The organism is Candidatus Pantoea communis, assembly GCF_011752685.1.
Lineage (GTDB): Bacteria > Pseudomonadota > Gammaproteobacteria > Enterobacterales > Enterobacteriaceae > Pantoea > Pantoea communis.
The window spans coordinates 57,672-115,342 of the sequence record NZ_VWXC01000015.1; the positions used below are offsets into that span (position 1 = coordinate 57,672).

Annotated in this window: 46 protein-coding genes and 2 pseudogenes (1 of these 48 only partly in view); 21 read left to right on the plus strand and 27 right to left on the minus strand. The window is 53.7% G+C overall.

Annotation, left to right across the window (positions count from 1 at the left end):
• Positions 1 to 72 precede the first annotated feature (72 nt).
• A complete protein-coding gene (locus F3J37_RS19080) occupies positions 73 to 1,164 on the plus strand; it encodes an NADH:flavin oxidoreductase/NADH oxidase (protein ID WP_034830824.1) in 1,092 nt (363 codons plus the stop codon).
• Positions 1,165 to 1,330: 166 nt separating this feature from the next.
• On the opposite strand, the pseudogene F3J37_RS19085 reads toward F3J37_RS19080, so the two are convergent.
• Positions 1,331 to 2,811: pseudogene (locus F3J37_RS19085) on the minus strand (aminotransferase-like domain-containing protein).
• Between the two features lie 36 nt (positions 2,812 to 2,847).
• Here F3J37_RS19085 and F3J37_RS19090 point away from each other — a divergent pair.
• Together F3J37_RS19090 and F3J37_RS19095 are read left to right on the plus strand one after the other, a co-directional pair.
• Positions 2,848 to 3,617: pseudogene (locus tag F3J37_RS19090) on the plus strand (arylamine N-acetyltransferase family protein).
• Positions 3,618 to 3,704: 87 nt separating this feature from the next.
• Entirely contained in the window at positions 3,705 to 3,977 is a 273-nt protein-coding gene (locus F3J37_RS19095) for a HigA family addiction module antitoxin (protein ID WP_034830822.1), read from the plus strand.
• A 194-nt stretch (positions 3,978 to 4,171) separates the two neighbouring features.
• Here F3J37_RS19095 and F3J37_RS19100 read toward each other — a convergent pair whose 3' ends face one another.
• Positions 4,172 to 5,287 (minus strand): metallophosphoesterase, encoded by a 1,116-nt coding sequence (locus F3J37_RS19100; RefSeq protein WP_166935114.1) that lies wholly within the window; start codon positions 5,285 to 5,287, stop codon positions 4,172 to 4,174.
• Between the two features lie 345 nt (positions 5,288 to 5,632).
• On the opposite strand from F3J37_RS19100, the gene F3J37_RS19105 reads away from it, so the two are divergent.
• Positions 5,633 to 5,935, plus strand: coding sequence for a hypothetical protein (locus F3J37_RS19105; protein ID WP_072016993.1), 303 nt, complete (start codon positions 5,633 to 5,635; stop codon positions 5,933 to 5,935).
• 149 nt (positions 5,936 to 6,084) lie between these two features.
• Here F3J37_RS19105 and F3J37_RS19110 read toward each other — a convergent pair whose 3' ends face one another.
• From F3J37_RS19110 to F3J37_RS19145, 8 genes are all read right to left on the minus strand, one after another.
• A complete protein-coding gene (locus tag F3J37_RS19110) occupies positions 6,085 to 7,356 on the minus strand; it encodes a Glu/Leu/Phe/Val family dehydrogenase (protein WP_166935115.1) in 1,272 nt (423 codons plus the stop codon).
• A 120-nt stretch (positions 7,357 to 7,476) separates the two neighbouring features.
• Positions 7,477 to 8,097 (minus strand): TetR/AcrR family transcriptional regulator, encoded by a 621-nt coding sequence (locus F3J37_RS19115; protein WP_080748146.1) that lies wholly within the window; start codon positions 8,095 to 8,097, stop codon positions 7,477 to 7,479.
• A 28-nt stretch (positions 8,098 to 8,125) separates the two neighbouring features.
• Positions 8,126 to 9,277 carry a pyridoxal phosphate-dependent aminotransferase gene (locus F3J37_RS19120; RefSeq protein WP_034823381.1) on the minus strand — a complete coding sequence of 384 codons (1,152 nt, stop codon included), beginning with the start codon at positions 9,275 to 9,277 and terminating at the stop codon, positions 8,126 to 8,128.
• A gap of 19 nt (positions 9,278 to 9,296) precedes the next feature.
• Positions 9,297 to 10,106 (minus strand): SDR family oxidoreductase, encoded by an 810-nt coding sequence (locus F3J37_RS19125; RefSeq protein WP_034823382.1) that lies wholly within the window; start codon positions 10,104 to 10,106, stop codon positions 9,297 to 9,299.
• A 2-nt stretch (positions 10,107 to 10,108) separates the two neighbouring features.
• Positions 10,109 to 11,791, minus strand: coding sequence for a hydantoinase B/oxoprolinase family protein (locus tag F3J37_RS19130; protein WP_034823383.1), 1,683 nt, complete (start codon positions 11,789 to 11,791; stop codon positions 10,109 to 10,111).
• The gene (locus F3J37_RS19135) at positions 11,791 to 13,878 is read right to left on the minus strand and encodes a hydantoinase/oxoprolinase family protein (RefSeq protein WP_034823384.1); all 2,088 of its coding nucleotides are present in this window, start codon (positions 13,876 to 13,878) and stop codon (positions 11,791 to 11,793) included. Before F3J37_RS19135 ends, F3J37_RS19130 begins: the two co-directional genes overlap by 1 nt.
• A gap of 40 nt (positions 13,879 to 13,918) precedes the next feature.
• The gene (locus F3J37_RS19140; RefSeq protein WP_166935116.1) at positions 13,919 to 15,259 is read right to left on the minus strand and encodes an MFS transporter; all 1,341 of its coding nucleotides are present in this window, start codon (positions 15,257 to 15,259) and stop codon (positions 13,919 to 13,921) included.
• A 63-nt stretch (positions 15,260 to 15,322) separates the two neighbouring features.
• Entirely contained in the window at positions 15,323 to 15,955 is a 633-nt protein-coding gene (locus F3J37_RS19145; RefSeq protein ID WP_034823386.1) for an RraA family protein, read from the minus strand.
• Between the two features lie 618 nt (positions 15,956 to 16,573).
• Between F3J37_RS19145 and F3J37_RS19150 the strand changes: the two genes are divergently transcribed.
• The 3 genes from F3J37_RS19150 to F3J37_RS19160 are packed head-to-tail and all read left to right on the plus strand — an operon-like array spanning position 16,574 to position 19,722.
• On the plus strand, positions 16,574 to 18,103 hold the full coding sequence (locus F3J37_RS19150) for a Fic family protein (RefSeq protein WP_034823387.1): 1,530 nt from the start codon (positions 16,574 to 16,576) through the stop codon (positions 18,101 to 18,103).
• 54 nt (positions 18,104 to 18,157) lie between these two features.
• Positions 18,158 to 19,153 carry an XdhC family protein gene (locus tag F3J37_RS19155; RefSeq protein WP_052127437.1) on the plus strand — a complete coding sequence of 332 codons (996 nt, stop codon included), beginning with the start codon at positions 18,158 to 18,160 and terminating at the stop codon, positions 19,151 to 19,153.
• Positions 19,150 to 19,722, plus strand: a complete 573-nt coding sequence (locus tag F3J37_RS19160) for a nucleotidyltransferase family protein (protein ID WP_052127438.1) — start codon at positions 19,150 to 19,152, stop codon at positions 19,720 to 19,722. Before F3J37_RS19155 ends, F3J37_RS19160 begins: the two co-directional genes overlap by 4 nt.
• Positions 19,723 to 19,791: 69 nt before the next feature.
• Here F3J37_RS19160 and paoC read toward each other — a convergent pair whose 3' ends face one another.
• The 3 genes from paoC to paoA are packed head-to-tail and all read right to left on the minus strand — an operon-like array spanning position 19,792 to position 23,578.
• Positions 19,792 to 21,990, minus strand: coding sequence for an aldehyde oxidoreductase molybdenum-binding subunit PaoC (paoC, locus tag F3J37_RS19165; protein WP_034823388.1), 2,199 nt, complete (start codon positions 21,988 to 21,990; stop codon positions 19,792 to 19,794).
• Positions 21,987 to 22,943, minus strand: a complete 957-nt coding sequence (locus F3J37_RS19170; RefSeq protein ID WP_034823389.1) for an FAD binding domain-containing protein — start codon at positions 22,941 to 22,943, stop codon at positions 21,987 to 21,989. The genes paoC and F3J37_RS19170 overlap by 4 nt, the downstream gene beginning before the upstream one ends.
• Positions 22,940 to 23,578: an aldehyde dehydrogenase iron-sulfur subunit PaoA gene (gene paoA, locus F3J37_RS19175; protein ID WP_052127439.1), complete on the minus strand. Its 639-nt coding sequence runs from the start codon at positions 23,576 to 23,578 to the stop codon at positions 22,940 to 22,942. The genes F3J37_RS19170 and paoA overlap by 4 nt, the downstream gene beginning before the upstream one ends.
• Positions 23,579 to 23,843: 265 nt before the next feature.
• Between paoA and F3J37_RS19180 the strand changes: the two genes are divergently transcribed.
• Positions 23,844 to 24,269, plus strand: a complete 426-nt coding sequence (locus F3J37_RS19180; RefSeq protein WP_034823390.1) for a thiol-disulfide oxidoreductase DCC family protein — start codon at positions 23,844 to 23,846, stop codon at positions 24,267 to 24,269.
• A 631-nt stretch (positions 24,270 to 24,900) separates the two neighbouring features.
• On the opposite strand, the gene F3J37_RS19185 is transcribed toward F3J37_RS19180, so the two are convergent.
• The 5 genes from F3J37_RS19185 to F3J37_RS28630 form a co-directional block, all read right to left on the minus strand.
• Positions 24,901 to 26,130, minus strand: a complete 1,230-nt coding sequence (locus F3J37_RS19185) for an MFS transporter (protein ID WP_052127440.1) — start codon at positions 26,128 to 26,130, stop codon at positions 24,901 to 24,903.
• A gap of 97 nt (positions 26,131 to 26,227) precedes the next feature.
• A complete protein-coding gene (locus tag F3J37_RS28510; protein ID WP_072016990.1) occupies positions 26,228 to 26,680 on the minus strand; it encodes a DUF1275 family protein in 453 nt (150 codons plus the stop codon).
• 21 nt (positions 26,681 to 26,701) lie between these two features.
• Entirely contained in the window at positions 26,702 to 26,860 is a 159-nt protein-coding gene (locus tag F3J37_RS28515) for a hypothetical protein (protein WP_353604400.1), read from the minus strand.
• Positions 26,784 to 27,053, minus strand: coding sequence for a DUF1275 family protein (locus F3J37_RS28520; RefSeq protein ID WP_072016991.1), 270 nt, complete (start codon positions 27,051 to 27,053; stop codon positions 26,784 to 26,786). The genes F3J37_RS28515 and F3J37_RS28520 overlap by 77 nt, the downstream gene beginning before the upstream one ends.
• A 398-nt stretch (positions 27,054 to 27,451) precedes the next feature.
• Positions 27,452 to 27,715: a GFA family protein gene (locus F3J37_RS28630; protein WP_435653420.1), complete on the minus strand. Its 264-nt coding sequence runs from the start codon at positions 27,713 to 27,715 to the stop codon at positions 27,452 to 27,454.
• Between the two features lie 267 nt (positions 27,716 to 27,982).
• Between F3J37_RS28630 and F3J37_RS19195 the strand changes: the two genes are divergently transcribed.
• From F3J37_RS19195 to F3J37_RS19205, 3 genes are all read left to right on the plus strand, one after another.
• Positions 27,983 to 28,189 (plus strand): hypothetical protein, encoded by a 207-nt coding sequence (locus F3J37_RS19195; RefSeq protein WP_034823391.1) that lies wholly within the window; start codon positions 27,983 to 27,985, stop codon positions 28,187 to 28,189.
• 3 nt (positions 28,190 to 28,192) lie between these two features.
• Entirely contained in the window at positions 28,193 to 28,444 is a 252-nt protein-coding gene (locus tag F3J37_RS19200; RefSeq protein WP_034823392.1) for a hypothetical protein, read from the plus strand.
• Between the two features lie 328 nt (positions 28,445 to 28,772).
• Positions 28,773 to 30,266 carry an EAL domain-containing protein gene (locus F3J37_RS19205; protein WP_166935117.1) on the plus strand — a complete coding sequence of 498 codons (1,494 nt, stop codon included), beginning with the start codon at positions 28,773 to 28,775 and terminating at the stop codon, positions 30,264 to 30,266.
• 287 nt (positions 30,267 to 30,553) lie between these two features.
• Here F3J37_RS19205 and F3J37_RS19210 read toward each other — a convergent pair whose 3' ends face one another.
• From F3J37_RS19210 to F3J37_RS19220, 3 genes are all read right to left on the minus strand, one after another.
• Positions 30,554 to 31,099 carry a glycosyltransferase family 9 protein gene (locus F3J37_RS19210; protein WP_052127441.1) on the minus strand — a complete coding sequence of 182 codons (546 nt, stop codon included), beginning with the start codon at positions 31,097 to 31,099 and terminating at the stop codon, positions 30,554 to 30,556.
• A gap of 11 nt (positions 31,100 to 31,110) precedes the next feature.
• Positions 31,111 to 31,623 (minus strand): glycosyltransferase family 9 protein, encoded by a 513-nt coding sequence (locus F3J37_RS19215; RefSeq protein ID WP_052127442.1) that lies wholly within the window; start codon positions 31,621 to 31,623, stop codon positions 31,111 to 31,113.
• Between the two features lie 932 nt (positions 31,624 to 32,555).
• On the minus strand, positions 32,556 to 33,314 hold the full coding sequence (locus F3J37_RS19220) for a DUF481 domain-containing protein (RefSeq protein WP_034823394.1): 759 nt from the start codon (positions 33,312 to 33,314) through the stop codon (positions 32,556 to 32,558).
• A 987-nt stretch (positions 33,315 to 34,301) separates the two neighbouring features.
• On the opposite strand from F3J37_RS19220, the gene F3J37_RS19225 reads away from it, so the two are divergent.
• On the plus strand, positions 34,302 to 35,474 hold the full coding sequence (locus tag F3J37_RS19225) for a glycosyltransferase family 4 protein (protein WP_034823395.1): 1,173 nt from the start codon (positions 34,302 to 34,304) through the stop codon (positions 35,472 to 35,474).
• A gap of 212 nt (positions 35,475 to 35,686) precedes the next feature.
• Here F3J37_RS19225 and F3J37_RS19230 read toward each other — a convergent pair whose 3' ends face one another.
• Positions 35,687 to 35,875: a hypothetical protein gene (locus F3J37_RS19230; protein ID WP_034823396.1), complete on the minus strand. Its 189-nt coding sequence runs from the start codon at positions 35,873 to 35,875 to the stop codon at positions 35,687 to 35,689.
• Between the two features lie 2,362 nt (positions 35,876 to 38,237).
• On the opposite strand from F3J37_RS19230, the gene F3J37_RS19235 reads away from it, so the two are divergent.
• Entirely contained in the window at positions 38,238 to 38,552 is a 315-nt protein-coding gene (locus F3J37_RS19235; RefSeq protein ID WP_034823397.1) for a hypothetical protein, read from the plus strand.
• Positions 38,553 to 39,057: 505 nt separating this feature from the next.
• Positions 39,058 to 40,611 carry a sensor domain-containing diguanylate cyclase gene (locus tag F3J37_RS19240; protein WP_166935118.1) on the plus strand — a complete coding sequence of 518 codons (1,554 nt, stop codon included), beginning with the start codon at positions 39,058 to 39,060 and terminating at the stop codon, positions 40,609 to 40,611.
• 1,498 nt (positions 40,612 to 42,109) lie between these two features.
• Here the strand turns inward: F3J37_RS19240 and F3J37_RS19245 are convergent.
• The gene (locus F3J37_RS19245) at positions 42,110 to 43,891 is read right to left on the minus strand and encodes a bifunctional diguanylate cyclase/phosphodiesterase (RefSeq protein ID WP_034823400.1); all 1,782 of its coding nucleotides are present in this window, start codon (positions 43,889 to 43,891) and stop codon (positions 42,110 to 42,112) included.
• A 385-nt stretch (positions 43,892 to 44,276) separates the two neighbouring features.
• Between F3J37_RS19245 and F3J37_RS19250 the strand changes: the two genes are divergently transcribed.
• Positions 44,277 to 44,426 carry a hypothetical protein gene (locus F3J37_RS19250; protein WP_155287977.1) on the plus strand — a complete coding sequence of 50 codons (150 nt, stop codon included), beginning with the start codon at positions 44,277 to 44,279 and terminating at the stop codon, positions 44,424 to 44,426.
• Positions 44,427 to 44,706: 280 nt separating this feature from the next.
• Here the strand turns inward: F3J37_RS19250 and F3J37_RS19255 are convergent, their stop codons facing one another.
• A complete protein-coding gene (locus F3J37_RS19255) occupies positions 44,707 to 44,913 on the minus strand; it encodes a DUF3606 domain-containing protein (protein WP_034823401.1) in 207 nt (68 codons plus the stop codon).
• A 356-nt stretch (positions 44,914 to 45,269) separates the two neighbouring features.
• Between F3J37_RS19255 and F3J37_RS28165 the strand changes: the two genes are divergently transcribed.
• A complete protein-coding gene (locus tag F3J37_RS28165; protein WP_072016992.1) occupies positions 45,270 to 45,509 on the plus strand; it encodes a transcriptional regulator in 240 nt (79 codons plus the stop codon).
• A gap of 526 nt (positions 45,510 to 46,035) precedes the next feature.
• Positions 46,036 to 48,162 carry a putative bifunctional diguanylate cyclase/phosphodiesterase gene (locus F3J37_RS19265; RefSeq protein WP_240154139.1) on the plus strand — a complete coding sequence of 709 codons (2,127 nt, stop codon included), beginning with the start codon at positions 46,036 to 46,038 and terminating at the stop codon, positions 48,160 to 48,162.
• 521 nt (positions 48,163 to 48,683) lie between these two features.
• On the opposite strand, the gene F3J37_RS19270 is transcribed toward F3J37_RS19265, so the two are convergent.
• On the minus strand, positions 48,684 to 48,830 hold the full coding sequence (locus F3J37_RS19270; protein ID WP_155287978.1) for a hypothetical protein: 147 nt from the start codon (positions 48,828 to 48,830) through the stop codon (positions 48,684 to 48,686).
• Positions 48,831 to 49,048: 218 nt separating this feature from the next.
• Positions 49,049 to 49,654 carry a DUF2913 family protein gene (locus F3J37_RS19275; protein WP_034823402.1) on the minus strand — a complete coding sequence of 202 codons (606 nt, stop codon included), beginning with the start codon at positions 49,652 to 49,654 and terminating at the stop codon, positions 49,049 to 49,051.
• Between the two features lie 2,970 nt (positions 49,655 to 52,624).
• Between F3J37_RS19275 and F3J37_RS19280 the strand changes: the two genes are divergently transcribed.
• A complete protein-coding gene (locus tag F3J37_RS19280; protein WP_034823403.1) occupies positions 52,625 to 53,524 on the plus strand; it encodes a GGDEF domain-containing protein in 900 nt (299 codons plus the stop codon).
• Between the two features lie 75 nt (positions 53,525 to 53,599).
• Here the strand turns inward: F3J37_RS19280 and F3J37_RS19285 are convergent, their stop codons facing one another.
• Positions 53,600 to 54,487, minus strand: coding sequence for a LysR family transcriptional regulator (locus tag F3J37_RS19285; RefSeq protein WP_034823404.1), 888 nt, complete (start codon positions 54,485 to 54,487; stop codon positions 53,600 to 53,602).
• 104 nt (positions 54,488 to 54,591) lie between these two features.
• Between F3J37_RS19285 and budA the strand changes: the two genes are divergently transcribed.
• The 3 genes in view from budA to F3J37_RS19300 are tightly spaced (at most 18 nt apart) and all read left to right on the plus strand, a layout consistent with a single transcriptional unit that may run on beyond the window.
• Positions 54,592 to 55,374 (plus strand): acetolactate decarboxylase, encoded by a 783-nt coding sequence (gene budA, locus F3J37_RS19290; protein WP_034823405.1) that lies wholly within the window; start codon positions 54,592 to 54,594, stop codon positions 55,372 to 55,374.
• Positions 55,375 to 55,388: 14 nt separating this feature from the next.
• Entirely contained in the window at positions 55,389 to 57,068 is a 1,680-nt protein-coding gene (alsS, locus tag F3J37_RS19295) for an acetolactate synthase AlsS (RefSeq protein ID WP_034823406.1), read from the plus strand.
• Between the two features lie 18 nt (positions 57,069 to 57,086).
• Positions 57,087 to 57,671, plus strand: partial view of a (S)-acetoin forming diacetyl reductase gene (locus F3J37_RS19300; RefSeq protein WP_034823407.1) — the 5' portion only. 189 nt of this gene lie beyond the right edge of the window; 585 of the gene's 774 nt are visible here — the first part of the coding sequence; its start codon is at positions 57,087 to 57,089; its stop codon lies off the right edge, out of view.

Consider the following 57,671-nt stretch of genomic DNA (forward strand, 5'->3'; position numbering starts at 1 on the left):
CCCGATGTCAGAACAGTGTTAAGTTAGGTGAAACCTCTGCAGCACTGCTGCTACCAACGTTAAGGGATAAAGATGAGTCAACTATTTAGTGTCGCAAAGATTGGAGAGCTTGAGCTGGAGAACCGCATCGTGATCGCCCCGATGTGCCAATACTCCGCCGATGCCGGATGCGCCAGCAGCTGGCACCGCATCCATTTAGGTTCACTGGCGCTTTCTGGCGCAGGATTGCTGATTCTGGAAGCCACCGCCGTTGAAGCGGCAGGCCGCATCTCGCCGGGAGATCTCGGGCTGTGGGATGACAAGACCGAAGCCGCGTTACACAGCGTGCTGTCTGACATTCGCGCCTGGTCACCCATCCGTCTGGGTATCCAGCTGGGCCACGCAGGGCGTAAAGCCTCATGCCGTGCGCCATGGCAGGGAGGGCATCAACTGCCGGAGAGTGAAGGTGGCTGGCAAACGGTGGCTCCTTCAGCGCTCAGCTTTGCAGAGCAGGATCATGCACCGACCGCATTGGATGAAGCGGGGCTGGCGCGCATCAAACAGGCATTTGTGGATAGCGCGCAGCGTGCGGTACGTCTGGGTATTGAGCTGATTGAAATCCACGCGGCACACGGTTATCTGCTGCACCAGTTCCTGTCACCGCTGAGCAATCAACGTCAGGACCAATACGGTGGTTCGCTGGAGAATCGTTTACGTTTCCCACTAAAGGTGTTTGCGGCGGTACGTGCTGCTGTGCCAGCTTCGATTCCGGTTGGCGTGCGTCTCTCTGCCAGCGATTGGGTTGAAGGCGGCTGGGATGTTGAGCAATCCATTGTGTTTAGCCAGCAACTGGAAGCCCAGGGCTGTGATTATGTGCATGTGTCGAGCGGTGGGCTATCGCCACAGCAATCCATCACTGTGGGGCCGGGTTATCAGTTGCCGTTCGCACGCGATATCCGCCAGCAGGTGAAAATTCCGGTTATCGGCGTGGGCTTGATTACCGATCCGCAGCAGGCAGAAGCGGTGGTGGAGCAGGGGGACGCGGATCTGGTCGCGCTGGGGCGTGCTGTGCTCTACAACCCGCACTGGCCATGGCAGGCTGCTGCCGCGTTGAATGCGCAGGTCAAGGTTCCGTCACAGTATTTGCGTTCTGAACCGCATGGTGTGAAGGGCACGTTGGTTTAATTTTAATTAGCCTGGCGGCTCTGCTGGAGTGACCCGATTTATAAAATGTTCTACAACCAGCCGACGATGCTGGAAGGACGATGTTTTAACTTTGGGGCACGCGTCGAGTTCTGATATGAACCGGGCCAGAAGGCCCGGTATTTATTTCTAATGCGCCATATAAAACTCAGGCCATCAATTCGTCACAAATCGCACCAATCTGGTCCACGGCATTGAGCAGCTGTGCCGTCGGTTCGTTGGCACAATTTAACCGCAGGAAGTTCTGTAACTCCGCTCCCGGTGAAAACAGTGGTCCGGGGCTAACCCCAATGCCCAGCGCCAGCGCGCGACGATGCACTTCCAGCGCATTGATCGGATGCGGAAGTTCAACCCACAGCAAAAAACCGGCTTCCGGTGCAGTAACGCATGTGCCAAGCGGGAAACTCGCTTCAACCCGTGCGATGACGGCTCGCACACCTTTCTCAACGCGAACCTTCAAACGCCGCAGGTGCCGTTCGTAGTCCCCACTGGCCAGTACGTAGCTGGCGGCGGTTTCAAGTAACGGCGCGCCCGCCCAGTCGCCCGCCATGCGCGCCTGCAAAACCTGGGGGTGATAGCGGCCGGCGGCAATCCAGCCAATTCGCCAGCCCGGTGCGAGAGTCTTGGATAATGAACTGCAGTAAATCACATTGCCACGCTGATCAAAGGCCTTGCAGGCGGGAGGTCGCTGCCCATCGCCAGCCAGATTGCCATACACATCGTCCTCAATTAACGGGATGCCTGCACGTTCAAGCAATGCGACAAGCTCCTGCTTGCGCGCGACCGGCATACTGGCGCCAAGCGGGTTTTGCACGGTAGGCGAGGCCAGTACGGCAGCGGGTCGATGCCGATTAATGGCGTCAGCGAGCGGTGCCAGCAGCAATCCTTCAATGGGATCTGTGGGGATTTGCAGTGCCTTCAGGCCCAAATCCTCCAGCAGCAGGAGCGTGCCGAAGTAGGCGGGTTGCTCAATCGCGACGGCATCGCCAGGCTGACACAAGGCGCGCAGTGCCAGACGCAGCGCCTGGGTCGCCCCAGCGGTAATAACAAGTTCGTCTGCGCTAAAGCGTGCGCTCCATTGCGCGGCACGTGTGGCTATCTTATTGCGCAGGTCGGCCCGGCCGGTGGCAGGCTATAGCTTTGGCCATGCGCATCCAGACGGCGACCTGCCGATTGCAGCACCCGCTGGAGTGTCTCCGTCGGCAACCAGTGGGGATCGGGCAGCGCAGCGCCGAGCGGTATCAAACGGCTTTCCGCGCTGCTGAACAGTGAACGCGCAACGGCTGACAGGGTCACGGGCACAGGGCCCGACAGAGCCGGCGGTATTTGCCGTTCGGTGTTTCGCGGGCTGACGAAATAGCCCGAGCGCGGACGCGCAATAATCAATCCTTCCGCTTCCAGACGACGCAGGGCTTCCAGAGCGGTTGGCAGACTTACCTGTTCGCGTTCGGCCAGTTTGCGTGCGGAGATCATTCGATCGCCGGGTCGTAGCGCACCGGAGGCGAGGGTGTGTCGCAGACTCTCAGCAATGCGGCGGTAATGTGGGGACGATAATGACGAGGCGGGCATGTCGATCTGTACAGTCTGATTTTCAATGAATCTGACTATACAGACGATGCCGGGTGCCATCTATAGTGTCAAACATGAACCAGACAAGGAGGCACTATGCAAAGCAATAACTTCGACCTTTCCTGCTATTTCCGCCGCATCAATTACACCGGCCCTGCAGCCGCGGATTCCGCCACGCTGCACAAAATTATGCGCCATCAACTGTTCACCGTGCCGTTTGAGAATCTCGATGTGCAGGCCGGGAAAGTTGTTTCGCTGGTGCCTGAAGAGATTTGCGACAAGATTTTGCATCAAGGGCGAGGGGCTACTGTTATGAGGTCAACGGGTTGTTTGCCATGGCGCTGGAAGCGTTAGGTATTCCCTACCGTTTTGTGGCAGCAAGGCCGATGTTCTACCCTGTATGCCGTCCTAAAACCCATATGGCGCTGGTGGCGGAAGTCGATGGACGTCAATGGTTGTGCGATCTCGGGTTTGGTAGCTACGGCATCCGCGCACCCATAGCTTTAGATCAGCTCAATAGCGATACTAAACAGGATTTCGACACGTTCAAACTCACCTGTGACGCGCATGGCGAGTATCTGCTTCAGGCGAAGGTAGAAGGGGAGTGGTGTAACCAATACGGCTTTGACCTGTCACCGCAAGAGTGGATTGATTTTGCCCCGGCGAATTACCTCAACTCGACGCATCCTGATGCGATTTTTGTGCAGAAATTGCTGATTTTGCAGCATCGTCCAGAGGGGCGGGTGATCCTGCTGGGTGATATGTTGAAAACGGTGACGGCGAGTGGAGTGGAAAAACAGCGGGTGGAGGAAGAGGAAATTGCTGCTGTGCTGCAAAGCCACTTTGGGTTAGTCAGCCGTACATAGGCCAGTCAAAGCTACAACCTTGATGCAAGGTGTTGCTTCGTGTAGAACATGTGATGTTTTGATTCTTAATTATGAGGATTATCACTGATGACTGTTCATAATCCCCCTCACGCGGGTGAAATCATTTCCGATATCATGGAAGACCTTGATATTGGTGTACGCGAGCTAGCACGTGCTTTGGCGATTGCACCATCCACAGCATCTCGAATGGTTTCGGGTTTGACAGCAATCACTCCAGAGATGGCCATAAAGTTATCAGCGGTAATTGGAAGTACGCCCCCCATGTGGCTTCGTATTCAAGCGGCTTATAACCTGGACCGAGCGGCAAGAACCGTTGATCTTTCTGTTTTGAATACCTGATATAAACCTGACCCTCTCTGCGGCGCCAATTGAACATATTCTGATGACGTTTTGGGCTACAACAAAATTTTGATTTCCATGTGATCAAACGTTTTTAGTACTTGTTGGATCAATACAAGCCATGAGCCTCACATAACAGGCTCATGGCTATGCACATTCTTCCCAACGTTTTTTAGAAGATATGACTCAAGACTTCACTCTCTCCGCTGCAATGTAATCCGCGTCAGTTCCGAGGGACGCCCCAATCGTACTGCCATGCCTGGCCATAGCGCAGTGCCGTTATTCACATAGAGTTGCATGCCATCCACATCATAAAGCCCCGAGACAAAGCCCGCGTTGGGTTTCGCAAACAAGCGGTCAAAACCGACGATCAGTCCGCCGTGGGTGTGACCAGATAGCTGCAAATCGACTTTGTGCGTTGCGTTCTGGCGCGCATTGCGTGGTTGATGATCCATCAAGATTACCGGAGCATCAGCAGGAACACCCTCCAGCGCCAGCTCAAGGTTAGGGCCAGTGGCTTCTCTGCGGGAGGCTGAAACATCGGGCAGACCGGCGATCGCTAGCTCCGCGTCGCCGCGTTTAATGAGGGTATGGCTGTTGAGCAAAGGTTGCAGTCCTAACGTCGCAAGATGTTCGGTCCAGCGTTGTTGTTCAAAGAAGTACTCATGGTTGCCAGTGATGGCATAAACGCCGTCCGGCGCATGTAACCCTCGCAGCGGCTCCACGTCATTTCTGCGATTTTCCAGGGTTCCATCAATGACATCGCCGGTCACCAGAATCAGGTCCGCGTCCAGCGTCATGGCCTTTTTCACCATGGCGGTGGTCCATGCGGAGTTGAACATTTTGGTGATATGCAGGTCGGTGAGCTGAAGCAGCTGGTAGCCTTCAAACTCGCGCGGCAGATTATCGATTTGTATCGTCACCTCTTTTACGGCGGGGATGCGTATGGCCTGATGGACGCCGACCGCCGCCACAACCATGGTTAAAAGCGCAGCGCCATATCGTATGCCTGGCGTCATCTGCAGCGGGTGCCGCACCAGCAGGGAAATGAGTGTCACCACATCAATCAATATTTGAGTGAACGCGAGTAGTAGCACTGTGCCAAAGGCCCAGCTGAACAGGATGGTGACTGCACGTGGCATTTCAGGTGAGAAGATACCACCCGGCGTAAACCTGCTGATCAGCAGGTACTGCGAAGCCAATAGAACCACTAAGGATAGGATGATTTTTAACACGAGTGGCATGGCTAATGGAAAAACGAAACGTGCGATTACATACCAACTTGGTATGCTGAAAATCAGGTGAAACATCACTCTCTTCCCTGGTAGATTAGCGCTGAATCCGCGCAAAATTAAATTATGATGATGACGTTATGACTGTTTATAGCCCGAGTTAAGTGGATAGAAAAGGTTTGTTTGGCCGCTGTTATCGTTCGGCTTTGATTCATGCAGCTTGTTATTTTGAGAACTAATGATGCTAAATAGCGCTTGGCTTATCTGATGATAAATAGTGCTTCACGAAATCTTTTAAAAACTCATTGGACTAAAATCGCACTTCTCCCTATTTCTTCCTGAATATTATCTCTGATATTGTCTTCTTCCAAAGCTTGTATAGTCCGCGTGGACGATTCGAACGGATGGCATCCAGAGGTAAAATTGGAAATAACGTACAGCATCGATTTTCAGTATAAGCGACGTGGTGAAGAAACCCCGACTCCGGCAGAAAGTGTCATTCAGACATCTGGGGAAGAAACACCGGTGATGTTTATTCCTTCAGTAGGTGATTACGTTGAAATTGGTGGAAATCCAGAAGAGAACGAGGAGCTTAGTTCTTTCCGGGGAGTTGTGATCTCACGCTTTTTCCGTTATGACCGACAGTCAGAATATGAAGTGTTCTGTCACGTCAATATTTTAGTGGAAGAGTCATTCCAGAATTTTGGTCATCTCGTTCAGGACTAGTTAACCACTAATATCCAGGCAGTAGAATACACCCGGATAGTGAATCCGGATGTCATCCATTGTCACAATTCGTCCAAAATTCTGCGTTGAAGCCCTACAAAGCAGATGAAAACACTTCCCCTCACGCTATTTAAAAGTTGGAACTCTCCTCACGGATACAATCCACGCTCCTTCCTTGCCGTCAAAATGCGCTCACAAGCCACGGCATAAGCCGCAGTTCGCAAACTCACTGCCAGCTGTTCCGATTTTTGCCAGATCGCGAGCAGCGCCTGTTCCATGATTTTGTCTAGCCGGGCGTTAATTTCATCTTCGCTCCAGAAGAAGCTGGAAAAATCCTGCACCCACTCGAAGTAGCTGACGGTGACGCCACCGGCGTTGCAAATCACATCGGGCACCACCGTGATGTTGCGCTGGGTCAGGATGTCGTCCGCTTCGGGCAATGTCGGGCCGTTGGCACCTTCCAGCACCATACGACACACGAGCTTTCGCGCGCTCTCTGCGGTAATTTGCCCTTCCAGCGCGGCGGGGATCAGGATATCGCAACTCTGTTCCCAAAAGGCCTCGTGGCTGATCGTCGTTGCGCCATGAAACCCGGCGATGCTGCCGTGCTGCTGTTGCCAGCGAATCAGCGCCGCCACATCAATGCCGGCTGAATGATGGAGCGTGGCGCTGTGATCCTGCATCGTGACGACCCTGGCACCAGACTGCGAAAACAGTTCGGCGGCCACGCTGCCGACATTGCCGAAGCCCTGCACCGCCACGCGTGCGTTCTCCAGTTCCAGGCCGATCCGCTGCGCGGTAACTTTTCCGGTGACAAACACACCGCGCCCCGTTGCCTTCACGCGGCCCAGTGAACCACCGAGATGAATCGGTTTGCCGGTCACCACACCGGTACTGGTCATGCCGACATTCATCGACCAGGTATCCATCATCCATGCCATCACCTGCGGATTGGTGCCTACGTCCGGTGCCGGAATATCCTGCTGCGGTCCAATGATGCTGCCAATCTCGCTGGTATAGCGGCGCGTCAGTCGCTCCAGTTCCTTTTTGGATAGCTCTCGCGGATCGACGCGGATACCGCCTTTCGCGCCACCAAACGGCAGATTGATCGCCGCACATTTCACCGTCATCCAGGCTGACAGCGCCATCACTTTATCCAGCGTCACGTCCGGGTGAAAACGCACGCCGCCTTTACCCGGCCCGCGTGAAAGATTGTGCTGCACGCGGTAGCCTTCGAAATGCCTGACGCTGCCATCATCCATCTCCAGCGGGATATCGACGATCAGTGCACGCTTAGGATGGCGCAGCGTATCCGCCCAGCGTGAAAGTTCGCCCAGATAGGGAAGGACGCGATCGACCTGCGCCAGATGGGTCGCCCAGGGAGAGTGTTTATCTTCTGATACATAGGAAAGCGCTGTCATCATTTCACCTTTTTGCACCGCGCAGGCGCTGCCACCTCAATTCAGGATGCAGGAAGCCCTCACAGTGGCTGTGATCATCAAAAGAAGAGGGAAAAGGCCGCTGAGTGGCGGCCCCAATATTTACTTAGTGCGGCAAGCTTCCACGCTGAATTCATTGGCGGTGGCGAAACCACGCAGGCCGCCAATGAGCACCGACATCAACTGCGTACCCACCTGTTTTTCCGTCAGGCCAACGGTATCCAGCAGGTCAAAGATTTCACGGGGATCGAACAGGATGTTCCACAGGAAAATCGCTTTATCACCAATGTCCGGCAGATCCATTTCACCCATCGCTTCGCGTAACGCCGGACGCAGCGCATCCGCCTGTACTTTCAGGTAGTCCGCGCCTTCCCATAAACGTTCCAGGTAGCCACGGCGGTTACGCATCGGCACCATTGCGGCGCCGTTCTCACGCACCAGTTTGATCCAGTGCCGGCTGATGTTCTCCAGTTTCTGCAGGCCCGCGCAGCTCTGGCTCAGACTGAAATCGAGCAAAAGCTGGCCCACTTCCTGGCGATAGGCGTTCAGCACCTCTTCTACCGACGTAAACTGGCGATAGGCCGTAGCAACGGATACGCCGGCTTCGGCGGCAATCTCCGCCAGGCTTATCGGGTTTTCTGCATGCTCAAACAAGCGGGCTCCCGCCTGAATCAGGTTTTTGCGGTTTCTTTCGGTATCACTGCGCATCGGTCTTCCCGCCATGGTGGGTTTTATTCCTGTGTTTTACGTCTCAGTTCAAACCAGCCAGAGCACGCTTAAGGCGGCGTACGCCTTCGACAATCGCCTCATTGCTGGCCGCGTAGGACAAGCGCAGGTGGCGCTCACCTGCTGCACCAAACTCACTGCCTGGACGGACGGCAATGCCTTGTTCACGCAGCAGCGCGACCATTTCGATTGCCGGGATCGGCAATGAATAAGAAGGGAAGCAGTAAAATGCACCCTCAGGTTCATTGAGCGACAGCTCCGGGATGGCGTACAGACCTTCCATCATTAACTGGCGACGTTCACGGTAGACATCATACATACGTTTGACGTCGTTTTTACACTGCGTGAGTGCCACCAGTGCTGCACGCTGCACTGCACTGTTCACCGATCCGTTGACGCTATTGTGGACGCGCGCGGCGGCAGCGATCATCTCAGCGGGTCCCGCCAGATAGCCCACGCGCCAGCCGGTCATGGCGTAGCTTTTTGAGAAGGTCTGGCAGTACAGCGTGCGGCCAGCGAAGGCGGGCACCTGCAATACTGAAGTGAAAGGGCGATCGGTGAACACCAGATCGCTGTAAGCTTCATCCGCAATCACCAGATTGTTGTGTTTGTTAACCAGCTTACCCAGCGTTTCAATTTCTTCGCGGCTGTGCACGATGCCGGTGGGATTGCCTGGGTTACAGAACACAAACAGTTTGGCGCCCTCCAGCGCTTTATCCAGACGATCCAAATCCCAGTGCAAATCGCTGCGGCACGGCATAGGAATGCAGATACCACCCGCCATATTGACCAGGTCGGCATACAGCGAATAAGTCGGATCCGGGATGACGACGCGATCGCCCGGATTGACGATAGAGAGGATCGCGGCAGCCAGGCCGGAGGTACCGCCGTGAGTCACCAGCACTTCACCGTTTTTAACCGACATGCCGCTCCGCGCAGAGACGTCGTCGGCCAGCGCCTGGCACAATGTTTTATCGCCCAGCAGAGGGGCGTAATGGGTATAGCCCTGTTGCAGTGCTTCAACCGCCGCCTGGACAATACGCGGTGGGGTATCAAAATCGGGTTCGCCCATCGCCAGCGAGACCATGTCACTGCTGGAGGCAGGCTGCTGTACGCGCAGTGACGTGCGTTCGACACGCAGTACCGCTTCGGATGCTTTAAACAGTTTGGCAGACATTATTGACCTTCCTGGGGGATCAGTTGTGGTTGAAACGCTCGGCTTTGCACTCTGCGGGCGCATTTTTCCAGCGGCTGATCTCCAGATCGCCGGAAACGTCACGCAGGAAGGTCGGCGCGACAATCAGTTCTTCGATCACCGTGCGCATCGGCAGGCTGGCGCATAGCAGGATGGCGTCGGCGACATCCTCAGGCTGCACCATATGGTCACGAATGCTTTGCAGCGGCGGGTTGGCGCGGTTATCCATAATCGGCGTGTTCGTTTCCCCTGGCAGAATGCAGGTCGAGCGGATGCCGTCATTGCGGAAGGTGTTGTGCAGATAAGTCATGAAATTGCGCACCGCGGCTTTCGCGGCACCATAGGCTGCGCCACCCAGCAGATTTGGACGCAGCGCCGCCAGAGATGACACGGTGATGATGGTGCCGTTTTTACGTGCCAGCATGGAAGGCAGCAGCGCCTGCGTCAGCAGGAACACGGCTTTCATGTTGACGTCCTGCACCTGATCCCACTCTTCTTCCTCGATCCAGCGCGCGTTCAGGGTTTTGCTGGCGCTGCCGGCATTGTTGACCAGAATATCCACCTCGCCCAATTTACTCAGCGTCCAGGCAACCAGCGCATTCACCTCAGTCTTGCTGGCGATATCAGCGGCATAAGCCCAGGCTTCACCCCCTTGCTCACGCAGTTCCGCCACGACTTCATCCAGCACCGCTTTACGACGACCCACCAGCACCACGCGCGCGCCGCGCTGCACAAAACCTGCGGCAGCCGCTTTACCAATGCCGCTGCCGGCGCCGGTAATGATCACTACTTTTCCCGTTAACTGTTCCATGCTTAGCTCCTGTTCAGTGCTGCGACGTCCACGCCGTAATCACGCAGCGCTCCCGCCTCGGTGATGTAGCCTTCCTGTAAATCCCACAAAATAGCTTGGGGGTCACGTTCAGCGACCGGCATCTTGCCGCCGCCGCCTGGCATCTGGATGGTGACTTCATCGCCCGGCAGGACATCATGACGGCCAACCGGTTTGGCGAGGGATTCACCGTTGATGGCGATAAAATTAGGTGCCCCTGCCGATCCGCCCAGCACGCCCTCTGCCGCGTGTTTCTGGCGCGAATAGAACATGCTGTGCGAGAGCGGATATTGGCTGGTATTGCGAATCACCATGCGCTGTGCCACGCCGCCGCGATAACGTCCCGCACCGCCGGAATCCGGCACGATGGCTTTTTCGAGGAACAGCAGCGGCGTGGCGGATTCAATCAGTTCGACCGGGGTGGAAGACATATTGCCCGGGAAGCCAGTGACAATCCCGTCCGCTGCCGGTCGTGCGCCGGTGCCGCCGTTAACACACAGACTCTCGACAAAGCGGCGACCGTCATCGAACTGGCCTGCAAACACGTCACAGGTCACTGGCGCACTTCCCGAGTGGCCCATTACGCGATCTGGCATGATCTCTGACAGCGCGGTGAAGATCGCGGCGTGCGCCATATGACCAACGCGGTTGCGCATTTCAACCGCACAAGGCGGGCGCGCGTTGGCAATCGATCCTTCCGGTGCAGTCACGGTAATGGATTTAAAGCAGCCCTCATTATTAGGCAGATGCGGTTCCAGCAGGCACTTAAGCGGATAGACGCTGTAGGCGTAAGTGAAGGACATCGGGCAGTTGCTGCCAAACATCGATTCGGCCGAAGAACCGGCGTAATCGATGGTGATATTGCTGCCCTCGACAATCACCGCCACATTAAGGTGAATATCGCCTTCATAGTCGCCAATATCGACCGCCGCTTCGTAACGACCATCCGGCACCGCTTCGATGGCTTTGCGCATCGCGGATTCGGTCAGCGAATGGATTTTCTCTGCCAGCGGGGTGACGGATTCCAGTTTCAGGTCATCCATCAGGCCCAGCAAACCGTTAGCACCAATCTGGTTAGCGGCCAGCATTGCGTGCAGATCGCCTTCCACCTGGTCCGGTGCGCGAACGTTGGCGAGGAACAGATCCAGCAGTTGCTGATTGACCTGACCTTCCATCATCAGCTTGCTCGGTGGAATGAGGAACCCTTCCTCATACATGTCGCGCGAGGACCCCATATTCAGCGAGCCGCCGATATCCGACATATGTGCCGCTGCGCCGGTAAAGGCCACCAGTTTGCCGTCGCGGAACACCGGCGTGACCACCGTTACGTCGTTGAGATGACCGGTGCCGAGCCAGGGATCGTTAGTGATCAGGCTGTCACCCGGTTTCAGGGTGTCAGCCGGGAATTTCGCCAGCAAATGGCGCACGGTGGCGGGCAGGGTGCCGATAAACACTGGTACGCTGGCTTTCGGCTGTGCCAGGGAACTGCCGCTGGCATCCATCAGCAGGCAGGAGTAATCGCCCACTTCCCGGATAATGCTGGAGAACGCCATGTTGACCAGCGTGGCGGCCGCTTCTTCAGAAATACTCACCAGGCGATCCCAGGTAATTCGCAGGCTGATGGGATCCTCGAGAAATCGTAGGTTATCAGGGGTGGTTGTCGCCATCAGTTCAGCTCCATCAAAATATTGCCTTGTTCATCCAGCTGCGCAGAAGCACCCGGACCGACATAGATTGCACACTCTTTCTCCTGCAGCAGTGCCGGACCCTGCACTGCCACTCGCGTGACCAGCAAACTGCGCGGGATCACGCGGCATGGGCGGTAGCCCTGTTCACGGCCGAGATAAACCTGCAGGCTTTTTTCACGCGCGTCCGGTTCGGGATGACGCAGCTGATCGCTAGTGTTGAGTGTCGGAGGCGTGGTTTGTACGCGCCCCCGCCAGTTCACCACTTCTACACCTTGCCCCGGCAACGTGCGGCCAAAGCGCGCCAGATGGGCGGCTTCGAAGGTATCGATCAGCGCTTGTACATCGCCGTGGCTCAGGAAGGTGTCAGGCAACATCACGGTCAGTTCTGATCCCTGACCGACATAACGCACGCCGGCGAGCTTTTGCTGAATGGCGGTGGCAGGATCGGCATTTGCCGCGGCCAGCGTGGTCATCGCTTCATCGAATCCCTCGGCGAAGATCGCATTGATGGCAGCGACGTCAATGCCGGGTTGCAGGCGGCAACGATCGGCACGCACAAAATCAGCACTTGGCGGCGCGGTTAACAAACCGAAAGCGGAATAGACACCCGCGCCGTTCGGGAAATAGACCCGTTTGACACTGAGCTGTTTGGCCAGCGACCAGGCGTGACTCGGACCCGCGCCGCCAAATGCCAGCATGGTCATCTGTGACGGGCTGACATTTTTCTCAACCGAGTGGGTGCGCAGCGCTTCGGACATTTTGCTGTTGGCGACTTCGTGGATGCCCCATGCGGCCTCTTCAATTGTTAACCCCAGCGGTGCCGCGATGCGTTGGATCGCGGTGCGGGCTGCCTCCACATCGAGTCGCATCCGGCCACCGAGGAAGGCATCGGGATCCAGCAGGCCCAGAACCAGGTTGGCGTCAGTGACCGTTGGCAGCTCTCCGCCACGGCCATAGCAAGCCGGTCCCGGCCAGGCGCTGGCGCTCTCAGGACCAATCTCCAGCAGGCCAAGTGAATCGACGCGCGCGATGCTGCCGCCGCCTGCGCCGATTTCAATCATGTCGACTACCGGCAACTTGACCGGCAAACCGCTGCCTTTTAGCAAACGGTCGGCGCGACCCACTTCATAATCGGTGGTGATGGAAGGTTCGCCGTTACGCACTACGCAGGCTTTCGCGGTGGTGCCGCCCATATCAAAGGCCAGCACCTGATGTTCATCGTTCTTACGGGCAAACGCGGCAGTCGCCACAATCCCGCCTGCCGGGCCGGATTCGATGATGCGCGTGGGATAATCGGCCGCCACCTGCGGCGCCATCAAACCTCCGTTGGAGCCCATCACCAGCCAGTCACAGGCGAAACCGCCTTCGCGCAATTTTTGCTCAAGCCGCGCCATATAACGACGCGCCTTAGGTTGCACGAAGGCATTCATCGCCGTTAGCACGCCGCGATCGTATTCACGGATCTCACGGGACACCTTATGAGAGACCGAGATCGATACGCCCGGCAGTTCACGGCTGAGAATCGCCTCGATCTGATTTTCATGATCGGGCCAGGCGTAAGCGTGCATGCACAAAACCGCCACCGCTTCATAACCTTGTGAGCGCAGTTCAGCCGCCAGTTGCACCACTTCTCGCTCATCAAGCGGGGTGACCACTTCACCGCGTGCTGTGACGCGCTCATTGACTTCATAAGCCTGCGAGCGTGTCAGCAGTGGTTTCGCCGGTGCACCGTTCAGGTCATAGATGTCATAGCGATACTCACGTCCTAACACCAGCACATCGCGGAAGCCGCGTGTCACCACCAATGCGGTTTTGGCGCCGTGACGTTCCAGCAGTGAATTGATCGCCAGCGTGGTGCCGTGGGTAATGGTGTGAATGTCACTGGCGCTGAGTCCCGCCATCTCCACCAGTTGAGTCAGCCCGGTGTAAGCGCCCTCGGAAGGGTCTTCGGGCGTGGTCAGCGTTTTATGGCGAATCGCTTCGCCGGTGACGTCGTTTAACAGCACCAAATCGGTAAAGGTGCCACCAATATCAAACCCTATCCGCCAGGGTGACGCGTTTTTCATAGTGACCTCGAAATCCTGAGTGAGTACTTGTATTCAGTGCTTATTCATCAGCCAGCGGCTTGCCGGCGGTCTCTTTCAGATACAGCGCGCTGATCAGCGTCAGTGCTGCGGTGAAAATCACCATGTAGCTTGGGATGCTGGCGATACCGGTCATGCCGATTATCCAGGTCATCAGCAGGGGTGCGGAACCGCCGAAGATCACCGTCGAGAGATTGAAGCCAATGCTGTAGGCGCTGTAACGCACGTTGGTCGGGAACATCTCTGCCAGCGTGGCCTGAATCACGCCCGCGTGTCCGGCGAAGGCGAAGGCCAGTAGAATGGATGCCATGCAGGCCAGCGGGAACATACCGAGCGTCAGTAACCAGAAGCACGGCCACGCCAGTACGGCCATGGCAATCGCGGAGGCAATCAACAGCGGTTTTCGGCCGAGGCGATCGGAAAGCCACGCCATCAGCGGGATGGCACCGACGATGGTTAACAGACCGCAGGCCGTCACCATCAGGCTCTGAATCTGCTGGAAGTGCATCACCTTATTGAGATAAGTCGGCATGTAGACAAACAGAATGTAATAACCTGGGCCGTTCACGGCTGGCAGGGTGATGGCCAGACCAATCGCTTTCAGATGGCGTTTTGAGGAGAGTACTTCGCGGATCGGGTTACGCACTACGCGCTTGCTGGCCTTCACCATCTGGAAATGCGGCGTATCTTCGATGCGGGTTCGGATGTAGACGCCAATCAGCGCCATTGGAATGGCCAGCAGGAACGGGATACGCCACATCCAGCTGTTCATGGCATCGACACCAAACACGTTGATTAAGCCGCTGATTAACAGGCTGCCGAACAGCAGCGCGATAAAGGAACCCATCACCAGCGGCGACATCACTACTGCACGACGATGGTCTTCCGCATACTCCGCCACAAAAGAACCGGCCCCGGACACTTCACCACCGGCGGAGAACCCCTGCACGATGCGCAGCAGGTTCAGCAACGTGGGTGCGGCCCAGCCGATGCTTTCATAACTCGGCAACAGGCCTATCGCGGCGGTTGCCAGTGAAATCATCAGTAACAGGATCGCCAGCAGTTTTTGGCGTCCAATTTTGTCACCGAGGTAACCACAAATCACGCCACCAAACGGACGCACCACAAAGCTGACGGTGAAGCCGACATAGGTGAGCATCAATCCGGCATCGCTGGTGTTCATGTCACTGGCGGCAAACACCAGCACCAGTGAACTCACCAGCAAGCCGTAAATTCCGTAGTCATACCACTCTACAAACGAACCGACTCCGCCTGCGATTGACGCGCGGCGTACAACGTTGTTCTTCGTCTTTCCATCCTTCGGCAGTGCGTAATCCATTGTTGCGGCATGTGATTTCGTCATCTGTTTTGCCCTGAGTTAAGCGTGATTAATCCCCGGAAGGCCTTAAACGGTATTGGCCTGACTTTATTTATATTGACGGGTCACTTCCGCCGTCATTTCTGCTTCACGTCGGGCAACTTCGCGCACTTCCGCCAATACCGCCTCTGCGCGCCAGAAAGGAATGACAATGATGCCGTCGTCATCACCCACCACAATATCGCCTGCGGCACATACCACGCCGCCAATCGCCACCGGCTCACCGATCACGCCCGGACCATTTTTGAACGGGCCAGCAGGAGAAACGCCGCGACAGAAGGTCGGTAAACCCGTCGATTCAATCACTTTGCGGTCACGCACTGCACCATCAATCACCTGTGCGACGGCGCCCGCATGCTGAAATCGCTGGGTGAGTTGTTCACCCACCAGGGCGCGGTCAATGTGGCCCTGGCCATTGATCATCATCACATCGCCTGGCTGGATATAATCCAGTGAACGAATAACGGCAGCGTTATCGCCGGGCGTGACCAGTACAGGAAAAGCAAAGCCGACGAACGCGGTGTGGGTGGTGACCGGAACGATCCCGGCATCGCACATGTTCAGTCTTTCCATTGCATCACCAATATTGGCAACGGGAAAATCAGCGAATGCGGCAAGCCATTTTTTATCGGGACGGTTCCATGCTTCTGGAATACGGACGTAAGCTGTTTCGAGTGCCATGCCAACCACCTTTTAAGTGAAAAGTATTTATCAAGTGAGAATGTTTTATCACTTTTAAATTTGCGTTAGCAATACGCTTATCAGGATGAAAATGTGGTTTTTTAGCTGAGTTTTGGAAGCTTTCCATGAAGGGTTTCTAGCGTATTGCCATGAAGTTAATGACTATTTTCTGTTGGTTTCAATGGATAAAAAACAGCCTGAATTTATAAATTCATTTCTATATTATTTTCTTATGAATTTATTTTGACGTCACGCACAAAAATAGCACGCCAATGGTTAAATATGACGATCGCATCACAATAATGGTGCATTGAGTTATAATTTTTTAGCTATATCTCTCTTTAGAAGGGCTATTTCCCATTACTACATTACCGATTAACTGCACCGTTTAAGGGCAACCCTAACTGCGGTGAAAACAATTGACCGCCTACAGCTTATTCCTCGGCAGTTCGTCGAGTGGCTTTTCACACACGGCGTAAATTATCATTTTCAGCTTCCAGGGCGTTTTTGTTAGCATTTTAGCGTGCGTATTAGTCGAGTTGCCTCGCGCTGTTAGTGTTTTCGCGTTATAGTGCGGATAAATTACCGTTTTCAACTGAATGTTAAAGGAATCAGCCGATGCTGGTGGGATTTAAGGCGCTCTGCAAGCGCTATCACATTGAACTGGTTCAGCCACTTCGCGTGGAATCGGCTATTGGCACGGTTCGCGCCACCCATGAGAACCAGGGATGCATCGAAAAGCGCTATCCTCCGAGCTATCAACCTGACGATAGCTTCTCAGGCCATTTTGCGTTTGGCCTCAAATATGAAGAGATCCATCTGGAGTTTTTTGCCCGGCTCTTCGCTGCCATCGGCCCTGAACCGATCGAAAGCTGGTGCCTGCGCGAGCCCTTTGGCCAATACGCACGCCGTACTGGCTTTCTCTATGAATGGCTAACAGGTAACACGCTCACCAACGTGCCCGATGTCGCTAACGGCGGGTATATTACGGCGATTTCCGCGAAGGACTATCTGACGCGCACCTCAGCGATCAAGAATAAACGCTGGCGTATCAATGATAACTTACCCGGCTCGCCTGACTTCTGCCCTGTGGTTCGCCGCACGCCTGAGATTGAGAATGCCATTGCCTTTGATGTCACGGCAGCACTGCATGAACTGGATGATACTTTCGGCGCAGATATTCTGCTGCGAACCGCCAGCTGGCTGACCTTCAAGGAATCCCGTGCCAGCTTTTTAATTGAGAAAGAGGCGGAGCAGGCCGATCGTATTCAGCGTTTCGCCCATGTGATTGCGCAATATTGCGGCCAGATCGATGACCCGCTCAGTGATGAAAGCCTGCATATTCTGCAAAGAGGCATTCTCGGTCACGAGGCGTTGGGACTGGGGCTGCGTCGCTCGCCGGTGTTTGTCGGACAGGCCACGATGCGCGAAGATATCGTGCATTACGTGGCGCCGCAGTTTGAAGATTTGCCGCAGTTTATGCGCGGATTGCAGGAGTTTGAGCTCGCCACCCGTGGCGCCGAGCCTCTGGCCAGAGCGGGCGTGATTGCCTTCGGCTTTGTGTATATTCATCCGATGCGCGACGGGAATGGCCGTATTCACCGCTTCCTGATTAATGACTCATTAATCCGCGACGGCGCCATTCCTGAAGGCGTTATCCTGCCGGTCTCGGCCAGCATCACCAGCTCACTGGATTTCCGTGTTGGCTATGACCGCACGCTGGAAGTGTTCTCCAAACGCCTGATGCGCCGCTATGCCACCTCATGCCATTTTGGTGAGATTGTGACCTATGACGACGGTACACCGAGCAACTTCACCTTCGCCGACTACGAAGATGCGCGTTACGCCTGGCGCTACCCGGATTTGACCTCTCACGTGTTGTACACCGCGAAAGTGATTGAGCACACCGTGCGAGTCGAAATGGCAGATGAAGCCAGATTGCTGACAATATTCCAGAAGGCGCAGGAGAGGCTGAAGGAAGTGCTGGAGATGCCGGATCAGGATGCGAATCGGATAATCCGATCATTGAAAGAGAATGGCTGGCAGGTGTCAGGAAAGTTGAGAAAGGAGTATCCGCCGCTAGAGGATACGGCAAGGGCGGAGAAGATCGTTGAGGCGGTCAAGTCGGCGTTTGACGAGGGGAGTTAAGAACAGTTGGGTTGGACGCAATTCTGAACATAAACGCCCTTACAGGAGAACTGCATGCATCATATTGATGTGCAAGTGTTGAACGCAGCACTGGCATGGGCTGAGGAGCATCCGGTGTGGCTATGTACGGTGCTCAGGACCTTTGGCTCGTCCCCGCGCCCGCCAGGCGCAATGATGGTGATCAGAAGCGATGGTCGCTATTGCGGCTCGCTGTCGGGCGGGTGCGTGGAAGAAAGCTTTATCGCCCGAATTGGCGACGATATTTTTTCCTTGCCCAGCCAGATTGTGCGTTATGGAGACGGTGGCTTTGAGCCGGACCAGGCGCTGCCCTGCGGAGGCGCGCTGGACATCCTGGTGGAAAAGTTGATGCCGGGTAAAGCGTCGCTCGGCTACCTGCGCCAGATGATGTCAGCGTTGACGGGGCCGCATTCCGTGGTAAAAGCGCTGACAATACCCGAACCGTGCCGTTCGCTGCTACCTGGGGGGTATCTGAGCCGGACGCATACTCAGGTACAGGGCGCGAACATCGTGCTGACGTTGTGCGCCCCTCCCAGGGTGGTCATTGCGGGCCTCTCCAGCGTCGCACTCTACTGCGCTAACTTTGCTCAGGCTTTAGGGTTTGAAACACTGGTGTGTGAGCACCGCGAGGATGTACTGCTGAATCTGGCCGATCAACTTGATGACTCTGTGAAGTTAATCAAGCAGTTTCCCGCTAGCTATCTTGAACGTGAAGGGTGTCACTCAGGCACCGCGATTCTTTCCCTTACCCATGACCCTCGCATCGACGATCTCACGATGATGGAGGCTGTAAATCTGCCCGCTTTTTATATCGGCGCCATGGGATCGCAGAACAACAGTCTGAGGCGAAAAGAGCGGTTAGTCAGGATTGGCGAACTGAATCCCGAAGAAATTAACCGGATTCATGCCCCGATTGGGATGGATATTGGCAGCAAAACACCCGCGGAGATCGCGCTATCCATTATGGCCGATGTCGTTAGCCACAAAAATGGTTTGATGGGCTCACCGCAGGACAAGGAGGGCGCATCGTGAATATTGCCATTCTGGTCATGGCCGCTGGGTACAGCCGTCGTTTCAGACAACCCGGCCGGGGAAATAAACTCGCTGCGGTAATGCAGGGGAAGCCAGTGCTACAGCATACGCTGGAAAATGTGCGGGCTACTGGTCTTGACTGCTATGTGGTGGCTCGGGCTGAAGACAGGCAACTGCATGCGTTGATGTCGGAGGAACGTATCGTGCGCTGTTCAAGTGAGGGGCTGGGGGAATCTATCGCGGCGGGCGTTAACGCCACAGCAGATTATGACGGATGGTTAATTACCCTCGCGGATATGCCTTTTATCCAGCCCTCCAGCTATCAAACAGTCAGTGAAGCGCTGCGCAACGCCCGATCGGTACGCGCACAAGTCGATGGCATACAGGGTCATCCCGTCGGTTTTCAGCAATCTTTTTACTCTCAGCTTTGCGCATTACAGGGAGACAAAGGGGCGAGGGAATTGTTGAACGCTGATGCTGTCACATTAGTTGACTTAACCGATCGCGGCTGCATCACGGATATTGATACTATTGAGGATATGACGCGGGCTAATCAGGCTGAAGGTTGATCTGGCTAAGAGACAGACCCGTTGCACGGACTTGCAGACCGCACAGCGGGTAAATTTATTTGGCGAGCGTTAAGCGGTCTGGGGTAAAGCTGCTAAGAGTTTATCCAGCGTAACCGGATAATCTCTGACCCTGACACCCGTCGCGTTGTAAATCGCGTTTACAATGGCTGCACCGACACCGCATAATCCCAGTTCACCCACGCCTTTGGCTTTCATCGGTGAAGAGACCGGATCGGTATCATCAAGGAAGATGACTTCCTGCTCGGGAACATCCGCATGAACGGGAACCTCGTAGTTTGCCATATCGTGATTCACAAACAATCCCAATCGGGTATCCACCGCCAGTTCTTCCATCAGCGCGCCACCTAATCCCATTGTCATCGCGCCAATGACCTGACTTCGCGCGGTTTTGGGATTGAGTATTCGACCTGCCGCACAGACGGCCAACATGCGGCGTACCCGCACTTCCCCTGTATAAACATCTACGGCCACCTCAGCAAAATGCCCGGCAAACGTGGATTGCTGATACTGCTGATCGAGGTCGCCAAACTCAATCGTGTCTTCTGCCGTCAGAGTGCCATTAGCCGCTGCCGCAGAAAGCGGGACGCTGCGATGACCTGAGCGAACTTCGCCCTCCACGAACTCGGCTTCATCAGGGTTGATGCCGAGTGCTGTTGCTACCTGTTCTCGAAGCTTGACGCAGGCGGCATAAACGCCTGCCGTCGACGTGTTCGCACCCCACTGACCACCGGACCCCGCTGAGACCGGGAAAGCGGAATCTCCCAGTTTCACTGCTACTTGTTCAAGGGGCACGCCCATCATTTCTGCCGCCGTCTGGGCGATGATGGTGTAGCTACCAGTGCCAATATCTGTCATGTCGGTTTCGACGGTGACGATGCCATGCGCATCCAGGTGCACCCGTGCGCCAGAAGGGGCGAGGAGATTGTTGCGGAATCCAGCGGCTACGCCTAAGCCCACCAGCCAGCGCCCGTCTCTTACCTGGGCAGGTAACGGATTACGCTTTTGCCAGCCGAATTTTTCTGAACCGGTGCGCAGACACTCAATCAGCTGGCGGCGCGAGAAGGGGCGTTTGGCATCAGCGGGATCAACCTGAGTATCATTCAGGATGCGGAATTCCACCGGATCGATGCCGGCTTTCTCCGCTATCTCATCCATCGCCATTTCCAGCGCCATTAACCCCGGCGCTTCACCCGGCGCGCGCATCGCATTGCCTTCCGGCAGATCAAGCGTTGCCAGACGCAGGCCGGTCAGACGGTTAGCGCCGGCATAGAGGAGTTCCGTCTGTTGCACGGCGGTCTCTGGCGTGCCGTTCGGCAAGTTACCCGACCAGCTAATATGCGAGATGCCCGTGATATGCCAGGATTTGTCGGTACCGATGCGAATATGCTGGTGCGTAGCGGGACGATGAGTGGTGTTATTAGGGATCATTGGCCGGGGGAGCATCACTTTCACCGGACGTTTCACAACGCGAGCACCCAACGCTGCCAGCAGGGCATCACTGCGCAGAAACAACTTCCCGCCAAAACCACCTCCAATATAAGGCGACAGCACCCGCACTTTTTCCAGCGGCAGGTTTAGCGTCTTCGCAAGATCGGATCGGCACCAGTTTATCATCTGGTTCGACGTCCACACCGTTACCTTGTCCTTGTCCCACATGGCCATAGAAGCATGCGGTTCCATGGCCATGTGACTCTGATCCGGCGTGCTATAGGTTTCATCCAGCACAAACGCCGCTTCGCTCAGGGCACGATCCACATCCCCCACGGTTTTATCCGGCGTACTTTCCGGTGGCGTCGTCACGGTGGGTATTTCATGATCAAGGCTGTAAGCGCCTTCTTCTTGCTGATAGCTGACCTCCACCAGCTGGGCCGCCGCTCGCGCCTGTTCAAACGTTTCCGCGACAACCAATGCAACGGCCTGATGGTAATGTTCAATACGGTATTCAGCCAGCAACGTTGCCGTGTTCATCTCTCCCTTGCTGAGTTTGCCCGCATTTTTGGCGGTAACAACGCCTAACACGCCCGGTGCGCTTTCTGCGGCTTCGGTATTCAGTGAGGTAATTTTACCTTTGGCAATGGGGCTGCCCACCACATACCCATACGTGACGTCAGGCGCCTCATCATGCCATTCATAGGCGTAAGGCGCGCTGCCGGTTGTTTTTAATGGCCCATCGATGCGATCAAGCGGACGGCCAACGTATCTGAGCTGGTCGATGGGATTCAACCCGGCGGGTTTCTCAAATTTCATGCTTTTGCCCTCGATTCTGCCAGCACTGAAGCCAGAGTGCGCTTCGCCAGTACCAGCTTGAATTGGTTATCCGCCGTAGGTTGTGCACCCTCAAACAACTTATCGAAAACCGGCTGAGTACCATTGGGCAGTTCGCTGTCTGCCAACGCCCGTCGCCAGGGTTGATGCGCCACACCCCCGACGGCGATCCTTCCTGTGTGATCACGCTGTACGATGGCCGCTACGGAAACCAGTGCAAATGCATAAGAGGCGCGATCGCGAACCTTACGGTAGATATGCGTGCCTCCCACTGGCGGCGGCAGGACCACCGCAGTGATAAATTCGCCCGCATTAAGCACCGTCTCAAGATGAGGCGTCTGACCCGGCGCGCGGTAGAAATCATTAATAGGAATCGCGCGCTCGCTGCCATCCGGGCTGACCGTTTCGATAGTTGCATCCAGCAGACGCATTGCCACGGCCATGTCGCTGGGATGTGTTGCAAGACAATCTTGACTGGCGCCGATAACAGCAAGCTGGCGGCTGTAACCCCCAAGCGCCGCACAGCCGCTGCCGGGCAGACGCTTATTACAGGGCTGGTTGGTGTCATAGAAATAAGGACAGCGCGTGCGTTGGAGCAGGTTTCCTGCCGTCGTCGCCTGATTGCGTAACTGACCAGACGCACCTGCCAGTAACGCGCGTGAGAGCACCGCATAGCCCGTCCGCACACGCATGTCTGCGGCAAGGTCGGTATTTCGCACCAGTGCACCAATACGCAGTCCGCCTTCGTCGGTGGGTTCAATCTTATCCAGTGCCAAACCGTTCACATCAATGAGATGAGCGGGGGTTTCGATCTCCAGCTTCATCAGATCGAGCAAATTGGTGCCTCCGGCAATAAACCTGGCACCGGGATTTTGCAGCGCGCGCGTGGCGGCTTCCAGGGAAGAGGTGACTTTTTCATAGCTGAAGGCTTTCACGATGTCTGACCCTCCGCGTATTCATCAATGGCGGCGAGGATGTTGGCATAGGCCCCGCAGCGGCAGATATTGCCGCTCATGCGCTCGCGAATTTCATCTGCATGTCGTGTCGGCTGTGCCAGCAGGTCCAGAGAAACGTGACTGGGTATGCCGTCTGCAATTTCCTTCAGAACCGCCACGGAAGAGCATATTTGTCCCGGCGTGCAGTATCCGCACTGATAGCCATCATGTTTGATGAAAGCAGCCTGAAGCGGGTGCAGATTGTCAGGCGTACCCAGGCCTTCAATGGTGGTGACCTCAACGTTTTGCTGCATTACCGCTAGTGTGAGGCACGCATTAATACGTCGCCCATCGACGATAACGGTACAGGCACCGCACTGACCGTGATCGCAGCCCTTTTTGGTTCCGGTGAGGTGCAGATGTTCGCGTAAAGCATCCAGCAGAGTGGTGCGGGTATCCAGATGGAGCGAACGTTCTTTACCATTCACTTTTAAACGTACCGGCATCATGGCGGGTGGCGGTGTGGTAGCTAGCGCGTGCAGACTTAATGTGGTCGCAACTGAAGCGCTATTGGCTGTTGCGGCGTTTTCTCGATCACGCTCCTGCTGGTGGTTGACATCATGTGGGGTGCTCATACCCGGCCTCCAGTGACAAAATTAGGGTGCCTAAGGCACCTCAGTTTATAAGGTTTTTGTAAGCACTAAGCATAGACGTCAATTGGACATTGCGGGTGTGGCGGGCTATTTCTTCGCAGAAAGTAAGCGGAGCGAGAAATAAAACAATTTTTATATGACCGATTTTAGAAATATACCGTATCGCTTATAAATTTGATTTCCCCGCATTGCTTGACGTAGCACTAGAATGTGCCGTAATGATGATTTGATAAATTGGGAAATCGTTATGTCGTTGCCACCCTTTCTCAGAGCAGAGGAACAAGTCATCATATACGATGGTAATTGTAAGCTGTGTAACGCTTGGGTTATTTTTTTGCTCACTCATCGTATCGATCCGAAAATTCGCTTTGTCGCCATCCAAAGTGAGAAGGGGAAAATGTTACTAAGATACGCAGGTTTGCCTGATGAGAACATTCGAACAATTGCTCTGATTAATAAGAACCAACATTGGCTCAGGTCTCAGGCCATATGCAGGGCAATGGCATTTATGCCGTGGCCCTGGAAGGTGCTGTCTGCTATTCGATTTTTACCCAGTTTTATATCTGATTTCATTTATAATCGTATTGCACTCAACCGCTATCGGTTATTCGGTCATTACGATGATGTTCATGAGATAGAAGGGGATTATCCTGGCAGGTTTTTACAAGAGTGAGGTAATTGATGGTTAATGTCTAGTTCCCACCAAAAGGTCACTAATGACCCTAATCCCTAATGATATCAATCCATAATTAGGATTAACTGTCTATCTTCAAACAACGCATCACAGACAGAATCCATGCCCCATATAGGGTTAGGATACAGCCCCTGCGGGTGGGGTTAATGTATCAATTGAGATTTAATGCAGCGCGAATATTATAGCTGGAGCGACCAGCCCTGCTAACGTTAAGACGGTAGATGCGCTTATGAGTATCGCACCAGCCCTCGCTATTCAGGCGAATATGCACGCTGCAATAGAAATATTGAACACGAGTTTTGGTAATTTAACTTATGCGAAGACATCGCGAATTGTCGTATTGACACGACCCTTCGCAGTTCCTGTCTATTTTGAGAAGAAAGTTACAGTCATTTGAGTGTCTATGAGGTGCTTATCCGGATCATATAAGACAATCTGACCCGCACAGTTTGTTGACAAAACATTGCGGATTTTAAAAACTGTCATCCTCTCCTAACCTTATGGCCGCCTAGCGAACAGGTGAGTCATTAAGATGCAGGAACTTTAGTGTTGACAGCCACTACGGTCAGTCCAAACCTGTAGCAGCAAGTCATGAACCGTTAAGACCGGGTCATAGATCCCCTCCTAACTGAGGTCTGCTCGTAGCAGCTTTAAGCAGCGTCAAGTGCTGTCCAACAAGCCAGATAATCAGCGCAAGCACGGCAATTGCGCCCATCACGGCAAACGCTGCTGAAAAGGAAAAGTGTGAAATCAGCGTGCCCATCATGGCCGGGCTCAGGGCAGCTCCGGCCCCCTGCATAAGCAGAATAAAGCTCTGGCCGGCATTGGTGTGCCCTTTACCGTCAAGCACCCTGACCACAAAACCCGGCACGGCAACCCCGAGAAGACCGGCCGCCATTCCGTCCAGTATCTGGATCGCGGGCATGAACGCGATCCCGTCACCGAAGGAGGCCACGGCAGCCCGCACAGGTAGGATACACAGGGCCGCGGTGATGAGAGAAAGGTAGCCCGTGCTCTGCGCACGGCGCGCGGCGTACAGCGCGGCGAAGATCATCACGGCCTGAGAAATAATCACGGTGGCGGCAGCGAACACGCCCGGATTTATCCACGCCTCCGGTGAAGCCGCCACCCGGACGCTCAGCATGGGCATAAGGGCCGCGTTACCCAGATGAAACAGCAGAACCGTGACGCCGCCGATGAGCAGTGCGGGCTCGCGAAGGAGCACAGACAGGCGCGGAAGGGCAGCGTTGCCGGCGTCCGCTTTCAGCCCGCGGGCAAGCCGGTTATTAATGTCGCACTCGCGGATCCCCATCACACAAGTCGTGGCCAGCAGGGCCATCACCGTCATCAGCACAAATACGGCACCGGTTCCCCAGTACCAGACAGAGGCGCCTGCCACCGCGGCCGCCGTCATGTTACCGGCATGGTTAAACGCTTCGTTTCTTCCCGTCTGATAACCAAATTTTTCGGGCCCCGTCAGGCCCAGCGTCATGGCGGTCATCAGGGGAGCAATGAACGCGGCCGCCATCCCGGTCATGACCTGAGAGACCACCGTCACGGTAGGTCCGGGAAAATACCAGAGCATGATCGTCGCCAGAATTACGGTCAGGGTGCCGGTGCTCAGCATCAGCCGTTTGTTTCTGACCGCGTCCGCCGCCATGCCCGCCGGTAAAGTGACAAGCAGGCTGGCCACGCCTGCTGACGTCATCACCCAGCCTATGGACTCCGGCTTCCAGTGATGCTCAGTCATAAAGATCCCAAGAAACGGCCCTAGGCCGTCCCTGACGTCTGCCATAAAAAAATTTACCAGGCAAAGAGCCTGAAGCGAGCGCAGTGACATAATTTCCCCGGAAAGGTAAGCAGGCAGACTTAAAGATGGCAGATAAAATGACGTTCAGCAGGTGCCGGCGCGATCCATCGCATTCCCTGACTGCTGCTCAATCGTCTGACGCAGCGGTCCGTGGATCCAGTGTGAGAAACGGCCAGGGGGGGTTATCTGCAAGTGACCGCAGTCTCTGAATGTGCCGGCCACTACCAGAAACGCCATCCGGTGCGATGCAGCGTGGGGTAATGCCACCGAGCGCAGTGAGGATGAGCAGGCCGGTCAGCCCAGCCATGGCGCTGAAGCCAAACCGGACGAAGAGTGAATAGCCGGCCAAGCATCCCGACAGAAATGAGACGATGGTCACGAGGTGCGTGCCGAGTAGCGCCCTGTGCGCGGGCGCGTCGGCCGCCTCGCGCCGGCTCACCGACGCCCGGAGCCAGGAGCCCAGCGCCATACCGGCATCGGTCAGGGGCCCGGTCACGTGCGTTGACATGACCCGCCCGCCGGAAAGCTGCATGGAGGTAGCGTTATGCAGGACCATCAGCAGCGCGAGCGTGAACAGCACCTTGCCGTTGTTGCGGACGCTTTACCAGCGGATTTCAACCAGCGAGGTGGCCAGCAGCAGCGCGCCCTCACACATCATTACCAGGCAGAATACCGTGCGCACGTTACGCCGCAGCCCAAAGGCCACGGCGAGGCGCGCCAGCGTGGCGCCCGTCACGAAGGCCAGAATCAGCATCGCCAAAAAAAAGCAGGCCTTGCAGGTCCCAGCGGCCCGCCTCAGCAGACAGCTGGGAGATATTACCCGTCATGTGAGAGGGGAAGAAGCCAAATGCGCCGAAGGCCATGGCGTTGAGGACGCCCGCCGTGGTGGCAAGCGTGAGGGTGAGCAGGCGATCCTCACCGTGAGTACGGTGTTTTTTTCTCCTGAGAAGCATATAGTCAGATCCAGATGATAAATGGACCTTAATTATGAGTAATCACGCGCAGTTATCAATCAGGCCATTACCGCGACCACCGCCATTTTTACCACCGGGCGCACGTTTCGCATACATACCGGCCGTCCTGTCTCTTTGTTGCCTTTACGGCCTAGACAACGGGCAGGAGCACGGCCTGCATCCAGACGCTGGCGAGCCCCGTCACCAGTTTAGTGAATGGCTCAGCTCCTCAGGAGCGCCGCAGTATGCGATGCTTGGGTCAACAAGATCCCATATCATAGCGTCTCCCGTACAGAAATCGCCAGCGCAGGTCATACTGAAGCGCTCTTTAATAAGCCCCACGGGCACCCATACGTAAGGTTTTTCACGCAGAAGCTTAGGCTCGGTACTGCCACACCTCAGGAAAATGTCATGCCGGTATTCCTGCCGCCACTGCGGGTAATGACATTTTCTGAATTGTGAGCCCATTCAAGGTCGCGGGAATGTTCAACGGTGGGGATATTATAGCCCGTGCCGGATTGTTTTCTGCAAAGTGGGCAGTGACTGCGAAAGTATTTCAGAGTTCTGACATAAAGTATAAACGCCACTTCATCGCACATACAGGAGCCGCTAACTACCACTGGATTTCGCAAAAGCGTATTCCTCAATCCGTTTTCGGGCACACCGCTGTACCCGGACTGGCATGATCGTCCGCTTCCATAAGTCTGACATAAAATGTTTAGTGTCTGAGCAGTGGCGGCCGATATCCAATGAGGACTTATTTCAACTTAAGGAAGAAGATCATGGTCAGTACAGTAATCAATTACGGTATCACCGCGGACCTTTCAGTCAAACCGGAAAGAGACGGATATGATATCTCCCTGGCGGAAGAGGATGTCAGCCTGCTGAAGGCCAGTTAGGGTACTTTTACACCATCGCTGAGTCAGGAAATGATCGACAAAAACATGAATGACCTGCTCCAGTTGCATAACAGCATTATCAGTCAGAGCAGAAATCAGGTAAATGGCATCAGTAATGACGTGAATGAATACTTTCCATCGCTCCAGGCGGATTCATTCCTTGCCCGGGAAGAAATGTCCGGCCTTATTGCTGAAGCGCTGCAGTCGTATGATGGCTCAGGAAACGCCATCACGTAATCAATGGATCTGGCAGTCACGAAAGACATACTCAGTAAGCTCGTTGAGTCGTTCGTTCCGGAGGCCACTCAGGCGCAAAGCTTCAGCGAAGTTGATAAATTCATCTCCGCCAAAGTGTACGCACAGGATGATTTGCTGTGTGACATGATCAGCAGGTCGCTGGACATTGCCCGGCAGTACGGTAATCAGTCTGACCAGCAATATTTTCAGCAGCAGCTTGAGTTTATCAGCGCCGGAACACATGACACACAGTAAGAACGGGCTCAGATGATTTCAATCATAGCGAGATCTGATGACAGCACCGCGTGGCTATCAGCCCTGGCGCAGATGATAAGCAAAAAAGATGACAGTGACTTCTTCAGAGATATCAGCGCTGAGCATATTAATGACCTGAAAACCCGGGTTCATTCATTCAATGTTAAAATCAGTTAAATGCAGAGTCTGCGCAGTGATGTCCCTATTCAGTATCCGCTGAATGGCTGACCCAGCACTGGTTATGTAATCACGCGCTCTGAAATTTAAGGGTAATATCAGCCTTTGAGGTTAACATAGCTGATTAACATCCGGCTATGGAGTCAACAGGATGGGAGCCAAACGTGATTTTCTCACGGTTATACGGCCATACGAGCGCCTGACTGCAGCGGTCATCATGACTCTCGCGCTGCTGTGTGCGGGCGTCATGGCCGTATTGAGTCACTTCAGCAAAACGGAAGAGCAGGCCCGGAACGACAAAAATCAGCGGGCAAGCGACTATGTCGCCTCTCTTTACAGGGAAGCAGAAACCGTCAGCCGCGCCGCGGAGCCTTTTGAAGAAGGTGCCTGTACGAATGAAGTGCTCACGCGGCTGCGTCATATCGTGGCAGTGAATCCCCATATCCGCTCCGTAAATTTCTATCCGGAGTACGGTACGGGTTGCTCATCACTCGAAGGCCGACTGCCGGAAAGGAAAGTCTCCTATTCAGAAGGCCATGTCCCTTTTTACACGACAATGAAACAGGAGGACGGATACATTTATTACCTGGTTTATTTCAGATCGTCCGCCTCTTTAACCGGCGTAGCTGTTAATGGTTATTTTGTGCGGGACGCGCTTCGCTATATTTCCCCCGATGCTGCCTTCTATCCTCTGCAGGATTTCATGAAGCTGAGTCCTGCGGGTTATGCCTGGAAAAGTTCACAATATCCCTTTGTTCTGGTTTCATCTGACTCCATGAACATCCGCAGGCTTCTTCTTCACAGCCGCGCGGTTATTATTTTCATTCTTGGCGTCAGCCTGCTGGCGGGCTGGTTGACTTATGTCAGCACCGGTCTGATAAACACGCCGCGGTTTGCGTTGAAATACTATCTGTACAAAAAAAGCTTTTACCCGGTGTATCAGCCTGTTATCAGTACGCGAGACAGAAAGGTGGCGGGGCTGGAAATCCTCATGCGGTGCGGCAATAAAAAGGGGAATGAGGCCTCGCCGGCGCTTTTTATACCGCTTGCCGAACAGAGTGGAATGATTGGGGAGCTGACTTTGCAGCTGCTGGAGAAGGTGCGGGAGGACTTCGCTATGTTGTCAGAAAAAGGCCTCTATCTCGCCGTGAATATCACCTCCGAAATCGTCGAAAACCCCGAAACCCTTAGTGAATTACTGAAGTTTACCGAACATGCACAGCGCTATGGACTGGACGTGCTTGTTGAGATTACCGAACGTCAGAGCTTCAGCCTGACAGAACAGCTGTCCGAAAAATTCGCCCTGTTACGCAAAGCCGGCCTACATGTTGCCATAGACGATTTCGGAACGGGATACTCTAATCTCTCCAGCATCACGCAGCTGAATCCGGATTACCTGAAAATTGACAAGGATTTTACTGGCTACAGTATGGCAGGGGGGGTCAGGGAAGCAGTGCTGGAGAGCGTGCTGCATATTTCCGCAATCACGGCTATTCCCGTAATTGCGGAAGGCATTGAAACTCCCGCGCAATTCCAGTATTTGCGGGAACGAGGCGTATGGCTTTTTCAGGGATATCTGTTCTCTCGTCCCTGTGATGGCCGAAGCGTTTCAAATTATATTCGCGATTTTTACGTTCAATTTTAACCAGATGGGCATGTTGCAGGACACACCTGCAGAAACCTCCTGCACATTAACGGGTGGCACGGGATAATTTCCTTCAGGAGTCTCAAGCTGCCAGGCCCAACCGGCATGCTCTGACAACCTGCTGTCAGAATTGACGCCGTGATCTCTGGTAATGGTATCCGCCAGCCCTGTTGCTAAGTGAGCGCCTGCTGGTCAGATGAAGTGCTCTACTATTGCTACTCGCTACAGTTAGTATTAGCAGGACGGACAGCCCCACACAGGCGGTCCGGATTTATAATGGGCTGAGTTCAGGCACTGGCAGGCGAGGCAGAAATCCATGCACCGGTGCCTGGCTCACCAGACGAGTTGATAAGCGGATCGATCGCACGAATGACGTCTTCTGGGCTGATGTCATTCACGTGTTCACGGCTGCCCCGCAGAGTCTGATGAGGCACATGCCAGGGATGCCAGTGTGCCGGATCGCTGTTGCCATATAATGCCACGACCGGTAATCCGAGCGCGGCTGCAACATGTACGGCCCCCCCGTCGCTGCTCACCACTGCTGAACACAGGGAGAGCGCGGCTTTGAGTTCTTCCAGCGTGCGGGTAGGCACGGCCTCAAGTCCGTAGCCCGCCGCTAGTCCGGTGATGTATTCCGCCTTAATGTCGTCGCCCGGGTGCATGGGGTTCGAGCTTTCGCCGGGTGACCAGAATAGAAACATGCGGCATCTGTAGCGCTCAGCGATAAGGCGGGCAAGCGTGATAAAGTTACCGGCGGACCACTGCTGGCCCGGTTTTCGTGCGCTTATCTGCAGGGCGATAATTCGCTCATCCGGCGTAACGCCACAGGTCATCCTGAACTTCTTTACCAGATCAGGGCCGGGTAGACGCTGCTCTTCCCGGGGTTAAACCGGCGCAGCGGCGGTACGTCCGTTACGGCTGCAGCTAGCCTGAAAAGCATTTCAGCAACGTGCAGGGTGCCCTCAGCCCGGGACACAAGCCTGTCAATCAGCGGATGTGCTTCATCCCCGAATGCGATAACGCGCTTAGCGCCTATGCCGGCAGCCCACTTGACCGAATGCGAATCCCGGGACGATTTAGCGATAATCACCGCGTCATATTTTTCCTTTCTCAGCCTGAATATGGTTTTTATTCGTACGGCGGCAGCCATGATAACGCTGATCAGGTTTTTACAGTGTTTGGATTTGCTGTACTCATGCACCTTACGGATATGCGGATTATGGCTGAACACCGGCGATGCATAGCTGTTTGTCAGCACATCTGTGGTCGCTCCGTGGATGGCGGACAGGTGCGCAATGAGCGGCGTGGCAAGTATGCTGTCGCCTATGTTGTCTCTGCAGATGACCAGTATCTTCACCTTAAATTACCTTTTTGAAATGATTAACGAAGGGTAAGAGTTCGGGTAATCATTTCCGTTCAGGGAGGCCTGAAGGTTTTTCACCGAATTTCGTATTCAGTGCATTAGGCTTACAATTGACATAACTTCCGCTGTCGCGGATAAATTTTTTTCTCAGAACAATATTCCTGACACCGAGTTTTGCGTGAAGCATGAAGTCTGACCTTTTCTCTGAGACACTACGCAGTCGCCATAAGGCCGTATACGGTTAAAGCTGTTAAGACCAGAAATCATCCCGGCGTCAGAACGGTCTTACTGGCCATTATTTGAAGCTGCGCTGACGGGCGGATGACCAATGCGCATATACATGGTCGCCGGCGCGCTGTATGTCCGGCATTGAGCTACTGTTATTATCCGGACTTTTTTGGCTGAGGTCAGCCGACTGAGCGGAAGGTGGCCACCGCTGAAGCGCGTCTAAACTCCCTGCTTTCCGGGACGGTAGTGATGCTCTGGAAACAATCTGACATCGTTCATGTGACTGTGTGTCAGCCCCTGGAGTGGAAGGTTTTCGGCGGTGTCCCCGGAAGGCGGGCAAACGTACTGCATCATTCCCCCTGATGAAGTTCACCTGGCCTCAGGGAGCAATCTTACTGTCTGAGGCCCGCCGAACGTCCATCATCAGGCAGGCCGCTGACTCCGCCTGCTGTCTGTATTACGCAGATGCTGAATGTCACCCTGACCTGCCTCCGGACCCGCCGCTAGGGCCATATCCCGTCGGAAAGTGGTACTGTTCAGCTTAACGCCACTAGCAGCAGAACCATTTTTCTCATCTTCATCTCCTCAGAAGCCATCAGCGTATCAGATAGGATGTCAGGCAGAACGCGTGGTTTGATAAGGTATCTCCAGGGGGAGCGAAAATTGATGTCCCGGTTCCGGAATGCAACATCGCTGCATCAGGGAATGTTATAAACAATGGAAACCTGCGTTTTTGTGTCGGTTTTATCCGGCGCCGTGGAAGGCGGCATGGAATTGTGCGTGTAGTTATACGTCACTTTCAGGGCGAACCTTTTATTTAGGCCGACTCTCAGGCCGGTTTCGGAATTGAGAGTGGAATCCCTGGAAGCAAGCACTGAAACGCCCTGTATAAAATAAGCAGCGTCAGTGAGTTTGTAAGAATAGCTGAGGGCAGTATAGGCAAGCGCATTGGTCGTTTCGTTTCCGTCAGTGAACTCATCATGCCTGACGCCAGGGCCGACCTCAGCGCGCAGAGTATGAAGCGGCCCGCTGAATATCTGCCTACCGTATCCGGCTACCGTGGTGTAGCGGCCTCGGTACCCGTTGAATCTGTCGCCTGACCACCCGCTCTGTCCGAAAAGGAAATTTTTGCCGTCCAGGTTATGCCGCAGGCGCAGGCCCGCCTGATATTTCTCGGAGGAGCGGGTGTCATCAGAGCTGTAGTTGTAGGCTTCTCCCCAGAGGCTGTAAGCGTTCGCCCTATCAAACCAGGTCAGCGTTGAATCAGCCGAAAGGGTGGACGTACGGGAATTACCTCCCTGATGGGCGTAGCTGCCCTGAACGTTACCTGCAAAATCACTTTCAGCCGTGGAAGGATCATCAGGAACGGTAAAAATGTCTACGCTGGCCGGGGCCCCCGCCGAAAAAAGGCTCAGGGCAAACAATGGCATGCCGCGCATTGAGGTCAATGCTTTCAATTCATCAGCTCACATGTAAAAAAATAAAGCTTATACGGACTGAAAATCTTTTCCTGCGGGAAGTCGCTAAGGCATCGTAAAAATCATTAAGGATTTCATAAAGATGGGAGGGGTTATTCACGCCATTGTGTGACCTCGGCCAGCAGCACGACCGGCACACAGACGCGGGTCAGTCCGTTACCCAGCGCAGCCACGAGTGCGGGGCTCAGGGATCCGACCAGCGGGATGGTGCGTGGAGCCCGTCATCTTCCGAATCGCGGCGCCATTACCTGACTTAGGATGCCCCCCTGACTCAGAAACAAAGGTGATGGCAGCCAGCGCGACCATCTGCATCAGCCGGGTCACAGACAGGCTCTCCATCCAGCCTGCCATCCGTCAGAGAGATGAAGCGGATGAGGGTACGGGTGACTCAACTGCAGCGCATGCAACCCGGCAGGAGCGCTGAAAAGCTGCATGGGAAAAATGGTATCCGTATAGAAGAGCGCATCAGTGCCCTGCGGGTGGAAACATCAATGTTTCAGGTGAGTAGCATCACCCTTTAATCCCTGAGTTGCTGCACCATTATTTCGCCTGTAAATAACTGGCCCACCCGCTTCCGCGCGAAACACCTGTTCTGTCATCAGGCAACGCCACCCTCCCGGTGCGCGGCTATCACTTCCTCCCGAATACTACGTTCCGGCCCCTGCGTCGTGGCTGTAGGCCTGAACTGTGTTCCTCCAGAAACAAGTATCAGTACCAGAACTTTCTGAAAAATTCTGTTCCTAAGAAGTACCTTTCTGCGCGGTAGAGGCCCGGATCCCGTGTTAAACCGGGTTGTCCTGCAATCTGCACTGCTCGGGCATTTCTCTGAATGTTCCCTGAATGTGAAACCGCTGCTGGAAAATTATTGTCATCTGATCAAAAGTCTCATTTAGATATCTTTACGTTATAAGAAGTTAATTTACGTTGCGTTCATCTTTTGCCGATTTGTATCACGCCGGGGGAAATATGAAAATCATCGTGGGGGGTACGGGTTACCCTGAAAAAAGAAACATCCTGACTGACGGTTTACATGACTATCTGGACTACCGACTCAGGAATGTCTGGACCTGGGCCAACGCTGTCAGACAGAGGTTACTGCGCCGCAACAAACTGTTTATCTTTCGTCCATTTCCCTTTTTCTCCTTAGATGACGCCGACATCATTCATCTATTCAATGAAGTCGCAACCGGTGCGGGCAGCTGGGTGGCAACCTTTGAAACCGAACTGCCCCGTGTCCTTCCGATCAGGGGGATTGATAAATTCACCAATCCCGAACTGTCCCGGGAGCTCAGGCATGTCAGCTCACCGGGCTGCAGGGGTATCATCGCTATATCCGAAGCCACCCGGCAAATCCAGTTGCAGTTACTTGAGCACTTTCCGGCTGAGCGGTCGGCTATCCTTCCTAAACTGCACGTCCTGCATCCCCCTCAGCCGGTTCTGCAGGAGAGGATCGCAAAGACGGTGGGAGGCCCGCTGACCTTTACCTTTGTGGGAAATGAGTTTTACCGGAAGGGAGGCGCTGAAGTCGTGCTTGCTTTCAGTCAGCTGCTCAGGGAAGGCGCGCTCAGCGCGAACGATGTGCGTGTCAATATCGTGGGCGACACGAGCAGGACGCACAACGTGGCGCACGGAAATTTTCAGGACGACGCGACGTTTCGGGGAAGCATCGAAAAAGCGCTCCGCGAAACGCCGGTCTTCCAGCCATTCACCTCTCTGGCCAACAACGCGGTACTGCAGCTTATCCGGTCCACTGACGTCGGGCTGCTGCCCACGTGGCAGGACACCTACGGTTTTTCCGTCCTTGAAATGCAGGCGTGCGCCTGTCCGGTGATCACCACAAACATCCGGGCGCTACCGGAGATTAATCCGGACGAAGCGGGCTGGATGATACGCTGCCCGCTGAATGGATCGTTCGAATTGAGCGTAAAGTCTGAGGAAGAGAAACAACGGCTGCGCATAAGCATGGTAGAACAGCTTAAAAGGATAATTATGGATATCATGAAAAACAGGGCCCAGCTTGAGAGTAAGTCAGCAGGTTCATTAAGGCGCATACGCGCAGAGCACGATCCCCGTCTTTTTCAGCAGCGGCTGAACGCGGTGTACAGGGGAGAAAAAATGCCGGAACCTGCCAGAAAATGAAGCATGTACCCGGATGGATCCTGGCATTCATTCTGGTCGCGACAGCCCTGACGCTGATACCCCATGGCATCCGGGTCGTCAGGGAGCACGTAAAACCTTGGGTGCAGTACTGCCGTGACCCTTTCACTGCCAGACATGCTGTCATCCGATGTGCGGATATTGAGCCCTGATGTCCCCGGACTGAGCAGCATGGAAGCCTCCTCAGAAAGAATTTAGATGACTGGCAGCGGCACGGCCAGCATCCAGAAGCTGGTCAGCCCGGTCACCAGCGAGGTGAGCAGCAGCGATCGCGCCGGCGGCAGAAAGCCACCCCAGCGACATCGATACGCCGGATGATGCCGGCGCCGGAGGTACTCGCCCCATGCGGCGATTCTTTCACGCCGGTAATTAATGTAAACCATAGCAGTAAAAAAGCCCGCACAGCGAGTGAGCTAAAGCGCGGGCAATCTTTGGGGGTAACTATCGAACCCTCTGGTTTGTTACCATCATGCACTTTCCAGCAACAAAAGTTGCAATCTGAGCCGCCTGGCGAAGAAAATAAACCGCTTCTGAAAATGGAACGGGCGTTCAACTGCGGTTTGTGATGTACAACATCACATCACTCATATTGAAGAGATATGGAACGCTATTAGAAAAAACTGAGATCGTTATATAACCTGAATTTAGTGTAATGGTATGATTTTTAGCATTAAGAATTAACCACGTATGTAAAGTGTTAACTCTTGGATCTTATTGTAAATATCAGAAATCCTTAAGACAGTAAGTCCCGATTATACCTGAATACAGATGTGACAGTTTTGGGGACAAAAAATAAGCCCGGGCGGCATAATTAAATGCCTGATATAGCGATAGAATGTTGGTAATTCCGAGGAGAACCGGAACGCTCTTATGATAGAGGTGGTTCCTGAATAGTCCAGTCGTTAGTCACAAAAAAAACCCGCGCAGAGGCGGGTAAAAAATTCGTTCAACTGGAAATTCTCTTTTCGTACGCATAACGCTTGCTGTGTGTATATGAATACGTCGCTATTATAGCAACATAAACTTGAGCGTTTTGAAAAGTTCCATGATAAGAATTTACTGGATGGATTAGCCGATTTGGTGCGGTTTCAGAAGTGATAGTTTCGTAATTAAAAAAGCCCGGCACTGATGGCGTCCGGGCTGCACATAGGGTGCCAATCATGATCAATCGGAGTATGCCGTTAATACAGAGAAGTAGAAGCGACATTTTGATATTAGGATGAGCCCGTAAAAATTCCAGCGAAGCGGTACAATCAGTGACGCAAATCTTTAGGTCAGTCAACTCACAAACATACGCGCTGATATCGCGGTTGCTGAATTTTAAGGTCGCATTGTCTGCAGATCCAGAGGGATGACTGCGTCAGCAGTATTCGCACAATATCTTTAAACAATACAACGCCGCACAGCCCGGCAAGCTTCTCGCTATTAAGCGTAGGAACAAATCAGGTTAGCGCTCGCGCATGAGCTGAACCGCACGTTCAGGAAGGCCTGCAGGCGGTTAATATTTCCTGGGCCAGCCGCGTCACCTTTCAGCCATGACCGTCGTACCGTCTGTACGATAGCTCTGAAGCAGTCGACGACTCTGTATGTTGAAAATACCACAATTCTCAGCAACAAGGTGGGTTGTCATTTGCCGGTCGACAAATTCCTGATTGATTCAAGCCGATTAACTGTGTCATTAAAGAAAAAATCCCAACAAAAAGTTGCCACGACAGGATCATCATCAGGTAGCCTGACTCGGACAGGTCAGTAGCTCTTTGTGGCCAGTGCACATAATTACACCTACCATGAAAGCTGCAGGTTCTGCTACCTATCAAGCCTGACAGCCATGAATTAATTAAAATATTCTTTCTCAAATATATTCATCGGGTCACATATTCTGATTGTCACAGCCCCTTTTAGGGGGGATTATGATATCAGATTGAATAATTCAATTTGTTATTGATCCCGCTGAGAGGCCTTACTGTACTTAGAAGATTTAGTCTGACCCTTTTAGCCGAAAGTAGTTTTTTGCACTCCGTATGTGATTAAATTAGAAAATTGCGAGCGGGAAGTGCAAAAAGTCCGCTTTACGCTAAAATTAATTTCCCGTTACTGGAAATTCAGGTCACATCAGACAGCTATGAACTATAATGACGTTCTTCCATGCGAAATGGTAGGGAAATATTTCTCTGGTAGTTTTTCATCTTATAAGAAACTCATGACGCAGGTTATCTCTGTTGAACGTAACGGTGGAGGTTTCCTTGTTACACATACTTTCAACGGCCGCATCAGGAAAACCGCCTTGTCTGTGTTCAGGCTTCGCTTTCCTTTTATTTCTTAACCGTTTTTACCCACGTGCTGTCATGGATATTCGATTCACATGACAGCTGGTTCTGATAAGCGTTGCGCTGAAGGCATCCTGTCAGCGTACGAAATCTCACTTTACCGAAAAGAGAAACTGCTGGGTATCCTGACATCAGAGAATATTGCGAACTCTCACCGGACAGTTCAGCATTACCGTATCGCTGACATAATACGGAGTCGATTTTAGGTCAGATAAATCCTTTATCCGGTTGCTGGATCATTAAAGTGTCCCGTGGGGAGGTAATGTCATCATCAGCGCATGAGGCAGCATGCCTTGCGATCCGCGGTTTACTGGAATGACCACATTTGGCCTTGAAAGGATCTATTGGGGAATTTTAATTTATACAGTTTCTTTAACCTATACTTATCGTTAATTCCGGGATTCAGATGAGGGTACAGATGAACAGTTTACTTACGGTTGAATATGAAGTTCAGATAAAAAGACTGGCTTGTCTGCATCAATCAGGAGAGGAATATCAAATCATCAAATCTGATATAAATGCAGCACTAATGCATCTGAGCGGAGAGATTGGTCTAGATCCCGGAGACCGGGTTGCGACATGGAGTGAGCTGCACACCTCTCTTAAGAGGTCTCTTTTAATCTCTGCTGACCCGCATTGGATTAATGTCATCCGGTTTGCCCTTTCAAGGATAAAATCCTACAAGCAAAATGCTCTTGTATCCCGTTCGGGTAAAAGAACGGCTCATACTTGATGGCTATTCAGGCGCTTCATAAGCTTAGTGGCTATCGCGCTTATTAGCATTAGATATACCCCCGAAGATCCCTACTTTAGTCTAAGGTCCCGTTTGCGCGGGCTGTTTTTCTGTGTGGTCAGTGAAAACTTTCTCTCAGAAAGACGCGCGCCTAAGCCGGTGAGCGGGGTTCAACTCTTGAGTTGGAGTGGAGGTGTGACAGCAATGTTGCATAACGTTCGGCCTGAAGACCAGTCAGTAATATCTCATTGATTTGAGCCCCTGACAAATTCCTGCAAATTAAGATAACCGGGCTTTTGATCAGGTCGGTTACCTTGCAGACATGAAATCAGCCCGTTTCAGAGATGGCTTCCGGAAGCCAGCTTCTTCCATATGAGGCAGTGTATATCGTACAGGTCATGCTATCTAACACTCTAAACGGCAGCCTTTTACTGGTGTACTTGCGGCTTCAATCAGGTGGTTTATCGTTATATTGTAAAAATACTTCCTGCGGACTTTGGTCGCTGTGCTTCCTGGTAAATTACGTCTCCGTACGTTGCTCATACTACTTTCCGTCGGCGGAGTGATACTGACCGCCTGCCTGCTGCTCGGATCGCTGCTGATTTTTCAGAAGGGCAACATTGAGGACAGCCTGCTTGAGAGTAATATCGCCTATGCGCGCAAGCTCGCCGACACCACCGATCGTTATCTGAGCACTGCGCAGCGTGAGCTCGCCTGGAGCGCCGGGCAGATTAAGGGGCTTAACGATCCGGGACACCTTCGGGACGAGACCGATCGCTTGCGGCTGCAGTCGGGCTTTTTTAATACCGTAGTGGTGGTTAACCGCGACGCCGTTATCGCCGCGACCTCGCCGGAAAGCCTTCGCCTCATCGGCATAAAGCTGCATTCCGACGCCAGCAGACAGGCCATTACCACGCAGAAGCCGTTTATCTCATCGCCCTATACCTCTGCTACAGGTAACTACGTGATCTTCCTGTCGCAGCCTCTGTTTACACCGGACGGAAGTTATCTGGGCTACATAGGCGGCACTATCTACCTCAAAAAGCAGAGCATGCTGAGCGACATTCTCAGCCTGCATTTTTACGCCCGCGGATCCAGCGTCACCGTCGTCAGCAATGACGGCCTCATTATATTCAGTCACGACCCGGCTCGAGTGGGAAGCAGAATGGCGTTGAACTCAGCGTTGCAGAAGCGACTGGCCACCACGGATAGCGGGCGGTTCAGCACGGAAGTTGACGGGCAGAAGTTCCTGACGGGCTACGCCAGCCTGCATAATACCGACTGGAACATTTTCATTGCAGGAACCTCTGAAACAGTCCGGGATATCCTGGTGCGAACCGCAAAAAATGCGCTGTGGTTCCTTCTGGGGATCATTGTCCTGACGGTCGCTCTGGTGATCCTGGTGGCCGGGCGTATTGCCTATCCGCTGGAGAAGCTGGCCGGTATGGTGCGAAATGAAGGCAGTGAAGCGTCGTTCGATTCGGTACCGGCCTGGTATTATGAAGCCGACAGCCTGAAGGAAGCCGTACAGTATCACCGTCACGCGGTGGCGGCTCGCATGGCTGCGCTCAGCGACGAGGCCATGAGCGATCCGCTTACCGGGCTCTGCAACCGCCGTGGCTTTACGCTGCTGGCAGACAGGGACCGTGATGACGCAACTCAGTGCGTCATAGCTATTGACATCGACCACTTTAAAAAAATCAACGACTGGTACGGCCATGAAGCGGGTGATGCGGTACTGGTAAGCCTTGCCGGCCTGCTGCGGCAGACCTGCCGCGCGGGTGACGTGGTCAGCCGTTTTGGTGGAGAAGAGTTTATTGTCCTTCAGCCCCGGACGTCAGTGGAAGATGCGGCCCGGACAGCGGAGCGCATCCGCGAATTAGTCAGCTCCACAACGTTCCCGTACGTGGGGGTCATGACGGTCTCTGCCGGAGTAGCCGCGCTGGCAGACAGTGCCGGAGACAGGGATACAATGCTTCGCCGTGCAGATGAAGCACTCTATCAGGCGAAGAGCGCAGGGCGTAACGCGGTGATTGTAGCAGGTCCCGGGAGTGTCTGACGTCGTGAAGAGCAGGGATCATGAGCACTCTTCTTTTTTGGCAGCATTTCTGTCGCAGGGGGGCCCGCGATGAAGGTCCAGAGCAATGTAAAATTCTTTGTGAGGGCCACCCCTCTGCGCTGTTTTTATTGTTTGATGCTCAGCAACCGGAAATAGTGTGAGGAGTGACTCTGTTCTTTAACTGCATTGCTGCAATCAGCGCCATACATTAACAGAGAGAGCCTTTGCGGTTATAATCTGCATCTCTATGACCTGATTCGCCGGATAAGCAACAGCACTGTAACAAGGTTATGATAAAACTGTCTCCAAAGCATTTTCGTCTTCTTTCCCTGATGCAGGAAAGAGAATCGGTACCGGCAGACAAAATGCCTGCCGTAATGGCGATGCTGGTAAGACTGCGACTGGCCGAATTTTTTTACGGCGAAGAATGGCGAAGGGTCAGTGAGTGCTACCGCCTGACGGTGAGGGGAAAAAGGGTTCTTATGGCGTACGATGCCAGGATTAAGCGGGACCAGCAACGCAGCAAATGTCAGGGAAGCAGCAGGCGGTGCGAGAAAAAACCTGAGTCTGACATAACGTAAATTTTGGCAGCAATTGAGCCAGTATACGTCAGCAGGCCGTACATTGTTCCGGACTGCACACATGCTCCCACGTAAATAACTTTTTTATAAAATTCGTTTTTCTTTTCATTTATCCTGAGCAGAAGAAGTCATTATCTCTGAACCCTGAGAGAGCCGTGTGCTACAACGCTTATTTTAGCAATGGTTCTTTTGCAATGATTTAACGCCTGTACGCTCCAGCTGATGTGTAGCAGGATATTCATCTGAGGCGCCCTCACAGATGACAGTCAGTAAAGTTATCTGTCTGGTCGGTTTACAGATAGGCTAGTCATCAGGCTTGACGAAGGGTTCACACGAACTAAGCTTCTACTGATTCTAATAACAACTGCAGTATGAAATCCGCATTGCTATGCCGCGCCCATCAGCGCGGTTTTTTTACGCTAATAATCACCTTCCTGACTGTTAAGACTCTAATCGTCAGGAGTGAAACAAATCATTAAATGTTTTTTTCATCTATGTTACCGTCATCCCGCGATGATCCTTGTCGCGAATTTCTTTGCTTTTTTCCGCCCGACATACCTGGTCAGGTTGCGGGACTTTTTTATCATCTCCCTGAGTCAGTGCCCCTTTTTTGCTTTTGCTGCCTATTAACGGCGTCGCAAGTTGAGTCCGGACTTCGGTAGCCCGCAGAATCTGATCCAGCTGCCCCTGAAGCTGTTACTGACTGTTCTGGTGACGCGTTGCGCCATCAATGGCCATCAGCACGGTTGCCTACATCCGCGCTTACAGGCTTAATACCGGCAACCGTATCATTGCCGAGCTTTAGGCGCCTGAAGAGGCATTGCGCAGCATGCACAGCCAGGCCATGTTGATGAGGTCATTGTGCATTCCCAGGCAGCCTTCCGTCAGCAGGGTAGCTCATTCCTGCGCGGCCGTTGTCAGCACTGACCACGCAGCTTCCAGCCCAGCCACTCGTCGAGTTCACCTTCCGGCAGCGGCCGGGAATAGAAGAAGCCCTGCGCCTGGTCGCAGCCGTACTGCGTAAGTGCGTTAACCGTTTCTGCATCCTCCACCCCCTCTGCCAGCACCGTGTAATCCAGCTCCTTCAGCATCGCGATGATGCTACGCGCGATGATGCGCGATGCGGTGTCTGACGAGATTTCGCTGATGAGCGTGCGGTCCAGTTTGATGACGTCCAGCGGCATGCGCCGCAGGTAGCTGATATTGCTGTAGCCGGTGCCGAAGTCGTCCAGCGAAATGCCAAATCCCCTGAGCTTCAGCATCTCCAGACCCTGCATCGCCGCCGGGCTTTCAATAATGCGCTCGGTCTCCAGGCACTCTATGCCCAGCAGCGAAGTGGGCAGCTTTGCCCTGATCATTTTTGCTTCCAGTGCGTCGGCAAAACCCTCACGCGAAAAGTCTCTGCAACTGACATTGATGGTCAACGGGAGCTGGATGCAGCTATTGCGCAGGCGGGCAAGGCGCGCGATCGCGCGATCGGTTACCCAGGCTGTAAGCGTGCTGAGCAGCTCAGTCTGCTCAGCCAGCGGCACAAACAGCGCGGGAGAAAGTTCGCCGCGCTGAGGGTGACGCCAGCGCGCTAGCACCTCCAGGCCCACAGGGCGCCCGCTCTGCAGGCAGATTTTGGGCTGGTAGGCGAGCCACAGACCTTTGTCTTCCTGCAGAGCGGCTGCCAGATCGTTTATCAGGGTAAAGTCCTGGGTGTGACGGGCATCGGATGCCGGGCTGAAGCGCATCGCGGGAACGCCGCGCCCGATGGCTTCGTGCAGGGCACTGACCGCGCGGCGTAGCACCTCCTGCGCCGTAATGCTGCCCGTGGTAAAGGCCACCTCGCCGGTGTGGGTGCTGAGCGCCACGGCGATGCCGTCGCCCAGGTCGGCGCTGATCCCCTCCAGTCGTCCTGCCACCCAGTCCGCGGTGAGCCGGCTGTCGTCACGCGTCAGCACGGCAAAGCGGCCGGTGGCAACGGTGTAGAGCAGCTCGCCAGTGGCAGGACGCAGCCGCAGCGGCAGCAGCGTGGCTACGTCCTTCAGCAGGCTCTCCACCGGACCCATGCCCATCGAACGCGCGAGCTCATAGGCGCGCGGCATGTCGATGCAGTCAATCAGCACCAGCCGGCGCGGCGTATTGTCCCCCGCCACCGCCAGATACTGAAGGTCACGGATAAGGCGCTGGCGGTTAGGCAGGGCAGTGACCGGGTCAGCAAACCCGGCGGAGTGCCAGGCCTCCAGAAACGACATCACCAGCGCGGCCAGCAGCTTCAGGGTGGTGACTTGCTCAGCGCCAAACGGGTGCGGTGCGGTGTCCGTGACGCACAGCGTCCCGAGCACGATCCCCTCCCGGTTTTTGAGTGGCACGCCGGCATAGAAGCGGATGTAGGGCGCGCCGGTGATGAGCGGGTGCGTCACAAAGCGGGCGTCCAGCCAGGTGTCGGGCACCACCACTGCGCAATCATTATCCACCGCGTGGCGGCAAAGGGAGTCTTCACGCGAGGACTGCGTGAGGGCGAAGTTGTGTGCGGCCTGCACGTGCTGGTGCTCGTCGTCCAGCACGGAAATAAAGCTTCCGGGGATGCCGAGCGCCTGGCTGGCCAGCCGGACAAACTTGCGCAGCACGTCATCGCGACTTTCATCGGGACTGCGCAGCGCTTTCAGCGCCCGCGTGCGGCGATCGTCGTCGCCGTTAAGATTCATCAGCATGGGTTCCTCCGCCCCGGCCTGGTTCCGGTGCGAAATTAAAAAGGTAAAGTGGACGGTAACGTACCGTTATAAAAGGCAGTAACTGCGAAAGGAAAACACGATTAAAAACTTTCTTATGGCGCTCACTATAGGCGTTGTCTGGTCTGATGTCATGCTTATTTTGTTTAGAAAATTATTTCAAGTAACGCGATTATTTAATTTTATCCTCGGGGGGTGTCCTTTTTTAATTATTCCTGCCAGACTCCTGTTAAATAAATGTAGCGTACAACGTAATCACGCGCGCAATCAAAAATAAATGATAATGTTTTTTTTTAAAAAATAACAACACCGGGGAAACCTTATGCAGCTGCTTAGACACTTTACTATCCGCCGCGTCGTGCTGTGAATGATGATCCTCTCACTGACAGCAGTGGCGCGGGCCGGCAGCTACGGCGCGATGACGCTGCGTGAGATGTACCGCCTCGCCGACAGCGGCGATGCCACCATGAACGAGGTGCTGCACGGCCTCGGCGGGGTCAACGCGCTGATTGGCTAGATAGATCTGGCCCCGTAAGAGAATAGCAAAGGCATAGCGCAGGTCACGCTGGCGGTCGCGGAGCTTAACCGCATCACGCTGCAGAACGCCGCCCCGGTACAGGAATATTCCGCCACCACGGGCAACCTGAGTGGGCAGACGACCGCGCTGGGCGGTGCCATTACCCGTTTAAGGTGCTGGAAGAAGAGGGCTGCACGGCTGCCGCAGCGTCCGCCCCGCCGGTCAGCTTAAGACCGGCTATCCCGCCATCCAAAGGCGAGTGGGTGGCCTTCGGGCATCATTAACGTGTGGTGCCCGGCGGGGGATTTTTCTCCAGCCACGCCCGCACGCGGTCGGCTTCCGGGCCCGCCTCCCGCACGGCCCGGGTCAGACGCTCCTGAGTCGTACGGAGCTCCAGCGTCCAGAAGGTGATCTGCCATTGCTCCCGGATGTCTATTCGGCTCAGGTCGGGGGGTACCCGTCGCTGGATATAATTACGGTTTTTCATCAGGTTATCCTTTTTATCGGTATAGGGTGTGGCGGCGCTATAAATACGGCCACCACTAAATCTGCCTATCCTGGCGAATAATCATCCAGAAAGAACAGGAATAATCCCTGTGTTAGGATTTCGTAAAAAAAGGAGAAGATTCCTGGTCGTATGGATAATATGCCCGTTGAGCTGTTCGGCTGATTTGACTTAGCAGAATAAAAATAAATGACGTACCTGCTGTTAATTACCCCGCTGACGATTCATGACGCATTGCACTACGGGATTTATATTAAGATAATTTAATGAATATGGGCGGCCCCCGTCTTTTTTTCCTGACGGTCCGTTATGGTCTGCCTATCTAAAAGGAGTATCTTCTGGGAAATCAGCTTTTATACCGGCCCATTGCGGTCGGTTCCGACGTCCGCGAGCTGCGGCTTGCCGCTGGACTGTCACAGGAGGCCGCCGCTGAGCGGTTTGAGCTAAGCCTGCGCGTCTGGCAGATGAAAGAGGCGGCAAAAAATTCCGCACCCCTGAGCCAGGGGGAGTACGAACTCCTGCCGCTGCTCGCCGGGCGACATCCGCATTATGCCCTTGTGCCGCAAAAGAAAAAGTAGCAGCCTCTGTACGCTGACGGCTCGCTGAAGTTCAGTCGGACCCGGCCGATAAGAGAATAAGAACATGAGCGGTAAATACTACTAAGCGGTGCGGACGCACCGCTCTCGAAGAGGTGCATTGCGCGGGTTGTGTCGGGCTGGCTGAAGCCGGCGGAGTCCGCTTTCTTGGCACGTTTTACTCGCTCAGGCATGCGCTTCAGTCCGCGCGCCTGCGGCACACCGACTGCGTTATCTGCCGGCGGTGCGCCTCCCTGCAGCGCTGAACGCGCCCAGGAATGGTCCTGAAATTACATTTTCGTGATGCCCGTACTACAGGGAGTCACTATATCCCTGACCCCGCCCGCGGCGGCGGGGCAGCCTGACGGACCTTTCTTCCGGCGGCGGGGCGGCAGGCATTTCTGCGGCCCCGTCTGATTGAACGAGTCCCCTTTTTGCTGTGTCATGCCGGCCACAGCTCATTCGACCTCTGGGGGGACAGACCCTGAAACGCCCGACATCAGACCACGAGGTTGCCCGCCTCGCGGCGCTGGCATCCTATCAGCAGGCGAATGCGCTGCCGGAAAACGCGCTGGACCGCCTCACCACGCTCGCCGCGCGCCTTTTTCGCGTACCCACCGCCTTCGTTTCGCTGATTGATGACCAGCGGCAGCTTTTTGCATCCCGCTACGGGCTTAACATTACCGGCACCGCCCGTAGCGTCGCCTTCTGCGACCACACGCTGGCGCAGGGCGAGATCCTCTGCGTGCCCGACGCCCTGGACGATCCGCGCTTTCGCGACAGCCCGCTGGTGCACGGCTACCCGCACATTCGCTTCTACGCGGGGATCCCACTGACTACCCCGGACGGGCACCATATCGGTACCGTGTGCCTGACCGACACGCAGCCGCGCCCGCCGCTCACGGACGCGGATCGGCAACATTTGACCGACATTGCTGCGCTGGTAATGGACCGGATGGAGGTCCACCGGCTTGAACTGCTGCGCCACGCCAGCCAGCAGCGGCTGGAGTCCATCTCGGCCACTTCCCCGGACGCCATCATCTGCACCGACCTGCGCCAGGGCATCACCTTCTGGAATCCGGCTGCCACCGCGATGTTCGGTTACGGGCCGGAGGAGATGGCGGGTCAGTATGTAGCAGGGCTTATTCCCGAGCGCTGCCAGACCGACTACCGCAACGAGCTGGAGCGCCTGACGGCCGACGAGGCGGCGATTTCGCAGCCGCGCACGCTACAGATATGGGGGCTCAGGCGGGACGGCCGGGAATTTCCGGCCGACGTATCGTTCTCAGGCTGGCAGGAGGGCGGAGAACGCCTGGTGGGGATGATCATCCGCGACGTTACCGCCCGGCATGAGAGCGAGGCCCGTCTCTGCGAACTCGCCTCACTGGACATGCTGACACGCCTGGCCAGCCGCGGTGCGTTTATGCAGCAGCTGGGGCAGCTGACGGAGGCCGACGTGCCTTATACCCTGCTGATGATCGATCTGGACGGCTTCAAGGAAGTCAATGACACGCTCGGGCACGCCGCCGGCGACGCGCTGCTCTGTCACGTAGCGGAGCAGATCCGGCAGACGTGCCCCGGAGCGGTTACCGCCGCCCGGCTCGGCGGCGACGAGTTTATCATCCTGCTGCCGGGCGGAAGTAGCGGTGCCGGACTGACGGCAGATCGCCTGATTGCCGCGGTGCAGAGGCCTTTCAGTTACCACGGCTCACCTGTGGTGGTCGGCGCCAGCACAGGTATTGCTGCCTATCCTGAACACGGAGAGGACACGTCGGCCGTGATGTCGGCGGCGGACCTGGCGCTCTACCGGGCAAAGGCGTCGGGTAAGGGCTGCAGCGTCCTGTTCCGACCTGAATTTCTGGCGGCGGAGCAGCGCCGCCGGCGCTTTGAGCGCGAGCTGGAAACCGCGGTTCGCCAGCAGCAGTTCATTCTGCACTACCAGCCGCGTTATGACGCTGTTACCGGCCGCCTGCTCGGCTGCGAGGCACTGGTGCGCTGGCAGCATCCTGCCCGCGGCCTGCTGCTGCCCGCTGATTTTATTGAGATGCTGGTGAAAAGCCCGCTGTCCGTTACGCTCGGTGAATGGATTATCCGCACCGCACTGGCGCAGGTCCGCCAGTGGCAGGTCCGCTGCCCGGAGCTTCGGGTCAGCATTAACCTGTTCCCGCGACAGCTTTCCGACCCCGGGCTGGAAAGCGTGCTGCGGGAGTCGGCAGGCGGCGACGCCGTCTTTGTGGACCTGGAGGTTGATGAGCCGCTGCTGGCAGAGCTCGTTCAGGATGCTCCGGCGCAGTTCGCAGCCATCCGGCTCACGGGGGCCGCATTTGTTATAGATCATTACGGCCGTACGCTGGGCGCCATCAGCCTGCTGCGACACGGCTTCGTCAGCGGCTTCAAGATTGACAAGTCGCTGACTCTTGAGCTCGATACCAACATGCGCGTGCGTATGATGTTCAGGGCCATCGCGGAGCTGGGGAAAAGCCTCGGGCTCAGCGTGGCGGCGGAGGGGGTGGAGGATGTGGGGCATAGGGCGTTCGTAACTGGCGCTCAGTGCGACATCATGCAGGGCAACGGGCTGTGCAGGCCCCTTACAGCAGCGGCCTTTGAAGCTCTGCTTGCCGCGGAAAACGCCAGCATGACAATCATGGACAAATGACTAATCGGGGGAGTTACCGTCGCTGCGCATCAGAGGTGAGAAACAAAATGGAGAAAGGAAACAACCGTTCTTTAAATTCTACAAATAAAATCGGGTCCAATATTAGTGTCGTCTGCAGCCGTACGGGAAGGGTCATAGTAAAGAAGGGTTCTGATCATGAGGCTGCGAGCAGTGTATGGCCGACATTTATGACAGGCGCCCACTGGTATTATCTCCTGACGCCGTTCGTGAGTAGCTGAATCCGGAGACGTCGCGCGGCCGGGCAGAAGAAATCGCGCATGACGCAGCCTGACTGAAAAGGCGTTCATGTGGCACACGGTTAGCAGAAAGGCAGGTCATCTTCATCAGGGCAGGGACCTGATTTAGCCAATCCCTGACGGTTAGGGCTGACCTGCTGAGGCTATCGAAGACGAAAGCTGTGCCGGGCGTTTCACTATGATTCTTTATCCAGTTACTGATCTGGCTCGTCGCGGAGCTGTTCAATGGCGAACAGCAAAGAATGGGAATATTCTTCTCTGTTTTTACTTAAAGAGCTGCATCAGCTCGATGGCCAGTCGCTCACGATTTAATTCCCCGCCCTCGCTGGCGAGCCTGAGGCAGCACGTGCCGGCCGCGAAACAGGCATCATAAAAAATTTCCTCAACGGTTTCATATTCATGGTTTCTCATCAGAATTCCAGTTGATGCCGTGTCAGGTAATGAAATGCAGGCTTTTAAGGAAACTGTTGTCTCAAGCGAGGCGACCCGCAGCCTGAGAGGGATTAAGCTCAGGGTAACTCCGCGGCGGGCATGGTGAGTATGAATTCTGCTCAGTTTAATGTTGTTAAAGGGCGAATGAAGCCCCGTAAATTGCCCTGATACCGTTGTACGGATGGGCGCGCAAGCTATCAGCACTCTGCAGGGAAATCCTCCGCCAGCAGGTGGTGTAGCAGCGCGTCGTTACCGGGCACTGGCACCCGACGCCAGCCCGATCGCTTCAGTATGGCATCCAGCGCAGGCAATTCGCCGGTGAGTCGTGCAGACAGCGGTGCTGTCTGTCGGCCATGCTCATCAAATCCCTTGTCCAGCGCGCTGCGGCAAAGATACACGCCGGACACCGTCGGGCTGAGCCGTAGCTGGTGCCGGCCGCACCATTCGCGCCCGGCCAGCACCATATAAATCCAGCCTGTTAGCTTTACCGCCTGCAGCGCGTGCTGCAGGCGGTAAAGGTCGTTTTGTGCTCCCAGGTTGCCGCTTCCCGCGCGCCAGAGGTAGTCCAGCTTGCCGGGCAGGTCAGCCTGCAGCCCTTTCCCGCGTCCTTCTTTCATCAGCCAGCTGATATCGCCGGCCAGCCCCCTGGAGAAGCGTCGCTGCTTCTCAGCCACAGCCAGCCATCTGACCAGAAAAAGATTATCCTGCGCGGCTGAACTAGTGAGCCCGTCGCGGCGGGCCGTATGCAGAGCAACCAGCCCGCACCAGGTAAGATGACTGACTCCGAGGTTACCGTTGTCCATGGGTATTCCTTTAATACAGTTCCTCCCGCAAACGGAGGCACCTGAAAAAAACATTGTAAGACATCATTCATGTTCAGGTAAATGAACCGGGCGTAAGGCACCTTCAGCTTTAAAGGCGGGCTGAAGCCAGCAGCAGCCCGCCCGACACGAATCATAATTCTCTGTATCATTATCCGGCGCGGCTGTCAGTTACCGGCCTCCTGAATACGGGGGATAGGGTCAACCTTTCGCGCTTACAGGTCGCGTAAAGATGCAATGGCAACAGCATCAGATGCTCCCGGGAAATTTCTTCTCCGTAGATAGCATTACCTGACAGGCTAGAGGCAGTATTATGGCTCTGCAGAAAAGAGCGTCATCCCTTGCAGACGGACGATGAGGATATGAGATAGTCACAATCGGCGGCGGAGCCCATCCAACCTTTTGCCACCCTCAGGCTCCATGAACATCACCTGATATGGTGCGGCAACGGCATCAGTGTAGCGATGCCGAAACACTTACACTGGAGCCTGGGCGCGGTGGGGCTATTAGGCTGACAAATGAGATGCGGCACTTTGTCAGCAATTCTGTTGCGCTGGCAGCCGTTACCTGTTCCTGAGATGGGTCATGGCCTTTTTTGCGAAGCAGTTGTAAAAAGTTGCGGTGCCGGGTGCCTCCCGGTGATTCAGAGAGACTACCACCTGAATCGCCCCTGTATTCCTGCTGTACTTGTGTAGTCTGGCCCCGTCGCTAGAGGGATTCACCGCACATTGAGCATAGCACCTGCTGCGATTTTAACTTTCGTAACGTTAATATTTAGTCTGTATCCTCTTTACGCCAGTACCCATCACAGAGCCGAAAGATAAAGCGGCAGACTTTCAGTTATCTGAAAAATGGAAGGTGCTTTGCGCAATACCTTAACGGGGTTCATATTTAATGCCAGTAATACGGAGAAGGTATGAGCTGAACTGAATATATAGTGAGGTCTGAAGACAGCCAGATAGTGGCAATTTACGCACAGGACCGAATGGGAAGCGGTAAGTACGATGCCACTTGAAGCAATTTCCATTCACTACTTATGCAAGGTAATGCTGCAATACGCTACTACAGGATAATCCACTGGCTTGCGCTGCCAGAAGGGCGTAGGGAGCGTAAATTTACCTTTTTCGCGGTGAAGTCAAAAACCGGGCCAGTGCACGGTAAAAGATGCAATTTTCCATTGCACCCAGGTCCGGAACTGCTCCGGCCCCCCGATAACCTAGATCGTCTTCAAGACATGTCAAAAAATATCTGCAAAATCATCTTTTTAATTTAGAGGCCGTAAGTGAAGTTCCATGGACTAAAAAACGAGATTGTGCACGAAGCCAAGGTTACGAGGGAGCCTGCTATGTGGACTGACATCACAGGACGTGAGCCCTTCGCTTTTCCAGCGTATTATTTTACCTAACGGCATTCTGGACATGGAGGCGACCTGCCTCGGCAATAGGCGAGGGGGGCAGTATCATGCGGGAGTGCGCAACAATAAGGTCTTTAATCCTGTGGTCCCCTCACTGGAAGCCGGTCATCGCTTCTCTCTGAATGCTGAAAGAACTGGCTGAGCTGCAGCCTGGTCCTGAGTCACCGCAAGAGATATTTTCGCCCGAGGCTTACTTGAGGTATTCTACTTAACATCAGGGCGTAACCCTCACCGCATTACGATATTCGTCAGTCTTTCAGGCTCAATTTATCAACATAATATCGCCATATTGCGGACATTTTTGCCGGGATCCCGGCATATATCATTGGGCAGGTCTTTACAGCCAGTACTCTAACTTCCGGGGTCAGCGAGTGTCCTGCCCGTCAGGGTAAAACCATGGTGGAAAGCAATCGGCATGTACAGGATGAAATCAGCAGAAAACATCTGCTATTCAAAAAATTAGATCAATCTTTTAAATGGAATCCGCGACCTGAATCTTCTTCTACAGCTTAGGCAAGCCCCGGTTAAGCCTAAGTCCTATGCGCTAATTCTGGCGATGAACTGTTATTTAACAATTAACGACAAAAGAGCGCATCAAATCCAGGTCACCGCTCAGGCTGTGTATTTTTCAATAAAGATGCTTGACATTAAAAAAGAGATTTTGTAAAAATTAAATTGCCTGATGTGTTTCATTCGCTAGTCCAATCATTCATCTCGCATATCAGGCCGGAAGCCCCTCCTCAACCGTAGGGGCTTTTTGTTTGTATTAATTCTTCCAGAGCTCAACTGAGCTTTCCACGATGCAATGCGTCAGGGTTTATTATTTTTATTATATGTTTTAGATTGTTATCAATGCGGCGTATCCCTCTAAGCGATGCGGCGACAGCAATCACTCTCCTGAGTGGCAACAAGCCTAATAGCGGGTAAGACGGGCTGGGCTTACTCACCGGGAGGCACCCGGCGGCGCAGACATTTCAAAGTCGGAACAAATCCTCCCATATGGCTTGGCATGAGATAAGAGCCAGCGCAAGTTTGCGGATGAGGGAGGCTGTTCTTCGTCTACCGGAAGGCACCCCGCGTTCCGGCAACCTGCTATTAAAAATTATTGTATATATCACCCTATGGGGTGGGGGTAAACAGCAGGACACGTGAAAGAATGAAGCGACACAGGTTGTGATGTTTCTTAGCCACGGGAGGCCTCCCGGCACCATAACTGTTACTGAATAATTGAAAAGCGCTGAATCGTCACCGAAAAGCTTCAGGGCGGCCGAGAGCACTATAAGGTTCCCGAATCAGATTTATCACTGAATTACCAGAATCCTGCTGAATATGCAGTAAGCTCGAATATGTAAAGTAAAAATATAAATAAAGCGTCAAAACTAATTGACCGTTTTTATCAAATTATGTGGTCAGCACTACTGAACTGAGAAAAATTTATTTATTCAGGTGAAGTTATCCTAACTGCGTTAGCACAAAATATAACCTAGACTGTCCATTCCGTGGTACTATCTTCCCTTAACTTAATTTAGGTCGGTGTGATGAATTTTAAAATACATGATAAGCTCATTCATGAGGTAGAGTCCCCAGAAGGCCTTCTTTACAGAATGATAATTATTTACACCTGTTTTATGACTGCGTTGATAGCCATTCTTTTTTTGGTGATAGGTGACACAACAAAAATAAATTTTTATTTCTTTATAAACTCTTGCACTGTAACAGTAATGGTATGGTTTATTAGAAAATCATTCAATATATTGTCGAGAGATATACATCTGCTGGCTTTCAGGGTAAGCTTATTTTTTCTCCTGAATTCTTCCCTTGCGTCTATGGCTGGGGGCCTTAACTTGATTGATAGGGATACAGCATCTGTTATTGCCGCTCTTTTATATGTTCCAGCCATGCTGGTTATCATTTATTCGTTCAATAAATTCATAGCCTATGTTAATCATAATTATAAATCCGCAGTCAGTCTGTCATTAACTGATGAACTGACCGGATTACCAAACAGACGACACCTCAATGTTAAACTTAGAGAGCTTGAAAGCAGGGCTGGTACAATTTGCATTGCAGACATTGACCATTTTAAAAAAATCAACGATACATACGGTCATGAGGCTGGAGATAAGGTGCTGAGAAACATGGGCCTGAGGCTGAGTTCGTTTGTGAAAGATGAAATTTTCATTTCAAGATCTGGGGGTGAAGAATTTGCTATTATTATTTTTGATAACACAAATGCTGAAGATGTTATCAGGAATATAAAAACTTCAGTCTCAGATAGTTGCAATGGAAGTATCGGGGTGACGTTAAGTATTGGAGTGGCAATAAAGCAGAAAGAGGACTCATCTTCCGCTGCTATTACATCTGCTGATAATGCTCTATATCGGGCAAAAAGTGCTGGAAGAGACTGTATCATGTATAGTCAACGCTATCGCAGTTAAAATATCTGATTTTTTAAAGGGCGAGATGCCCTTTTAATTTTCAAGCTATGAAGTCTTTTAGTCGGGATTTTTAAGCTAATTTCTTTGTGCGTCTAATAATTTAAGTAAATGCAATACTGCTTTAGAGGGATTTCTGTGCCGCCAGGCAAAAGCTATATCAGTGTATAGGGTGTTGTTTTCAATCTCACAAATCACGATGTTCGGATTGTTCACACAGCACATTGACTCAGGCACTAATGCGATCCCACATCCTGCCCCTACCATACCAAGAGAAGACATTATTTGTGGCGCCTGAAGAAATCGCGCGGTGGTAAATCCTGCGCGTATGCATGTGCTGGCGATGAGTTCATAAAGACTGGGAGCGACTTCACGCGGAAACATAATCAATGTTTCATCCGCCAGATGCACCAACGGAACGGTGCGTTGATGACTGTATGGATGACCTGCAGGTAAAGCAATCATCATTCTCTCAGTTGCTATAACCTTCAGATTAAACGATTTACTGCTTTCACAAGGTAAGCGAATAAATGCTGCGTCTAGTAATCCATCATGCAGATCCTGCATCAGCAAAGCCATATTCTCTTCCCGGGTGATGAGTTCCATCGCCGGATAATGCGTTTTGAATCGATGAATAAGTTCAAAAACTGGCGCCCCAAAGGCCACCGAACTGGCAAAACCCAGTTGGATTTGTCCGCTTATGCCCCTAGCCATGCCGCGGGCTCTCTCAAGCGCATGATCGGCAAGCTGCACAATTTCTAAGGCATCATTGAGGAATGCCCTGCCTGCTTCGGTGAGTTCAACACCCCGCGTCTGACGTTTCAGTAAAGGTGTCCCAATTTCATGCTCCAGCCGCTGAATTTGTTGGCTTAACGGGGGTTGAGAGATGCCCAGAGCCTCAGCGGCACGAGTGAAATGCAGCGTCTCAGCGACAGTAATAAAATAACGCAGATGGCGAAGTTCCATATCAAAAACGTCTCAAAGTTAACATGTTTCGCTATTGGATTCGGTCAGCTAAAAAGACCAAGATGACATTAAGACGGCTTAACTATCGATTTGCGAGGTGGCAAATGTATAACTTTGTATCTGAGTCTAAATGCGATGAACAGTTGAGAGAAACTGTTAAAAAAATTAATGATGATTCACCAGAAAAAATCATCTATCAGACTTCACTCATGAGCGCATTACTTAGTGGGGTTTATGACGGTTCAACTACAGTTTCCGAGCTGCTGAAACAAGGTGACTTTGGTTTGGGGACCTTTAATCGGCTAGATGGAGAACTCATTGCCTTTGACAGTAATGTTTATCAACTACGCTCTGATGGCACCGCCAACCCTGCTAATCCCGGTCAAAAGACGCCTTTTGCTGTGATGACTTTTTTCAAACCAGAGTATCATCACCGCCTAGCCGAAACTGCTACACGAGAAGATGTTCATCAGGTTATCAACAGCAAAGTCACCTCAGACAATCAATTCTGCGCCATGCGCATCAGCGGACACTTCCATACTGTTCAGACACGAACAGTACCCTGTCAGTGCCGTCCTTATCGCTCGATGCCTGAAGTACTGGGTAATCAGCCCACATTCACCTTCAAGGACACCCTGGGTGAATTAATCGGCTTTCGCACACCGCAATACATGCAAGGAATCAACGTAGCAGGTTATCACGAGCACTTCATTACTGATGACCGGCAGGGTGGTGGGCACATCCTCGATTACGTGCTCAGAGAGGGAAATCTGACCTTCGGCGCGATTAGCAAGCTTATCGTTGAATTACCCAGAGACAACGAATTTCTTCGGGCAGAGCTCAATCCTCACAATCTTGATGAAGCCATTCGGTCCGTCGAAAGCTAACAGCAGGAGGCAAAATGAAAACGTTGAACAATAATGCTCTCTGGAATAGCGGCGCCGATTTAGTTGTCGCGCAGCTTGAAGCACAAGGTGTAAAACAGGTGTTTGGGATCCCCGGAGCCAAAATAGACAAAGTATTTGATTCACTGCTGGATTCACCCATTCAGCTAATCCCCGTAAGGCATGAAGCAAATGCCGCCTTTATGGCCGCCGCGGTAGGCAGACTGACGGGACATGCAGGTGTCGCACTCGTTACCTCCGGCCCGGGTTGCTCTAACCTGATTACCGGTATGGCAACCGCGACCAGTGAAGGGGATCCGGTGGTGGCAATAGGAGGAGCGGTTAAACGGTCGGATAGCGCTAAACAGGTTCACCAGAGCATGGACACCGTTTCGATGTTTCGTCCGGTCACTAAATATGCTGTTGAGGTGACAGACCCTGCCGCACTGCCCGAATGTGTGTCGAATGCCTTTCGTCATGCTGAAAATGGACGCGGCGGAGGCGCATTTATCAGCCTGCCACAGGATGTTATCGATCAGCCTGTTTCCGGTAGCCCTTTGAAAAACCATGGGCACGTCAAGCTGGGTGCCGCTCCCGATGGCCTGATTGCCGCTGTCGGCCAGGAAATCAGCCGGGCAAAAAATCCTGTCATTTTGCTGGGACTGATGGCCAGCCAGCCAGAAAACAGTGCCGCAATCCATGAATTACTGTCAAAAAGCCAGATCCCTGCGACCAGTACATATCAAGCTGCAGGCGCGGTCAGACAGGAGAACTTCTCTCGGTTCGCAGGTCGTGTAGGATTATTTAATAACCAGGCCGGTGACAGATTGTTGCAGCAGGCTGACCTGATCATCACTATTGGCTACAGCCCGGTGGAGTATGAACCGGCCATGTGGAACAGTGGTAAAGCGATTCTGGTGCATATAGATGTGTTACCAGCTGATACAGATAACCACTACCTGCCCGACGCTGAACTAGTAGGCGATATAGCGCAGACCGTAGGCAAGATTGCCGCGCACATTCACTTACCACTTCAACTCAGCAACGCCGCTTCTTCTGTACTGGAAGACCGACAGCACCAACGGCAATTGCTGGCCATGCAAGGCGCCAGCCTGAATCAGTTTGCACTGCACCCACTGCGCATCGTACGTGCGATGCAGGACATCGTTAACTCTGATATCAGTCTTACCGTTGATATGGGCAGCTTCCATATCTGGATAGCACGTTATCTGTACAGTTTCCGGGCGCGCCAGATTATGATTTCCAACGGACAGCAGACTATGGGTGTCGCTCTGCCATGGGCTATCGGAGCCTGGTTAGTTGATCCTTCACGCAAAGTCGTGTCGGTCTCCGGGGACGGCGGATTTCTGCAGTCAAGCATGGAGCTGGAAACTGCCGTCAGGCTAAAAGCCAATATTCTGCACATCATCTGGGTCGATAACGCCTACAACATGGTCGCGATGCAGGAAGATAAAAAGTATCAGCGTATATCAGGCGTCAACTTCGGCCCGGTTAACTTTAAAGCCTATGCCGAAGCATTCGGCGCCACCGGTTTCGCAGTTAACTGTGCAGAAGAACTCGAGGCAACGTTACGCAGCGCGATGGATGTCAGCGGCCCTTCAGTGGTTGCAATCCCGGTCGACTATAGCGACAACCCGCTGCTGATGAGTCAGTTGCACCTGAGCCAAATTCTCTGATTTAAAAAGGAAAATATTATGAAAAACAGAGTCGCATTTGTGACCGGAGCCGGCCAGGGTATCGGCTCAGCTATTGCCATACGCCTGGCTAAAGACGGCTTTGCGGTTGCCATCGCGGATTTTAATGTCGAAACAGCACAGCATGTCGCTGATGAGATAGTCCGGTCGGGAGGAAAAGCTATAGCACTAAGGGTTGATGTCACCCAGCGCGAGCAGGTCTTTCATGCCGTTAATGAAGCACGCCATGTTTTGGGGGATTTTAATGTAATTGTGAACAATGCTGGTATTGCGCCATCAACTCCTATAGCGGATATCACCGAGGAGATCATCGATAAGGTTTATGATGTCAACGTAAAGGGTGTGATTTGGGGTATGCAGGCAGCAATCAGCGCGTTTGTCGCGGAGAAACACGGCGGTAAAATCATCAACGCCTGCTCTCAGGCAGGGCATGTGGGGAATCCGGATCTGGCCGTATACAGCTCCAGTAAGTTCGCCGTTCGCGGGCTCACGCAGACGGCGGCAAAAGACCTTGCAAATCGAGGTATTACTGTTAACTCCTTCTGTCCGGGTATTGTAAAAACCCCCATGTGGGAATCCATTGAC

Excerpts from the sequence above, each read along its gene's own strand:
- F3J37_RS19080 (WP_034830824.1), top strand. The coding sequence starts at position 73 with ATGAGTCAACTATTTAGTGTCGCAAAGATTGGAGAGCTTGAGCTGGAG.
- F3J37_RS19095 (WP_034830822.1), top strand. The coding sequence starts at position 3,705 with ATGACTGTTCATAATCCCCCTCACGCGGGTGAAATCATTTCCGATATC.
- F3J37_RS19100 (WP_166935114.1), bottom strand. The coding sequence starts at position 5,287 with ATGTTTCACCTGATTTTCAGCATACCAAGTTGGTATGTAATCGCACGT.
- F3J37_RS19110 (WP_166935115.1), bottom strand. The coding sequence starts at position 7,356 with ATGACAGCGCTTTCCTATGTATCAGAAGATAAACACTCTCCCTGGGCG.
- F3J37_RS19115 (WP_080748146.1), bottom strand. The coding sequence starts at position 8,097 with ATGGCGGGAAGACCGATGCGCAGTGATACCGAAAGAAACCGCAAAAAC.
- F3J37_RS19120 (WP_034823381.1), bottom strand. The coding sequence starts at position 9,277 with ATGTCTGCCAAACTGTTTAAAGCATCCGAAGCGGTACTGCGTGTCGAA.
- F3J37_RS19125 (WP_034823382.1), bottom strand. The coding sequence starts at position 10,106 with ATGGAACAGTTAACGGGAAAAGTAGTGATCATTACCGGCGCCGGCAGC.
- F3J37_RS19130 (WP_034823383.1), bottom strand. The coding sequence starts at position 11,791 with ATGGCGACAACCACCCCTGATAACCTACGATTTCTCGAGGATCCCATC.
- F3J37_RS19135 (WP_034823384.1), bottom strand. The coding sequence starts at position 13,878 with ATGAAAAACGCGTCACCCTGGCGGATAGGGTTTGATATTGGTGGCACC.
- F3J37_RS19140 (WP_166935116.1), bottom strand. The coding sequence starts at position 15,259 with ATGACGAAATCACATGCCGCAACAATGGATTACGCACTGCCGAAGGAT.
- F3J37_RS19145 (WP_034823386.1), bottom strand. The coding sequence starts at position 15,955 with ATGGCACTCGAAACAGCTTACGTCCGTATTCCAGAAGCATGGAACCGT.
- F3J37_RS19150 (WP_034823387.1), top strand. The coding sequence starts at position 16,574 with ATGCTGGTGGGATTTAAGGCGCTCTGCAAGCGCTATCACATTGAACTG.
- F3J37_RS19155 (WP_052127437.1), top strand. The coding sequence starts at position 18,158 with ATGCATCATATTGATGTGCAAGTGTTGAACGCAGCACTGGCATGGGCT.
- paoC (WP_034823388.1), bottom strand. The coding sequence starts at position 21,990 with ATGAAATTTGAGAAACCCGCCGGGTTGAATCCCATCGACCAGCTCAGA.
- paoA (WP_052127439.1), bottom strand. The coding sequence starts at position 23,578 with ATGAGCACCCCACATGATGTCAACCACCAGCAGGAGCGTGATCGAGAA.
- F3J37_RS19180 (WP_034823390.1), top strand. The coding sequence starts at position 23,844 with ATGTCGTTGCCACCCTTTCTCAGAGCAGAGGAACAAGTCATCATATAC.
- F3J37_RS19185 (WP_052127440.1), bottom strand. The coding sequence starts at position 26,130 with ATGTCACTGCGCTCGCTTCAGGCTCTTTGCCTGGTAAATTTTTTTATG.
- F3J37_RS28520 (WP_072016991.1), bottom strand. The coding sequence starts at position 27,053 with ATGCTTCTCAGGAGAAAAAAACACCGTACTCACGGTGAGGATCGCCTG.
- F3J37_RS19195 (WP_034823391.1), top strand. The coding sequence starts at position 27,983 with ATGATCGACAAAAACATGAATGACCTGCTCCAGTTGCATAACAGCATT.
- F3J37_RS19200 (WP_034823392.1), top strand. The coding sequence starts at position 28,193 with ATGGATCTGGCAGTCACGAAAGACATACTCAGTAAGCTCGTTGAGTCG.
- F3J37_RS19205 (WP_166935117.1), top strand. The coding sequence starts at position 28,773 with ATGGGAGCCAAACGTGATTTTCTCACGGTTATACGGCCATACGAGCGC.
- F3J37_RS19210 (WP_052127441.1), bottom strand. The coding sequence starts at position 31,099 with ATGACCTGTGGCGTTACGCCGGATGAGCGAATTATCGCCCTGCAGATA.
- F3J37_RS19225 (WP_034823395.1), top strand. The coding sequence starts at position 34,302 with ATGAAAATCATCGTGGGGGGTACGGGTTACCCTGAAAAAAGAAACATC.
- F3J37_RS19230 (WP_034823396.1), bottom strand. The coding sequence starts at position 35,875 with ATGGTTTACATTAATTACCGGCGTGAAAGAATCGCCGCATGGGGCGAG.
- F3J37_RS19235 (WP_034823397.1), top strand. The coding sequence starts at position 38,238 with ATGAACAGTTTACTTACGGTTGAATATGAAGTTCAGATAAAAAGACTG.
- F3J37_RS19245 (WP_034823400.1), bottom strand. The coding sequence starts at position 43,891 with ATGCTGATGAATCTTAACGGCGACGACGATCGCCGCACGCGGGCGCTG.
- F3J37_RS19250 (WP_155287977.1), top strand. The coding sequence starts at position 44,277 with ATGATGATCCTCTCACTGACAGCAGTGGCGCGGGCCGGCAGCTACGGC.
- F3J37_RS19255 (WP_034823401.1), bottom strand. The coding sequence starts at position 44,913 with ATGAAAAACCGTAATTATATCCAGCGACGGGTACCCCCCGACCTGAGC.
- F3J37_RS19270 (WP_155287978.1), bottom strand. The coding sequence starts at position 48,830 with ATGAGAAACCATGAATATGAAACCGTTGAGGAAATTTTTTATGATGCC.
- F3J37_RS19275 (WP_034823402.1), bottom strand. The coding sequence starts at position 49,654 with ATGGACAACGGTAACCTCGGAGTCAGTCATCTTACCTGGTGCGGGCTG.
- F3J37_RS19280 (WP_034823403.1), top strand. The coding sequence starts at position 52,625 with ATGAATTTTAAAATACATGATAAGCTCATTCATGAGGTAGAGTCCCCA.
- F3J37_RS19285 (WP_034823404.1), bottom strand. The coding sequence starts at position 54,487 with ATGGAACTTCGCCATCTGCGTTATTTTATTACTGTCGCTGAGACGCTG.
- budA (WP_034823405.1), top strand. The coding sequence starts at position 54,592 with ATGTATAACTTTGTATCTGAGTCTAAATGCGATGAACAGTTGAGAGAA.
- alsS (WP_034823406.1), top strand. The coding sequence starts at position 55,389 with ATGAAAACGTTGAACAATAATGCTCTCTGGAATAGCGGCGCCGATTTA.